This is a genomic window from Brachyspira pulli, assembly GCF_036997785.1.
Lineage (GTDB): Bacteria > Spirochaetota > Brachyspiria > Brachyspirales > Brachyspiraceae > Brachyspira > Brachyspira pulli.
The window spans coordinates 1-45,162 of record NZ_JAWLQI010000024.1 but is presented as its reverse complement, the minus strand read 5'-3'; the positions used below and the strand labels follow the sequence as shown (position 1 = coordinate 45,162).

Genomic DNA, 45,162 nt, shown 5'->3' with positions numbered 1-45,162 from the left:
AAATATAGTTGTTTAGGTATATACTGAAAATTTTTAAGTTTGTCAAAATTAGTTTTTATATTGTTATTATTTTCGGGGACTAGTCCCCGAACCCCTACTTCTTTTGGTGACCCAAAGAAGCAAAAGGACTGCATTTTTAACACAAATCTTGGTTTTACTTCACATTTCAAACAAAACTTAATAATGTTTTATGCTATTAATAAATCAAAATTACATTTATAAATAACTCAAAATTGAAAAAAATTATTTTTGACAAAGTATAGTTGTTTAGGTATATATTATGATTCTGAATGCTTATAAAAATAAAAAACTGATTTTGACAAACTTTTAAATTCTTAGTATATTTTTTATAATTTATATTAGGAGTTTATAATATGTCTAAAACTATGCGTTTAATTTACCCTCAATGGCAGGGAGGAATCATTGACAGATGGATACCCGAACTTTCTTATGAGGATTCTTCAAGAGGTTATTATTTAGGTGCTAAACTTTTAAATATGCTTGCTCAAGAAAATGAGGATCATAAAATAGAAGAAGTGCCTGTTTCTTTGGATATAAGAGATAGAAAAATAAAGAATGGAATAATAGATTATGATTTCATTGTTAAGCAGACTAATGACTGTTTAGATATTTTAAATAAAAATAATCCTGATAAGATAATTGTATTCGGCGGTGAATGTTCTGTAAGTGTTGTGCCATTTACATTTTTAAATAAGAAATATGATAATGATGTTGCTGTTATATGGATAGATGCTCACCCTGATATTACTTTACCTTCAGATAATACTTATGCCGGATATCATGCTATGGCTTTGGCTGCTTGTATGGGATATGGAGATGAGTATATTATTTCTAATTTGCCTAGTAAAATAGATACTTCAAAAGTGTTATTATTAGGGCTTAGAGATTGGGAGAGAGAAGAAATAAAATTGCGTCAAAAAGAATATAATATAAAACATTTATCTCCTAATGAAATTTCTTGTGATAATATATTAGAATGGCTTAATAATTGTAATGCTTCTAAAGTGGCAATTCATTTGGATTTAGATGTACTTGATCCGGCAGAAATAATCGCTGCTGTTGGCGTTTCTCCAAATGGAATGAAAATAGATGAAGTTATTAAAGCAATAAATTTTATTTCAGAGAAAAAAGAATTGGTAGGTTTAACTATAGCTGAGCATTTACCTAGAATAGAAATAATGATAAAAAATTTAATAAATAGTTTGCCTCTTATAAAAAGATAATTTTTTTATTAACATACAATAATAACGACAATTTCTGTCATTATAGAGTTTTATATTTATTTTATTATAATTTTATAATGGGGGGATTTTGCCTATATGTCTTTAATAATTCTTATATTATCTACTATTAAAAAAGGTTTTTTATTATTATTAGATCGTATTACAGATTTATTAACTGATATTATTGTTATGCTATTAATATGCTTTTTTGTTTTCATGTATTCTGTATGTTTTATTATTGTTGATGTTTTTTATGTGTTTATAGCGGATTATGTTTTTGTTTTTATTAATTATATTTTTGTAAGACCTATTGTTTATATTTGTAAGTTTTTATTTAGTAAGTATTAAGTATTAAATTTAAGCTGCAGTATTAGTTATAAAAAGAATAATACTGCAGCTTATAAATTATTAGTCTGTAAATATTTGCACCCAATATAAAGTATTGTTATGATTAAATATTCCAACACCTATTTTTCCGAATTTCTTTTGTAATATATTTGCTCTGTGTCCCGGTGAATTAAGCCAAGATTTCATTACATCATCAGCATCTACCTGACCATAAGCTATATTTTCTCCAGCAGTTTTATAAGAAATATTATATTCTTTTAATACAGTTGAAAAATCTGTTTTATTAGGTCTTGTATGTGAAAATAACTGCACCAATTCTTCAGCTCTTTTTTGTGCTGCTGTACTTAATTTTGCATCAAGTACTAATGGAGAATTAACTCCGTTTTGTTTTCTAGCTTCATTGCATAATTCTACAACTCTTTGAGATTCTTTATTTATATCCAATTCTTCTCTAGTGATATTATTATTTCTTGAAGCAACATAAAGCATAACCCAATATTTTTTACCGTTATCTTCATAAACACTTGCAGCCATGTGAGTAAATTTATTATTTAAAATTAAATTTCTTTGTCTGTTTAATATTTGATTAAATGCCTCATCAACATTTATATCAGCGACTATTGAGCTTTCAGAATATGAAGAAAATTGTATATTATTATCTTCTAAAGCTGTTGATTTTCTTACTCCATTCGCTATCTCTTTTGCTCTTTGATCGGCAGCATCTTGTAATTGTTTTTCTGTTTTATATTCGCTGAGTCCTGATTTTGCTCTTTCAGCATTTATCTTATTGAACAATTCTTCGGATTCATTTTTTGTTTGAGTATATGCTATTTGCGTAAAAATACTAAGTATTAATAATAAAAATATTGATTTATGGAATGTCATATTTTAAACTCCTTACACATTATTTACAAAAATATTTTTTCATATATAATTCTACATAAAATAAAAACTGTCTATAAATATTTATGTAAAAGAAATTTAATTTAAGTATAATAATAAGAGGATAAGAAAATGAAATACATAATTGCTTTAACAGGTGCTACAGGAAATATGGGACTTGAAACATTAAGACAATTAATGGAAATACAAGATGTAGAATTGGTTAAGGTTCTTGTAAGAAAGGAAAGTGAAAAAATTGCTAATAAATTCAAAAGACAATATGGAAATAGAGTAGAGATAGTAACAGGATATTTGTATGAAAGAGATGACTGCGAAAAATTATTGAAAGACTGTCATTATGTACTTAATCTTGCAGCAGTGATACCTCCAAAATCTGATAAATACCCTAAACTTGCACATCTTACAAATTTTGTGGGAGTTAAGCATATAGTAGATATACTTGAATCAATGGATAAAAATAAACGCCCTAAACTTGTGCATATATCAACAGTTGCACTTTATGGAAATAGAAATGAAAAACACCCTTGGGGCAGAGTAGGCGATCCTTTATTAATAAGCCCTTATGATGCATATTCTTTTTCAAAATTAAAAGGCGAAAGATATGTACTTGATTCATCATTAGAAAACAGAGCAATAATAAGACAAACAGCAATGCTTCATAATAGAATGCTTACTGATAATATGAGTGACGGATTAATGTTCCATACTTGCTATAATGCACCGCTTGAATGGGCAACTGCAAGGGACAGCGGTTTATTAATGAAAAGAATAATTGAAGAAGATATAAAAGGCAATTTAGATGATTATTTCTGGAAAGGCTGTTTTAATTTAGGAAGCAAGGCTGAAAATAGATTAGTTGGTTATGATACATTTAATGACGGATTTAAACTTATAGGCGGTTCTACAAAAAAATATATGAAGCCCAATTGGAATGCTACAAGAAATTTCCATGGACTTTGGTATTATGACGGACACAAACTTGAAGAATTATTCTCTTATCAGAAAGAATCAGTTATAGATTATTGGAATGAAATAGGAAAAACACATTGGTATTATGCATTCGGTAAATTAGTTCCAGCAGGAATAATATCATTCTTCGCTATACAAAGACTATTATCTCACCCTAATTCGCCTACATATTGGAGAAAAAACGGAGAGGACGGTAAGATTATAGCAACATTTGGAAGTTTAGAAAATTTTGATAATTTGCCAAAAAAATGGGAAGATTTTAATTTATTATTTGAAAATAAAGACTTTGAAGGAAATTATATAGATTATAAAGCTTTGCTTGATATAAAGAATGCTAAACTTCTTAATCATGGTTACGATGAAAGTAAAAAAGACAGTGAGATTGATATAGAAGATTTGAAAAAAGCTGCAGAGTTCAGAGGCGGTAAACTTTTAAGCACTAGCATGACCAAAGGCGATTTACATACAAAATTAAAATGGGCTTGTGCAGAAGGTCATGAATTTGAGGCTTCACCATTCACAGTTATAAAGGCTGGTCATTGGTGTATGGAATGTATGCCTGATTATCAATGGAATTTTGACATGCTTGCAAAAAAGAATCCTTACTTCGCTCAGGTTTGGTATGATTCACATAAGGAAGATGAGAATATGCTTTATTATTTCGATGAGGATTTTAAGGCACATTATAAAAAAATAAATAATTAAATGTACTAAAAAGTATATAGAATGCTATAAGTGAAAAAATTAAAATATATTTAAATATTTTTTTAATTTTTAAAATTTTAATTAACTCTTTAATATAATATTTTATATTATATATTGTCAGTTTTTGAGTCTGACATTAAATAAAATTTGTTTGAAGGCAGTGAAACTTACTGCTGGGTATCTGGCTTGTGGGCTGCCCCTAGAGAGGGAACCCTCTTTTTTATTTTCTCATTTCAACCTATATTCCATAAAATATATCTATTTAATTGTTTGCTTTTAATGGTATAGAATAACTATAAAATTATTACTATAAACTAAAAATAAATTTTGACAAAATATATTCACTTTAGTATAATTAGCGTATAAAATTTAATAGGTTAATAAAATGAGTATTTATGAAAATAAAAAAGCTGTAATATATTGTTTTTCTGGAACTGGAAACACTGAGAAAGCGGCTAGAGAATATAAAAAAATATTTGAAGAAAACGGTGTTGAAACTTTACTTTATAATGTAGGCGATAACTTTGATAATATGCCTAGTCCTAAAGATTATGATTATGTAGGGCTTGCTTATCCTATACATGGATTCAATGCACCTTATCCTATTTTTGATTTAATAAAATTATTTCCTAAATTAGATAACAAAAAAATATTTATTATAAAAACTTCCGGAGAGCCTTTAACAATTAATAATATTTCTTCAGAACCTTTAATGGCAAGATTAAAACCAAAAGGCTATATACTTACTAATGAATATCATTATATAATGCCTTATAATATAATATTCAGACATACTGATGAATTTGCTGCTAAGATGTGGAAAACTGTTAAGGCTTTATGTGTTATAGAGGCTAATGAAGTTTTAGAAGGTAAAGAGCATTTATTAAATAAATTCCCATTCGGAAGGTTAATAGCGTTTTTATTTAGAATAGAGCACCCTGCTATGAAAGTGAATGGTAATTTATTTAAAGTTAAAAAAGTTTGTACTCATTGTAATTTATGTGTTAAAAAGTGCCCTGTTAATAACATATATAATGATGAAAAAGGAAATATCAAATTCAAAAATAAATGTGTAATGTGTACTAGCTGTGCTTTCAGATGTCCTGTTGATGCTATTAGTATAGGAATATTAAATTTCTGGAGAGTTAATGGAGTTTACAAGTTTGAGAATCCTCCTACTGGCATAAAATCTAAACATGACAATTACTGCAAAAAGGCTTATGACAGATATTTTGCTGATGCTGATAAAAAAATAAACAATTATATAGATAATGTTTCAGATGAATATAAACAAAAAAATTATTATAAAAATATAGAAAATTATAAATAATTGATATTTTTATATACCTATTATAAATAATACAAATAATAATGTTCTAACGCTTTTTTAGTATTTTCCGACAAATTAGACAACAATATAAAAAATAGTTGGAGCAAACAATGTTAAAGAAGTGTTTAGTAGTTTTTATAATGATTTTATCAGTTTTTGCACTTTCATGTCAAAAGCCAAGTGATCAAAACAGTAATTTAGAAGAAGATTATATTAATGAAATAGAAAAAGAGTATCAAAACTCATCTAGTAATGATGTAATAGTAGAAACTAATAACGGTACTCAGACTACTACTCCTACAGATGATATGTATATGCCTGAAGATAATAATATTCAAATAGATAATAATACTCAAGCAAACAATAGTTCATCAAGCTCTAAGCCTTCTAAAGGAAGCAGCAGCAGTACTGATAAACAGCCTAGCAAAAGAAGACCTTTAAAAGCTACTATATACAATTTCTATAGCCCTTGGACTTCTAATGATGATCCTTTGATGATTAGAGAAATAAGAGTTATGATTGCTAATAAAGAATATACTCAGGCTTTGAATTATATAAATAAATTAGATTTTAATAATTTACCTGAAGATGTTGATGTAGGTCATTTATATCAATTTAAAGGAATCGTTCATTATTTCTTAGCAAAAGAAGGTAAATCAAACAATGTTGTAGCTAAAAATCATATTGTTGAAGCTAATGAATGTTTCAAGAAAGTTGCTGGTTTAACTTCTATAGAAAAATTCAAACCGCTTTCATTATTATGGAATGGTATGCTTTATCAAACTTATTCTAAAGATAAAACAGAATTAGAAGAAGCTATAGCTTTATTCGATAAAGTTATAACAGAATATCCTAGAACAAGATTTGCTAATGATGCAGTATTCTATAAAGCAGTTACAATGAAAAAATTAGGTATGCCTGAAAATGAATATAATGATCTTTTCTTATCTATAAAACGCGGCGGTTTTGTTGATACTTTGGTATTCTCTCAGGTTATATATGATTATGTTCCTGCTAATGATTTAGTTGATAAAGAAATGTTAAAATAATTTTTATTTTTATTATTGTTGATTTTTATAATGATGCGGCAGTTTATTTTATATAGGCTGCCGCTTTTTTATATGTTAAAAAATATTTAAAATTTTTTTTACGCACGGTGAATAAAATTTCTAATATAATAAAAAATTAAATTACAAACAAATCTATATTTTTTATTTCATTCTGCGTGCGGTGAATACACAATAAATTTAAAAAAATCTTGGGTGGGAAGTTAAAATAACAGAAAAGATAAAAAAGAAAATAATACATAAATACCAGAATATATTTAAAGCCTAAAGGGTGGGGATTAAAAATAAGTTTTAAAATTTATTTACATACCCCGCCCTTTAAAGTTTTATGATTGATTTTTAATTTTAATATTAATTATCTTTAATAGCTTAATTAGAAATTTTAGCACCCACCCAAGTTTTGTTTAAATTTATTATGTGAATACCGCACGTATAATAATATTAAAAAATATAAATTTATTATTGATTCAAATTTCATTTATTATAATAATGCATTTACCGTGCGTTAATTAAGTTTATAAATTTATATTTCATTTTTATATATTTTGATACTTTATGGAGTCAGCAGTAGTATTTATAAAAAGAGTTGATATAATAGAAATATAAGTAATTATTTTATATTAACGTCTTAATTTAATAATATCAGTTTCGTTTTCTTCTTTATATTCTTTTTCTTCATTGTAATTATTTATTATTACAAATTGACATTTTCTGTCTTTAGCATTGTATTCAGATGAATGAGTAGAACCATATCCTATATATCTTAATCTTTCTTTATCTATTCCTTTATATATTAATTGATCATATATAGCTTTTGCTCTATTTTCAGACAAATATATATTATAATTTGAATCTCCGGCACTGTCAGTATGTCCTTCAATGATGAGATTCTTATTTTTATTTTTGTTTAAATATTTATAAATTTCATCTATACCGTCATTATATTCATCTTTTAATTCATAAGAATCAAAATCAAAAGATATTATATTTGCAGTAACAAGAATTTCATTATTATCTTGCTTTATAACCTCAGTTTGTTTTATAATTTCAGCTTGTTCTTTTTTAATAGGATTTTTAATTTCTTCTTTTTCTTCTCTTATTGAATTTGCTACAGTTGTTATATCTTCTTTTTGAATATATGTTTTGGATGCAGTTTTTGTAGCCTGACTATTATCATTATAAAGTACAGCATGCAGCTGCTTGCTGAAAGCTAATACTACAACATGCTTATTAGTAGAACATGAAACGACAAAAAATAACATCAAGATTAAAGTTAAAATTTTATTTATCATAATCACCTTCTTAAAATATCATTATTATTTTATGGTAAATCTTGCTCCCAAAAGCACCTCATGAGCATTATTAAAACCAAAACCTAATAAATATCTATATCCCAAATCCAGAGCAAACCAATCAAGTATATTATAAGCTAAACCGGCATTAATTCCAAATGCAAAAGAACTTCTAGTAATAACAGCTTTTCCTATATCATCATATACATGATGCATTTGATATAATCTGTTTCCAAAAGATAATCCAAAATATATACTCATATTAGGGACTCTGCTGTAAAGAGCTCTTGTACTAAGATTATCCAATTCATTATTTTTTACAAAGAATATATTTATATCATAATATATACTTGCCATTACACTTTGCATCCAAGTTTCTTTTTTTCCAATTACACCTTGAAACATGTATTCTATATCAACTCTTAAAGGCACTAATCTAGTTTTTCTAAATAAATCGTATCCTACAGCAAAACCGCCGCCTACATAATTATTTTTTTCAAGAAAAGGAAGCTTTCCTAATTCTAGTCTATTTGTTTTATTTAGAGCCTCATGTTTAAAATTAATTTTAGGGGCTATATAAACACCAGAGAAAATTGCTGCAGAAAGACTTTTACTTGAAAAGGCAACAATAAAAAATAATAATATAATTACTAATCGTTTCATATAACAACCCTTTTATTTTAAATAAACAAAATTTTTTCTAAATAAATTATTAGTATTAAAAATATAGCTATGAAATAAATTATTATTGAAATAATTATTCATACCTAAACTATTAAAATTAGAATAACTATTAAACTTGCTTTTCTCTCCTAAATAACTTTGAGGAGGGTAAGCAGGCATTTGAATATTCTGTACAGGCATTATGATCATAGTGCTTGTCTTGCATGAAGCAAATGTAATCAATAGTAATAATAATAAAGCTATTTTTTTCATAAGTATTATTTCCTAAGATCAGGTATTGGGAATCTTGCTGCTATAGCAAATTCATGTGATAAAACATTATCCAAACCATATAATATTCTGTATCCAAAATCCAAATTAAGGAAGCTGGTAACATATACATCAATTCCAACAGCACCGCCTATTGCAAATGTAGGTTTAGGAACAGTTACAGTAGCTTTAACTTTTCCGCTTTCTTCAAACCATCTGTCATAAGTGTTGGCATTTATTTTTGTTCCCATTAAAAGTCCTAAATATAAAGACATTATAGGAGTTCTGCTGTATATTTCTTCAGCTGTAATAGTTCTTAATTCACTTTTTTTGATATGATATATATGCATGCTGTAATAAGCAGCTGCTAATATAGAATGCTGAGATTGTTTTACTATATTTTCAGTATGATAATTTCCAGTCATACCGTCTTTGAAAGTATATTCAAGTTCTAATCTCAAAGGTATATTTCTTTGATATCTATAGAAATCAAATCCAGCAGAAAATCCAGCTCCAAGATAATTATTCATTATGCTTTGATTTTTATGATTTTTAAAACCAGAATCATTAAAATTATATACAATTTTAGGTGCTAAATAAAATGCATCTATTAGCGGAAACAAAGATGAACTCATAAAGCAAGTTATTATTGATACTAATAAAATTTTTTTCATAATAAGAACCTTACAAAACATTATCAATTATTAAAAAGATATACCTATTGCTAATCTAGGTAGAGGTATGAATCTTATGCCAGGTGTGAAAGAATATCCTATATCAAGCAAAGATATATCTATAAAAGGACGAACTTCCCAATCAGCACCCATTTGAGAAAATAAATCTATTCTAAAACCCATTTCTCCGGATATATAAAAATCATAAACAGTAGTTGTTTTATATCTTGTACTTCCATCTTCTCTTAATTCTTTACCATTAACTATGAATGTAGTCATACCAACTTTAGGTAGAAGGAAGAAACCGCTAGGAGTATCGCTTTTGTTGAAGTAAAATCTTACTCCTATAGAAGCAGGTATAGCTATTGTACTTCCATTATAAAATTTGCTTATTGCGGCAGAATTAATAATATTTCCAGCACCATCTCTTATAGGTTCAGAATAATCACCATAATGAGTATCAAAAGCATAAAAACCTAATGTAGCATCAATAGATTGTTTAGGAAGATAAGTATGATTATATGTTAATCTTATTCCAAATTTACCGTCATAAAACTTACCGCTGGCTCCTTCTTGAGGTTTAAATATTAATCCGGTGATAAGCGGCATAGTACCCATAGAAAATAATGTAGTACCAAAGTCTATTCCTAAAGAATGCTTTAAATAATTTTGAGCATTAACTATATTAGCTGATGTAAAAATTAGTACAGATATAAAAATGATAATTTTCTTTATATTCATAGTTCAAATCCATTAAAATCTTAAACTAAATCCAATTCTAGGGAATAATCCAAATCTTATATTTGCAAGATACTTAGCCCAAGTGGGGAAACTGTTCCAAGCAGGTATATTAAATACAGAAAAACCAGCAGTTAAAGAAGTAACACCTCCTGTTACAGTATTATATACATTCTGAGCCCAAGGTCTTACATAGTATCCTATTTCAAGAATTGCTATATCTATAGTTGGTTTTACTCTCCATTCTCTAGTAGGAAATAATTCTATATTCCAGCCTAACTCATAAGAAATATATAAAGCAGCATCATGAACTTTATGTTCTGTTCTTATACCAGTAAGTCCATTTTCTGTAGACACTGTATAAAAGAATGCATCTAATCCGAAACGGAATGCATTATAAAATTGTCTTTTAGGGCCGTAAAATTTTACTCCAAATGTAACAGGCATAAATATAAATGAAGCATTGAAAGTTGTATCTTTGGCTATAACTCCGGCATAACTTCCTTGTCCTAGAGCTTCTAATAATTTTCCGGCATTCTCTTTTGTTATAGTTAAGTTATATGTGCTTGAATAAACTCCTATTCCTGTTTCAAGAGCTATTTGATTATGAACAAATAATGAATATGAAACGGAAGGTATATACCAAGCAGAACCTTTTGCATCAGCATAATCAAAATATTTATTGATATTACCTAAATCTACTCCAATTAATCCAGCAAGATTTACAGAATTATTAACAGCAGTATTAAATAGCAATGGGAAAAAAACAGCTGCACCTGGATTTAGATTGAAACTTATCATTTGTCTTCCTTTTATCCAACTGTAATCATCACCGGTTACTTCTGTAGAAAGAGGAAGTCCTTTAGCAAATGCATAAAAATTGAAACAAAATAAAACAGATAGAAATATAAAAACTTTTTTCATAATAAAACTCATCTATTATTTTATAGCTTCGCCATCGGTAAATTTACCGTTTGAATTTTTTAATATGCTTTCAATTTCAGCTCTTTTTTCAGGAGAGAAATTAGTATTAGCTAATATTTTATCAGCATTACTTAAATCTATATTTTCAGCACCATTATCTATAACAGCACTTATTAAATTACCAACAACAGCTTCACCGCCTTCATCATCAAGAACATCAAGTATTGCATCTACTGCTTTTTTAGCATCTTCATCCATTTTTACCACATAAAGCTGATCTCCTACAGGAGCAGTCATTATATATCCTCCATTACTATCTTTATAAACTCCGCCTATACCTAATACAGGTTCTTCAAAAGTATAATCACCATTAAGATTTCCAGAGCTTCCGCTAATTGTAAGATTATTTCCGTTTGCTTTTGCTCCATACCAATTTCCGCTTTGCATTTTTGAAAGTATTAAGTCTGCTCCAGGTTTAGTTATTTTTACACCATAATCTTTTGTACATGAAGTTATTAATAAAAGAGATATAGTTAAAATAATAGATAGTGTTTTCATAGCATATTTCCATAAAGTAAATTATTTTTTATAATAATTTAATATTATAAATTAGTGTAAAAAATATTACAATTTGTAATTATATATTTTTTGATGTTTTTTTACTGTTTTAGGTGTTTTTTTAAAAAAATAGCATATTTATTTTACATTTTTAATTATTATTAATTGCAAATTTTATAATCTATGCTGATTTTTAATTTAAATTCATATTTAAATTGTTTTCATGTAAAAAATATAATATGTATTTATATTATTATGCTGTTGTATATGATTAATTATATTTTAATCGAATTTTTTATAGGATAAAAAATAGTGTGGAGTGTTTTGCTGATTATTTCATGCTTTTTTGTTTTTCTTTTTTATCTATGATAGATCTGATTGCTAATTCTTCTTTTATATCATTAATGGTGATGTTTTTTTCTACCATTAGAACTAGAGTGTGATAAAGTAAATCTGAAATTTCGTATATTGTTTCTTTTTTGCTGTCGTTTTTGGCACCTATTATAACTTCAGTACATTCTTCACCAACTTTTTTTAATATTTTATCTATACCGCTGTTGAAAAGATATGTAGTATAAGAACCTTCAGTTTGATTTATTTTTCTTCCTTTTATTAGTTCATAAAGTTTATCTATAGAAAAATCTTTGTAATCTTCTTTTGAATATACTTCATTAAAGAAACAAGATTCTTTTCCAGTATGACATGCAGGGCCGTCTTTTATAACTTCTACTATCAAAGCATCGTTATCACAATCAGATTTTATTGATTGTATATGCTGATAATTTCCAGAAGTTTCACCTTTTCTCCATAGTTCTTGTCTGCTTCTGCTGTAGAAACAAGTTTTTCCTTCTTTGATACTTATATTTAAACTTTCTTTATTCATATATGCGAGAGTTAAAACTTCTTTTGTATAATAATCTATTACTATTGCAGGAATTAATCCTTTATCATCAAATTTTAAATTTTCAATAATGTTTTCTGTATTCTGATTCATAAATAAAAGTCCTTAAAAATTATTGTTAATAGTATGCTATAATAATGATTTTTTTGCAATATTTATATTGTAATTATTAAGAAAAAAGATATTTAATTTTATAGTGTATATATATGTATGTTTTTTTGTTTATAAGGATAAAAAATTGTTAAAAAAGTATTGATTTTTTTGTATAGTTGTTTTATAATTTTATAACTTTCAAAATAAGCGATTAAAGCATATAGTATGTTTTTCTCACTATTAATTAGGTTTTAATACTATAATTGCTCAGTTTGTAAATACTGTTTCGTTTGAAGTTATAAATTATTAAAGAAGTTGATGTTGTCAATTCTGTATAAGGAATTGATTTAGAAAAAAATTTTACAAAAAAATAAAGAATTAGAGGTTTTGTATTTTATGCCTACAATTAATCAATTAGTAAGAAAAGGTCGCAAGCGTATAATAAATAAAACAAAATCGCCTGCATTAATGAAATGTCCGCAAAGAGAAGGGGTTTGTACTCGTGTAACAACAACTACACCAAAGAAACCTAACTCAGCTATGCGTAAGATCGCTCGTGTAAGAATAACAAATGGAATGGAAGTAACAGCTTATATTCCTGGTATTGACCATACACTTCAAGAGCACAACCGTGTACTTATAAGAGGCGGAAGGGTTAAAGACTTACCAGGTTGCCGTTATCACATAGTTCGCGGAAGCCGTGAAGCTACAGGTGTAGAAAAGAGAATGAAAGCTAGAAGTAAGTATGGTACTAAGAAACCAAAGGCTTAATGGAGTAAAATAATATGGCTAGAAGAAGAAGAGCACAAACTAGAAAAATAGATGCTGATCCTATTTATGGAAGCGTTGTAATTAGTAAGTTTATAAACAAGCTAATGTATGATGGTAAAAAAAGTAAAGCTGAAAATATATTTTATAAAGCTATGGATTTAGTAAAAGAGAAAACAGGAAAAGATGGTTTAGAAGCTTTCAATGAAGCTATAGAAAATATTAAACCACGTGTAGAAGTAAAATCAAGAAGAGTTGGTGGATCTACATATCAGGTTCCTGTAGATGTAAGACCAGACAGACAAAATTCATTAGCATTTACATGGCTTATAGATGCTTCAAGAAAAAGAGGCGGAAGAAGTATGATAGAACGCTTATCAAATGAAATAGTAGATGCTATAGATGGTAAAGGTCAAGCAGTAGCTAAGAGAGATACAGTTCATAGAATGGCTGAAGGTAATAAAGCATTTGCGCACTTTAGGTGGTAATTTTTAAGGAGAATAATTAAGTGGCACGTCAAATTTCGTTAGAAAACACACGTAATATTGGTATTATGGCTCACATCGATGCTGGTAAAACTACTTTAAGTGAGCGTATTTTATATTTCACAGGTAAAACACATAAAATAGGTGAGGTTCATGAAGGTGCAGCTGAAATGGACTGGATGGAACAGGAAAGAGAAAGAGGTATTACAATTACTTCTGCTGCAACTACTTGTTTTTGGAATGGTCATAGAATTAACTTAATAGACACTCCAGGTCACGTTGACTTTACTGCTGAAGTAGAAAGATCTTTGAGAGTATTAGATAGTGCAGTTGGTGTTTTCTGTTCAGTAGGTGGTGTTCAGCCTCAGAGTGAAACAGTATGGAGACAAGCAAGTAACTATAAAATTCCTAGAGCTATTTTTGTTAATAAAATGGACAGAATAGGAGCTAACTTCTACGCTGTTTTAGATCAAACTAGAGAAAGATTAAAAGCTAACAGTCACCCAGTAGTTATACCTATAGGTGCAGAAAGTAATTTCGAGGGTGTTGTTGACTTAGTAAATATGAAAGAAATAATTTGGGTTTCTGAAGACGGTATGAAAATGGAAGAAAGAGAAATCAGACCTGAATTAAAAGAAAAAGCAGAAGAATTTAGAAATTCATTATTAGAAGCAATCGTTGAATATGATGATGATGCTATGAATAAATTCTTTGAAGGTGAAGAAATAGATGTTCCAACTATAAAGAAACTTATAAGAACAGCTACATTAACAGCAGATTTCTTCCCAATGTTCTGTGGTACAGCATTCAAAAACAAAGGTATTCAAGTATTAATTAATGGAATAGTTGATTACTTACCATCACCAGTAGATAAACCAGAAATAGAAGGTACTGATTTAGATGGTAATGTTATAAAAAGAAAAATTGCTGATGATGAGAAATTCAGTGCATTAGCATTCAAAATCATGACAGACCCACACGTAGGGAAAATAGCATTCTTAAGAGTTTACTCTGGTATATTAGAAGCTGGTTCTTATGTGTACAATGCAACAAAAGGTAAAAGAGAGCGTATCGGAAGAATACTTCAGATGCACGCTAACAAAAGAGAAGAGATTGAACAAGTATATTGCGGTGATATAGCAGCAGCAGTAGGACTTAAAGAAACTACAACAGGTGATACATTATGTCCAGAAAATGCTCCTATCATCTTAGAATCAATCAACTTCCCAGAGCCAGTAATTAACGTTGCTATAGAGCCAAAAACAAAAGGCGACAGAGATAAAATGTCTATAGCATTATCAAGACTTGCTGAAGAAGACCCAACATTCAGAGTTAGCTTTGATGAAGAAACTGGTCAAACAATTATCGCAGGTATGGGTGAGTTGCATTTAGAGATAATCTGTGATAGAATGAAAAGAGAATATAAAGTTGAGGCAAATGTAGGACGTCCTCAAGTATCTTATAGAGAAGGTATTAAGAAAACAGTTGAAGTACAAGGTAAATTTGTACGTCAGTCTGGTGGTAAAGGTCAATACGGTGATGTATGGTTGAGAATTGGGCCTAATGAACCTAACGGTGGATTTAAATTCAATAATGAAATCGTTGGAGGAGCAGTACCAAGAGAATATATACCAGCAGTAGAAAAAGGCTGTGTAGAATCAATGAATACAGGAGTACTTGCTAACTATCCTATGCTAGACGTTATAGTATCAGCTTATGATGGTTCATTCCACCCAGTAGACTCATCAGAAATGGCATTTAAGATTGCTGCTTCAATGGGATTCAAAGAGGGTTGTAAAAAAGCAGATCCTTATTTATTAGAGCCTATGATGACAGTAGAAGTTGTAACTCCAGAAGATTATATGGGTGATATAATTGGTGACTTAGCTTCAAGAAGAGGACAGGTTCACGGATTTACAGATAAGTCTGGTTACAAATCTATTAATGCTACAGTACCTCTTGCAGAGATGTTTGGATATACTACAAGCATAAGAAACGTATCTCAAGGTAGAGCTAGCTATACAATGCAGTTCTCACACTATGAGGAAGTACCTAAAAATGTAGCAGAAGAAATAATAGGTGCTAGAATGGGCAATAACAAGTAAGTAACTAAAAAGTTACAAAGTTAGATATAAAAAAACAAATTCCTAAGGATAAAATAATTGGAGGATTAAAATGGCTAAAGGAACTTACGAAGGTAAAAAGACACACGTAAACGTTGGTACTATTGGACACGTAGACCATGGTAAAACAACATTAACATCAGCAATCACAGCAGTATCATCTGCTATGTTCCCAGCAACAGTACAGAAAGTTGCTTATGACTCAGTAGCAAAAGCTTCTGAAAGTCAAGGTAGAAGAGACCCTACAAAAATATTAACAATCGCAACTTCACACGTTGAATATGAATCTGACAACAGACACTACGCACACGTAGACTGTCCAGGTCACGCTGACTACATCAAAAACATGATTACAGGTGCTGCTCAAATGGACGGAGCTATCTTAGTAGTATCAGCAGAAGATGGTGTAATGCCGCAAACTAAAGAACACGTACTTCTTTCAAGACAAGTAGGTGTAAACTACATCGTAGTATTCTTAAACAAATGTGATAAATTAGATGACCCAGAAATGGCTGACATCACAGTTGAAGAAGTAAAAGACATATTAAACCACTATGGTTTTGACGGAGATAAAACTCCTATCATTAAAGGTTCTGCTATTAAAGCTATTCAAGCAATTGAAGCTGGTAAAGACCCAAGAACTGACCCAGATTGTAAATGTATCTTAGACCTTTTAAACGCTCTTGATACTTATATTCCAGATCCAGTACGTGAAGTAGATAGAGATTTCTTAATGTCAATCGAAGATGTATACTCAATTCCTGGAAGAGGTACAGTTGTTACAGGTAGAATTGAAAGAGGTAAAATCAAAAAAGGTGACGAAGTTGAAATCGTTGGTATCAAACCTACTCAAAAAACAACTTGTACAGGCGTAGAAATGTTCAAGAAAGAAGTAGAAGGTATCGCTGGTTATAACGTTGGATGTCTTTTAAGAGGTATTGAACGTAAAGCAGTAGAAAGAGGACAAGTATTGGCTAAACCAGGTACAATTACACCTCACAAAAAATTCGAAGCAGAAGTTTACATTCTTAAGAAAGAAGAAGGTGGTAGACACAGCGGTTTCGTAACTGGTTATAGACCACAAATGTACTTCAGAACAACAGACGTAACAGGAGTAATCAACTTACAAGAAGGTTCTCAAATGATTATGCCTGGTGACAATGCTAACTTAACTATCGAGCTTATCACTCCAATCGCTATGGAAGAAAAACAAAGATTCGCTATACGTGAAGGTGGTAAAACAGTAGGTAACGGTGTTGTAACAAAAATATTAGAATAATTTAATAAAGTAGAAATAAAAGGGTATACCTTTTAATATAAGATATACCCTTTAATAAATTAAGAGAAAGCGAGTAATTCAAGCTATGAAAGAACAGAAAATACGAGTTAAACTAAAAGCCTTTGATATTGAGCTTATTGATCAATCAGCTCAGTCTATAGTAGCTAGTGTAAAGAAAACAGGTGCTAAAGTATCAGGACCTATACCATTGCCTACAAGCATACGTAAGGTAACTGTAATAAGAAGTCCGCACGTAAATATTAAATCAAGAGAACAATTTGAGATGCGTATATATAAAAGATTAATAGATATCTTTGATGTAACACCTCAAACAACAGAATCTCTTAAGAAGTTAGCGCTTCCAGCTGGAGTTGATGTTCAGCTTAAATAAGCGTTTAATTAAATATTAAAGATAAAGCTTTACTACGTTTTATCTGTAATAGTTTGATATATAAGAAAGTAGTAAGTAAAATCATTATAGAGGATTCGCCGATGGTAGGAATAATTGGCAAAAAATTGGGTATGACAACAGTTTTCGATGAAACTGGCAACGCTATAGCGGTAACAGTTGTAGAGGCTGGTCCATGCACAGTTATGCAGATAAGAGATAATGAGAAAGATGGCTACAGTGCTATTCAATTAGGTTATGGTGCCGTGAAAGAAAAGCATTTAAAAAAGCCACAAATAGGTCAATTTAAAAAAGCAAATTTAGAGCCTAAGAAATATTTGAAAGAGTTCAGAATGGATAATACTAGCTCTTACACAGTAGGTCAAGAACTTAAAGTGGATATATTTCAAGCAGGCGATTTTATAGATGTTAGTTCTTTGAGTAAAGGTCGTGGTTTTGCTGGTGTAATGAAAAGACATAACTACGATGGTGGTCCTATGAGCCATGGTTCTAACTTTAGAAGAAGAGCAGGTTCTATAGGTTGTAACAGTTACCCTGCAAGAGTATGGAAAGGTAAAGGTATGCCAGGACATATGGGTAATGCTATGACTACTATACAGAACTTAAAAGTGGTTGAAATAAGACCAGATGATAATTTGATTATGATTAAAGGTGCTATACCAGGTGCAGTTAATAGTATAGTGAAATTAACATCAGCAGCTAAGAAACGTAATAAGAAAAAGAACTCAATGAATTAATTAGAGTGAAATAATAACAGGATGATAAAATGGAAGTAGTAATACTAAATGAAAATGGAGATAGCGTAGGCAATTTAGAGATTGTTGATGAGATATTTAAATCAGAAGTTAACAATAATCTACTTTACGAAGCAATCAAAAATGAATTAGCTAACAGACGTCAAGGAACTCACTCTACAAAAACCAGAGCAGAAGTTTCAGGAGGCGGAAAAAAGCCTTGGAGACAAAAAGGAACTGGTAGAGCAAGAGCAGGTTCTACAAGATCACCAATTTGGGTAGGCGGTGGTAAAACACATACACCAAAACCACGTGATTATAGCTATAGATTGCCAAAGAAAATGAAGCGTAAGGCTCTATTGTCTGTTTTATCTTTAAAATATGGAAGCAATGTTCTTAAAGTTTTTGAAGATTTCACTTTTGATGCTCCAAAAACAAAAAGAATGGCTAGTTTTATAAGTAAAGTAAAAGAACCAAATACAAGAAAGGTAGCATTTGTAGTAGGTAAAGATGAGTCTTTAGGAGATAATTATAATAAATTATTATTATCTTTAAGAAACATCAAAGATTTAAAGCTTGTAAATGCAGACAGTATGTCTATACATCCTTTATATTATGCTGATGAAGTATATTTTACTAAAACAGCTTTATCTAAATTAAATGCTAGAATTAAGGGTTAAAAAATATGAGCATGTATTCACTTTTAATTGAGCCTATACTTACAGAAAAAAGTAATATGCTTAGAACTGAGCCTAGAGGAACAGAAAAGCGTTATTATGTATTTAGAGTAAGACAGGACGCTAATAAGACAGAGTTGATGAAAGCGGTTGCAAAAATATTTAATGTACATCCGCTAGATTGTAAGATAATAAATGTTAAGCCTAAGAAGAAAAATCGCAGAATGAGCAGACGCGGATATACACGCAGCTATAAAAAAGCGATAATAGTTCTTGATGGCAAAGAGTCAATAGATATAGTAAAATAATGATGAGGGACACCGATGGCTATAAAGAAATTTAAACCAACAACACCAAGTTTACGCTATCGTACAGTAGTGGACTTTTCGGATATTACAACAAATGAGCCTTGTAAATCATTAGTATGCGGAAAAAAACGTATTAGTGGTCGTGGTTCAAATGGTCGTATAACTATGCGTCGTCGCGGAGGCGGACATAAAAAACTTTTTAGATTCGTGGATTTTAGAAGAGATAAACATGATATAGAAGCTAAAGTAGTTTCTATAGAGTATGATCCTAACAGAACTGCTCGTATAGCACTATTACACTATACAGATGGCGAGAAAAGATACATAATATGGCCATTGGGATTAAATGTAGGCGACAGAGTAGTAAGTGGTGAAAATGCAAAAGTGAAAATTGGTTGTAGTTTACCATTGAAAAAAATTCCATTAGGTACTATAATACATAACATTGAAATAACTCCAGGAAAAGGTGGTCAGCTAGTTAGAGCAGCAGGCGGTGGTGCTCAAATAACAGCAAAATCTGGCGGTTATTGTGTAATAAGACTTCGCTCAGGTGAAGAAAGAAGAATATTAGAAAACTGTTATGCTACTATAGGACAAATTGGCAACTTAGATCATTTCAATACTACAGATGGTAAAGCAGGAACTACTAGACATAAAGGTAGAAGACCAAAAGTAAGAGGTGTTGTAATGAACCCAGTAGATCACCCACACGGTGGTGGTGAAGGTAAAAGTGGACAAGGTAACCCACACCCAGTATCACCAACAGGTGTACCTACTAAAGGATACAAAACTAGGAAAAAGCATAAGTATTCTGATAGATTAATAATCAAAAGAAGAGGGGGTAAGAAGTAATGTCTCGCTCTATTAAGAAAGGACCTTTTGTAGATAAGAATCTCTTTAAGAAGATACAAGCTGGAGATAACAAGCACCAAATAAAAACTTATAGCCGTGCTTCAACAATTATTCCAGAAATGATAGGTTTTACTATAAACGTACATAATGGTAAAACATTTGTAGCAGTTTATATACAAGAAAATATGATAGGTCATAAGCTAGGCGAATTTGCACCAACAAGAAAATTTATATCTCATGCAGGTGCCGCTAAAGTAGGTAAGAAATAAGGATTTAGGCTATGGATTATAAAGTAAAGGTACGTTATTTACGCATTGGTCGTAGAAAAGTAGCAAGATTACTTCCATTTGTAAAAGGCGAATATGTAAATCATGCTATATCTAATCTTGCAACAATGCCACAGATGTCATCAGTAGTTCTAAGAAAGGCTATTAAAAGTGGAATAGCTAATGCTATATTCCAATCAAGAAATATCAATCCAGATACATTATGGGTAAAAACTGCTTATGTAGATAAAGCACCAACTTTAAAACGTATACGTGCTGCAAGCAGAGGTAGTGCTGACCCTATATTGAGAAGACTTTCACATATAACTATAGTATTAAGTGATGATAAAAAACCTGAAAAGAAAAAATTAAAAGCTAAGAGTGCTAAAAAAGAAGAAGCACCTAAAGCAGCGGAGGTATAAACTATGGGTCAAAAGGTTAGTCCAATAGGCTTAAGACTCGGAATTAACAAAACTTGGTCTAGTAAATGGTTTGAAGATAGCAGAACTTATGCAGACAGTTTGCATGAAGATTTATCTATCAGACGCTATATAATGAATTATTATTATAAAACATTAAAAGAAGAACAAAAGAAAATTGGTGGAAAAAAAGAGTCTTTTGACCCTGCTATATCTGACATACAAATAGTACGTTTCCCAGATAGAATTAATATTTTCATCTCTACTGCAAGAGCAGGAGTTGTAATAGGTCCAAAAGGTCAGAGAGTTGAAACTGTGAAAACAGCAGTACAAAAGATGGTAAAAAAACCAGTTCATTTCTCTATTACAGAAATTAGAGATGCTGAGTTAGATGCTACTTTGGCAGCTCAAAGCGTAGCACGTCAATTAGAAATGCGTGTTGCTTTCAGAAGAGCTATGAAAAGCGTTATAACTCAAGCTATGAAGAAAGGTGCTAAAGGAATAAAAGTTATGTGTTCTGGTCGTTTAGCAGGTGCTGATATTGCTAGAACAGAACAATATAAAAATGGTTCAGTACCATTACATACATTAAGAGCTAATATAGATTATGGCACTGCAGAGGCACTCACTACATTTGGTATTATAGGAATAAAAGTGTGGATCTATAAGGGTGAAATTCTTGATAAGAAAGAGCATAAGCAAGATGATGCTGGTAAAGTTATCAGTGCCAAAGGAGATAGATAATGTTACAACCATCAAGAATGAAATATCGTAAACATCATAGAGGCAGAATGAAAGGTAAATCTAAGAGAGGCAGTAACTTGACTTTCGGAGATTACGGTTTAATGGCATTAGAGCCTGTATGGTTAACTGATAGACAAATTGAGGCTGCACGTATTGCTATATCAAGACATGTTAAACGTGTAGGTAAAATGTGGATAAAAGTATTTCCAGATAAGCCTTATACTAAAAAGCCTGCTGAAACTAGAATGGGTAAAGGTAAAGGTAACGTTGAATATTGGGTAGCTGTAGTTAAACCTGGAAAAGTAATATTTGAAATAGCAGGTGTTCCAGAAGAGTTAGCTCAATCAGCTTTTAGATTGGCTGGTTTCAAGCTTCCTATAAAAACTAAGTTCATTAAGAGGGAGGCTATATAATGGCTAAAAACAATAAAGATTATAAGTCATTAGGTTTAGAAGAGCTTAAAGGTGAACTTCTAAAATTAGAAAAAGAATATCAAGAGCATAGATTTGAAAAAGTAGTTGGTGATGCTAGACAAACACATCAATTAAAGAAAGCTCGTAAAGATATAGCCAGAGTTAAGACATTTATTCGTCAATATGAACTTGGTATAAAAAAATAGTGAGGTATTACTGTGGATAGCAAAGCAAAAAAATATAAAAGAGTACTTGAGGGAATTGTAGTTTCTGATAAAATGGATAAAACTATAGTTGTAAAAGTAGAAAGCAAGCAGAAACACCCACTCTATGGTAAAACTATTAGTAAAAATAAACGCTATAAAGCTCATGACGAAAAAAATGAATGCCATGAAGGCGATTTAGTAAGAGTAGTAGAGTGCAGACCTCTTAGTAAAGATAAAAAATTTAGATTAACAAAAATAATCAAGAAAGCAGAGCGTATAGAAAAAGATTCTATAGATAGCGATGTAGAAAGCGTATTAAAACGTGAAAAACATGCTCCAGAAGCAGCAGTTTCACAGGTTGAAGGAGAGTAATAACTATGATACAAGTACCAAGTACTCTTAATGTAGCCGACAACACAGGCGTGAAAAAGTTAAAATGTATTAAGGTATTAGGAGGAAGTAGACGTAGATATGCTACTTTAGGAGATGTTATAGTTTGTTCTGTAACAGATATAATACCTACTTGCTCTATAGAAAAAGGTAAAGTAGTAAAAGCTGTAATAGTAAGAGTAAAAAAAGAAGTTAGACGTCCAGACGGTTCATACATACGTTTTGATGAAAATGCTGCTGTTATAGTTGATGATAAAAAAGAGCCTCGCGGTAAACGTATATTTGGACCAGTAGCACGTGAGCTTAGAGATAGAGGCTTTATGAAGATAGTATCACTTGCACCAGAGGTAATATAATATGATAAAGAAACAAGATTTAAGTAAGACAAAATACAAAGTAAGAAAAGGCGATACTGTTGAGGTAATAGCTGGAGAACAAAGCGGAGAACGTGGCGAAGTATTGTCTATAGATAGAGCAAGAGGCAGAGTTCTAGTAAAGAACATCAATATGATTAAAAAAACTATGCCAAAAAGCCAAGAGAATCAAAAAGGCGGTATAGTAGAGAAAGAAGCTTCAATACATATATCCAATGTAATGGTTGTAGGTAAAAACGGAAAAGCTGTTAGAATTGGAAGAAAAGAAGTTAATGGTAAAATGAAAAGATATGCCAAAAAATCGGGCGAAGTTCTTGATAAGTAAGTAGGAGTAATAAATTATGTCAGTATTGAAAGATAGGTATGAAAACGAAATTAAACAGTCTCTACTAAAAGATATGAATTTAAGCTCTACAATGGCTATTCCTAAAATTGAGAAAATAATAATCAATATGGGAGTAACTCAAGCAGTAACAGATAAAAAATATGTTGATTCTGCTGTAGAAGAACTTACCCAAATAGCAGGACAGAGAGCTGTTGTAACAAGAGCTAAAAAGTCTATAGCTAACTTCAAATTAAGACAAGGTATGCCTATAGGTTGTAGAGTAACTTTAAGAGGTGAAAGAATGTATGACTTCTTAGAGAGATTAATATTCATAGCATTACCAAGAGTAAGAGACTTCCAAGGTATTCCTAGAAGAGGATTTGATGGTAAAGGTAACTATAACTTGGGAATAAAAGAACATACAATATTCCCAGAAATAAGTTTCGATAAAACAGACGCTGTAAAAGGCTTAAATATAACAATAGTAACTACTGCAGATAATGACGAAATGGCTCGCACTTTATTAGAAAGAGTTGGTTTGCCATTCCGTGCAGCACCTAAAAGTCAGGAGAATAAATAATGGCTAGATTGGCACTTAAAGTTAAAGCTACAAAAAAACAAAAATATAAAACAAGACAGTATAATCGTTGCCCTATATGTGGTAGACCAAGAGCTTATATAAGACAGTACAAGATGTGCAGAATATGTTTTAGAGATTTAGCAAATAAAGGTTTAATACCAGGCGTAACTAAGTCTAGTTGGTAATTAAGGAGAGTATAATGAGTGTACATGATCCAATAGCAGATGGTTTAACTATAATAAGAAATGGATGTAGAGCAAAAAAAGAAGCTGTTACTATACCTTTTTCTACAAAAATGGAAAATATACTTGCAATTTTGAAGAAAGAAGGATATATTAATGACTTCAAGAAAGTAGAAGTAAAAGATAAAAATTTCTTCCGCATAGAGATAGACTTAAAATATTATGAGGGAAGTTCAGTAATAGAAGGCATTCAAAGAGTATCAACTCCAGGTTTAAGAGTTTATACCTCAGTAGACACTATACCTCAAGTAAAAAATGGTTTTGGTATATCTGTTATATCTACAAGCAAAGGTGTAATGACAGATAAAGAAGCTAGAAAAGAAAAAGTTGGCGGCGAAGTTTTATGCTACGTTTGGTAATAAATTAAGAGGGTATTAATAATGAGTAGATTATCTAATAAACCTATCGCGATACCTCAAGGCGTTGAAGTAAAAGTAGACGGACACAAAGTAATCGTAAAAGGTAAAAGAGGGGAGTTGACAAGAGAGTTTTTTGATTATATAATACTTGAACTTGAAAATAATTCTCTTTGGGTTAAACCTCCTAAGATTGAAAGTACTGACGAGAAAGCTATTAAAGAAAATAAAGCTAAATATTCTGCACAATTAGGTTTGGTGTGGAAACTTATTTCTAATATGATAGAAGGTGTTACTACTGGATATAAAAAGGTTTTACAATTAGAAGGTACAGGTTACCGTTCTAATGTACAAGGTGATACTATAACATTACAATTAGGTTTTTCTAGCGATGTGAAAATGAAAATACCAGAAGGTGTTAAAGTAACAGTAGAGAAAGACACAAAGATCATTATTGAAGGTAATGATAAAGAACAAGTAGGCGAGCTTGCTATGAATATCAAAAAGAAAAGACCAGTTGAGCCTTATAAAGGTAAAGGTGTTAGATTTGATGGCGAGCATGTAAAAATGAAAGAAAGTAAAAAAGCTGCTAAGTAAGGGGTAAGCTATGGGTTTAAGAGAAAAAATTAAAGCTCAACGTGAAAGAAGAAAGAGAAGTATACGTATAAAAATCGAGGGAAGTTCTGAGCGTCCTAGACTTACAGTTCATAAGAGTCTTAAATATGTATCTGCTCAAATAATAGATGATAGTAAAGGTATAACTTTAGTATCAGCATCTTCTCAAGAAAAAGAATTAAAAAGTGGTAAGAATGTTGATATAGCTAGAGAAATAGGTAAAGTTTTAGCTACTAGAGCAAAAGAAAAAAATATTAATGAAGTTGTATTCGATAGAAACGGCTATATATATCATGGAAAAATAAAATCCTTAGCTGACGGTGCTCGTGAAGCAGGATTGAAATTTTAAGGAGTATGACCTTGGCACACGATATAAATAACAACGAAGAAAAAAGTATGTATGAAGAACGTCTTATAACTTTGAACAGAGTTGCAAAAGTTATGAAAGGTGGAAGACGTTTTAGATTTGCCGCTTTAATGGTTTTAGGTGATAAGAATGGTCATGTTGGTTTAGGTTATGGTAAAGCAAACGAAGTACCAGATGCTATAAGAAAAGCTATAGAACAAGCTAAGAAAAACATGATAGAAGTAAACTTAAAAGGTGAAACTATACCCCATAATACAGTTGGCGTATTCAGAAGCAGCAGAATAGTTATGAAACCAGCTTCTAAAGGTACTGGAGTTATTTCAGGCGGTCCTGCACGTGCAGTATTAGAATTAGCTGGAGTAAAAAATATTCTTTCTAAATCTTTAGGTAATAACAATTCTATGAACTTAGCTAAAGCTACTTTTGAAGGTTTAAAATCTTTAAAAACAGTTGAATATATGGCTAACAAAAGAGGAATTAGTATAGACCAGATTTATGGGAGGGCAGAATAATGGCTAAAGTTGTAATAACATTAGTTAAATCTCCTATAGGCTATGAAAAGTCTCAAAGAGATACTGTTGTAGCTTTAGGTTTCAAAAAGGGTAAAAGAGTTGTAGAACATGAAGCAACTCCTCAAATAAATGGAATGATAAATAAAATATCACACCTTCTTAAAGTTGAGTATAAGTGAGGGCTAGGAAATGGCACAAGAAAATACAAAAATATTAAGAGCTCCTAAAGGATCAAGCAAAAAACGTCACAGAGTAGGACGCGGTCAAGGTTCTGGTTGGGGTTGTACTGCAGGTAGAGGTGATAAAGGTGCACAATCTCGTGCTGGTTACAGCAGAAGAGCAGGTTTTGAAGGTGGACAAATGCCTTTACATAGAAGAATCCCAAAAAGCGGATTCACTAATGCAGCTTTCAAAAAATGTGTAAATGTTATCAATGTTGGAGATTTAGATTCAATTGGTAATGAAATAAGCAGAGATACTTTACTAAAATTAGGATTTTTATCATCTAAGAGAGATTATATAAAACTTCTTTCTATGGGTGAAGTAAAAAATGCTGTTACTATAACAGTTGATATGGCTAGTAAAAAAGCTATAGAAAAGATTGAAAAATCTGGCGGTAAAGTTATAATACATGAACGCAAAAAATATATTAGAAAGAAAGAAGATAAAAAGTCTTAAGGTAAACTATAATGTTGAAATCATTAACTAATATATTTAAGGTACAAGAATTAAGAAGTAGAATCCTATTTACTATTGTTGCTATATTAGTTTACAGAATAGGTAGTCATATTCCAACACCTGGTATAGATCCATCAGCATTATTGGGTTTCTTATCTTCATCACAAGGTGGTGGAGGTCTTTTAACTATTATGGATCTATTTTCCGGTGGTGCTTTATTTAGATTTTCTATATTAGCACTTGGTATCATGCCTTATATTTCTGCTTCCATTATTATGCAGCTTCTTGGTGTAGTTATACCTGCACTTGAAAGAATGCAAAAAGAAGGTGAAAGCGGTCGTAAAAAGATAAATCAGTATGTTAGATATCTAACACTTGTTCTTTGTGTAATACAATCTGCAGCTATGGCTAGTTGGATACAGAGTATAAATGAAGGTGCTATGATATTTATGAATCCTGGAATAGGATTTATATTATTAGTAGTTGTAACAGCTACTGCTGGTACCATGTTCTTGATGTGGCTAGGTGACCAAATTACAGAACGCGGCCTTGGTAACGGTATATCTGTTATAATTTTTGCTGGTATCGTTGCTCGTATTCCTGCTGGTGTTTATGATGTTATACAAAAAAGAGAAAGCGAATATTTAAATTCTTTAGTTATAGTTCTTTTCTTCATTATTTTCGCAATAGTAATCTTTTGTGTAGTTTATGAGGAAAGCGGACAGAGAAGAATTCCAGTACAATATGCTAAGCGTGTGGTTGGTAGAAAAGTATTCGGAGCTCAATCTACTCATATACCTTTCAAAATCAATCCATCAGGCGTTATACCTATAATATTTGCTTCTGCTCTAATGGCAATCCCTGCTCAAATAGCTAGTTTAACTAGAGGTGTTCAGTGGAGATGGTTAGATGCTTTACTTAGATTTTTCTCTTATGGCAGCTGGGCATATATTATTCTATATTGTCTTTTAGTTATAATGTTTGCTTATGTTTATACATCAGTACAGTTCAATCCTGATGATATAGCTGAGAATCTTAAGAAATCAGGCGGTTTTATACCAGGTTACAGACCAGGTACACAGACAGCGGAATATCTTAAAATAGTATTAAGCAGAATAACTATAGGTGGTTCCATATTCTTGGCAGCTATAGCAGTATTCCCTGATTTAATGTCTAAGATTCCTATATTTGCTCCTTTTAGAGGTACAAATAATTCGCTTGTTTATTTAATGGGTGGAACTTCAGTAATGATTAGTGTAAGTGTTGCTGTTGAGTTATTGAAACAAATAGAATCATATTTACAAATGCATAACTATGATGGCATATTAAAGAAATCTAAAGTTAGAAGGTAAACAAAAATGGCTGAGAGAGAAACTATAGAGATAGAGGGTACAGTAGTTGAACCTCTACCAAATGCTACTTTTAAAGTAGAGCTTGACAATGGTCATAAGATATTGGCACATATATCAGGTAAAATGCGTATGAATTTCATTCGTATACTTCCTGGTGATAAGGTAACTATAGAAATGTCTCCCTATGATTTGACAAAGGGTAGAATAATTTATCGTTATAAGTAATAAATTAAATGGAGATTAGTTACAATGAAAGTAAAAAGTTCTATAAAAAAACGCTGTAATGACTGTCAGATAGTTAAAAGAAAAGGCGTAGTTAGAGTTATATGTAAGAAAAACCCAAGACATAAACAAAAACAGAAGTAATTAATTTAAGGAGATAATTAATATGGCACGCTTAATGGGTGTTGAAATTAGAAACAATAAAAGAATAGAAATAGCCCTTACCGACATATATGGTATAGGTCGCACTCTTGCTCATGTTATTTGTGATAAAGCTAATATAGATTATTCTATCAAAGCTAAAGATTTAACAGACGCACAAATTACAGCTTTAAGAGATGCTATAGAAGCCACTACTAAAGTAGAAGGTGATTTACGTACAGAGCTTTATAATAACATAAAGCGTTTAAAAGACATTCACTCATATCGTGGAATGCGTCATATTAAGAGGCTTCCTGTACATGGTCAGCGTACTCGCACTAACTCACGTAATGCTAGAGGTGGTGGAGCTAGAAAAGCAATAGCTGGTAAGAAAAAAGCACCAGGTAAAAAATAATTAATGGGGGATAATAGTGGCTACTCAAAAAGGTAAAAAAACTCTAAAAGATAAAAAAATTAAAAAAGATAGAAAAGTTGAAGCTTTTGGTATAGTACATATAAAGGCTAGCTTTAATAATACAATAGTTACTATAACAGATAGAAATGGAGATACTTTATCTTGGGCTAGTGCAGGTTTAGATGGAGATTACAAAAGTAGTAAGAAATCTACACCTTTTGCTGCACAAGTTGCTAGTGAAAAAGCATCTAAAAAAGCTTATGAGATGGGTGTTAGAGAAGTAGAAGTTTATGTAAAAGGTCCAGGTATGGGTAGAGAAAGTTCTATCAGAGCAGTTGAAGCTTCTGGACTTAAAGTAAAACTTATTAAGGACGTTACTCCAATGCCTCATAACGGTTGCCGTCCTAGAAAAAGAAGAAGAATATAATTTTTGTATTTAAGTTGTATTAAATAGGAGATAAATAATATGGCAAGATATAGAGATGCTAGTTGTAGATTATGTCGTCGTGAAAAAACTAAACTTATGTTAAAAGGTGAAAGATGTCTTACTGCTAAATGTGCTATAACAAAAAAAAGAGATGTACCAGGTCCTAGTAACCGTAAAATGAAACAGTTATCAGAATATGGTATTCAGATGAGAGAAAAACAAAAAGTTAAACGTATTTATGGCGTTTTAGAAAAACAATTTAGAAATTATTATCATGAAGCTATTCGTGTAGCTGGTGTATCTGGTGAAAACTTACTTAGATTATTAGAATTACGTTTGGATAATGTTGTTTATAGACTTGGTCTTGCTAAAAGCAGAAATCAAGCTAGACAATTCGTAGCTCATGGTTTTATATCAGTAAATGGAAAAAGAATGACAGTTCCTTCATACTGTGTTAAAGTTGGTGATAAAGTTTCTATTACTGAAAGAGGTAATGCAGTAGCTGAGGTAAAAACTATTATAGAAGGTTTAAAAAGTGAATATGTTCCTGCTTGGTTAAGTTTAGATCTTTCTAATAAAACAGGTGAAATAGTTACTTTACCTATAAGAGAGCATATAGAGTATCCTATCAATGAACAGCTCATCATTGAGTACTATTCTAAGTAATGGAACTCTTTTATAAGAGGTATTATAAGAATGGCATTAAAAGAAATATTAGAATCTATTAGACATCCTCATAGAGTTACTTTTGAAAAGAAAGATTTAACTCCTACTTATGGTAAGTTTATTGCTCAGCCTTTTGAAAGAGGATATGCAGTTACAGTTGGTAATGCTTTAAGAAGAGTGTTGTTGTCTTCTATACCTGGTTATGCTATCACTGCTATTAAAATAGAAGGTGTTAGTAACGAATTTGAAAATGTACCTGGTATGAAAGAAGATACTATAGTTATGATTATGCATCTTAAAAATGTAGTAGTTTCTCTTCCTCCTCATTTGGATACTAAAACTATTCATATGAGAAAAGAAGGTCCTTGCACTATCACTGCTGGTGATTTGGTTGCAGATGATGCTGAAGCTCAAGTTCATAATCCAGACTATTATATAGCTACAATTGCTGAAGGTTACACTTTTGAAATGGATATTCAGATTGAGGGTGGATATAGTTATGTACCTGCTGAAATGAATGATGAATTGAGAGAAGATATTAATGCTATAGTTATTGATGCTATATACTCTCCTATTTTAAATGTTAAATATAATGTTGAACCTGTAAGAGTTGGACAACGTATAGATTATGGAAAACTTACTCTTGAAATAGAAACTAAGGGTAATGTGGCTCCTGAAAAAGCTTTGTCTCAGGCTGCTAAAATTTTAAGAGAAAATCTTAAACATTTTATGGACCCTGAAGAAGCTAATGGTGATGATGAAAAAATCGAAGAAACTCCTAAAGATTCTGTACTTGATTCTCTTAAGGGTAAACATATTGAAGAAGTAGAATTCTCTGTTAGAACTGCTAATTTCTTAATGGCTTCAGATTTGAAAACTTTGGATAAAATTGCTGTTAAAAGTGAGGCTAATTTGAATAGACTTGCTGGTGCTAATGAAATGATCATTGAGGAAATTAAAGAAAAACTTGCAGAGTTCGGTGCTCATCTTGGTATGAGAGGATAATATTAAAAAGTTAATAAACTTTTAAGGATAGGTAATATGAGACATAGAGTTACAGTTAAAAAATTTAATAGAACAAGTGCACATAAAAAAGCTATGCTTTCTAATATGCTTACTTCTCTTTTTAAATATGAAAAAATAGAAACTACTAAAGAAAAAGGTAGAGCTATTAAACAATTAGCTGATAAAATTATTTATAAAGCTAAAGTTGATAATGTTCATAATAGAAGAATGGTTGCTAAGTATGTTAAAGATAGAACTATACTTACTAAACTTTTCAAAGATATAGCTCCTAGATATGCTAATAAAAATGGCGGTTATGTAAGAAAAATTTTATCATATAAAAGATTCGGTGATGCTGCTGATATGTGTGTAGTTATGCTTTGCGAATCTGATAGCTCTTCTGTAAAAACTGAAAATAAATAATAATTAAACAAAAATAAACAAATCGGTTTATAAATCTAATATAAGCAAATTTTATTATATAAATAGTATCTTATGTGTGGTTATAGCGAATACTCGCTATAACTTTACATGAGTATTGTTTATGGAGGAATTATTATGCCTTTTCCAACAAAAAAACGTGTGAAAGTATCTAATGAAAATGAGGAAATTGAAACAGCTCCTGCTCAGGTGAAAAAAGTTGTGAGAAAAAGAGTGATAAAGCAGGTTGTTGCTGACTCTAATGAAGAAAATACAAATAATTCAGAAATTATACAGGAAAAAGAAGAACTTGATAAAGAAATTGAGACTAATGATGAAGTAAAAGAAGTTAAAAGACCTCATGATGTTCTTTATATTACTAAATTAAGTTGTTTGACTTTTGAAGAACTTTTAGAATTTGCTGAATCTTATGGTATTAAAAAAGATGCAAATAATAATATCAGACGTCAAGAGCTTATGCATGCTATATTGAAAGCTCAAATAGCTATGGAAGGTAAAATAGTTGCTGAAGGTACTTTAGAAACTTTGCAAGATGGTTTTGGATTTTTAAGATCTCAGAATAGTAATTATTTAGTTGGACCTGATGATATATATATTTCTCCTGCTCAAATTAGACTATTTGGACTTAGAACAGGTGATATTATTAGAGGTGAGGTGAGACCTCCTAAAGATAATGCTGGTGAAAAGTTTTTTGCTTTACTTAGAATAGAAAGTGTTAATGGTGAGGAACCTAATAATCTGTATAAAAGACCTCATTTCGATAAATTGACTCCTATTTTCCCTAATGAACGTATTGATTTGGAATTTTTACCTAATAAAATTTCTACTCGTATCATTAATTTAGTTTCTCCTATTGGTAAAGGTCAAAGAGGTTTGATTGTTGCACCTCCTAAAGCTGGTAAAACTATGATGCTTCAGGAAATTGCTAATGCTATTTGTAAAAATTATCCTGATATTAAATTATTCATACTTCTTATAGATGAACGTCCTGAAGAAGTTACTGATATGAAAAGACAAGTACCAGAGGCTGAAGTTGTAGCTTCTACTTTTGATGAAACTCCTGATAAGCATTGTCAGGTTTCTGAAATGGTATTAGAAAAAGCTAAACGTTTGGTAGAAAATAAACATGATGTTGTTATAATATTAGATTCTATTACAAGACTTTCAAGAGCTTATAACTTGGTTGTACCTGCAAGCGGTAAGGTATTAACAGGCGGTGTTGATTCTAATGCTTTGCATAAACCAAAAAGATTCTTCGGTGCAGCTCGTAATATTGAAGAAGGCGGTTCTCTTACTATTATTGCTTCTGCTTTGGTTGATACTGGCAGTAAAATGGACGATTATATTTATGAAGAGTTCAAAGGTACTGGTAATATGGAACTTCATTTAGATAGAAAACTTGCTAATAGAAGACTTTTCCCTGCTATTGATATTGATTCTTCTTCTACTAGAAGGGAAGATTTACTTCTTACTGAAGAAGAAAAGAATAAAATGTGGGCTTTAAGAAAATACATGCAGTCTCAGGGTATAGATGAGGATCAATTAATAGAAACTGTTATTGATAAAATGAATTCTACTAAGGACAATGCTGAGTTTTTAAAATTATTAAACTCTTAATTTATTGTTAGGATTTTATCAATATGTCGAAAAACTCTGAAGAAGAAGATAGAAAACTATTTGAGTTTTATTTAGAACATGGATATTTTCCTAATGATTTTAAAAGTTCAAAAAAAGATATAAAAAAAGAAAATATTCAAAAAATTGATAATAAAGAAATTGAAATAAAAAAAGAATCTGCTAATAATGATTTTGTTATTAGTGAAGAAGATAGAAATATGTTTTTAAGTGCAATTGAAAATCTCGATTGCACTAATCATTCTAAAAAATCTATTCAAGATAGAAAAATTAATATCAAATTTAAACCTAATATAAAAAATGTTATTCCAAAAGACAGACTTGATTTACATGGACTTACAAGTGATAGGGCATTGATAGAAGTTAAACATTTTATTTATGAATGTAAAAAGAATAGAGTAAGTCCTATTTTAATAATACATGGTAAAGGATTTGGAAGTGAAAACAGAATACCGGTATTAAAAAATCTAGTAGAGTATTATTTAGCAACAGAGGGAAAACATTATATAAAATATGCTGCTGATGCTCCTATACATCTTGGCGGAAGCGGAGCAAAAATAATTTTCTTGAATATATAGTTTTTAATTATATCTACTTACCGCACGCAGAATATAGCCAAAAACATAAATTTATTTTGAATTCAAATTCAATTATATTTTAAATTTTGTTTATCGTGCGTTAAATGCGTTTTTCATCTAATCAGCACTTGGGTGGGTGTTAAAATTTCTAATTAAGCCATAAAGATAATAAAAATAAACATTCAAAATATTATACTAAATATAAAAGGGTGGGATTTAGAATAAAGTTTTAAAATTTAAATTACATTTGCCCGCCCTTTAGGCTTTCTATTTTCTATGATATTATAATAATATTTTTCTTTTTTATTTTAACTGTTATTTTAGCTGCCCACCCAAAATTTTTTTTAATTTATTATCTACTTACCGCAAGCAGAATAAAACTAAAAACATAAATTTATTTTGAATTCAAATTCAATTATATTTTAAATTTTGTTTACCGTGCGTTTAAATCAATTATAAATCTAATTAATATTTGTTATGGTAAGTTATAAAACTAAATTCCTTTTTAATTGGAAGTATTAACCTTGAATGGGTTTTATGATTTTCATCATATATTTTTAAATGATTATGCGGTTCCAAATTTTGATTGAAAAGTCTTAAATCGCATAAAGCAAGTCCAAATCCTGCACTTTCACTGTTATCTAATTGTTCAGTGAAAAATTTTTCTACTAAATCATTATTATAATATTCTTTAAAAGTTAATCTTTTTGAATCTATTCTTGTTCTGCTTATCATTGTAAGAGGAGCATCATTAATTATTTCAAAATAAAGATCATTTTTATTTATTCTTGATATTAATTTGATAGTTAATTTGTTTCTCATATCATTATTATTTAATAATTGAGAATATTTTTTTTCATCTATTTCTATATTATTGTCAATATCTTTTATTAAATTATTTTCTAATTTGATGTATTCTTTTAATTTATTTTTAGTATCATCGTCTTTTAGTATATTAGAATATTCACTCATTATGTCATAATCATTAAAATATTCTTCATTTTCTATTTGACTTGTAAAATTAGGAAATTTTTCTTTTAATATTTTTATAGTAATGATATGTAAATACCTTGCTTTAATTGCATTGGAGATAAGTTCCATTATGATATATACAGCATCATTTGTATATTTATCTATATTATATTTTTTTAATATTTCTTCTACTATAAAAATAATTTTTTGTTTAGTAATATTATCAAGCCATATAATATTAAATTTTACAGGTTCTTTTTTATGATTTTTAATGTATTTTAATATATCTTCTATACTACTCTGGGCATCTATCATGATTTAATAATCTCTTTAGCTATACGTTCTAATACATTTTTTTCACCTAATGTATCTCTTACTCTAAGCAAATTAGTACTTACCTTTTTGTAATATTCTTTATCTGTTAAATATTTCATTATATAACTTGTAATAGCATTAGGGTTGCAGTCATTTTGTAATAATTCAGGAGCAGCTTCTTCATTAAGTAAAACATTAGGCATACCAACATATTTTATATTAGTAAGCAATTTTCCAAGGAAGAAAGTAATATGTGATATTTTATAGCATATTACCATAGGTTTTCCATAACAAGCAGCTAAAAGACTAGCAGTACCGCTTGACATAATTAAAGCATCAGAATAAGAATATACATAATCTTTATTATCACCATTCAATAAAGAATATGATACCCCTTCTAATATATTTTTGTAATTATCAATAATTTTTTTTATAGGTTCTGTATATTCCGGATATGCTATAGGTATAACAAATCTTATATTTGAAGAAAGCATATCATTAAGCATTTTCATAGCTTTAATAAATACAGGAGCCAATTTTGTTATTTCCTGATGTCTGCTTCCAAATAATACCCCAACAGTATAATCTTTTGGAGGCATATCCAATTTTGGAATTTCTCTATCATAATCTAAATCTGCGAACGGATGTCCGCTATACATTACATCACAGCCGTATTTTTTATATACCTCATAATCGAATAAGAAAGGTGTTATAATTTTTTTAGCTGAAAGTAATTTTTTAGCATTCCAAGCTCCCCATATACCAACATGAGGAGGAAAATAATACATATATGGTATATTATTAGCTTTACAATATTTAGCCAATAATAAATTAACGCCTTGATTATCTACTAAAAGCATTATATCAACTTTATTCTTTTTGAGATAATCTTGTAATATGTTGAAAGCACCTAATTTTTTGAAAGCATAAACCGGATTAGCCCCTTCAAATATTCCCATAGTAGATAATGTTGACATATCAGATAATATATTAACATTGGCTTTTTGCATTTCAACTCCGCCAAAGCCGTCTAATATTATAGAGGAGTCTAATTCCTTTATCTTTTTTGCCAATAAGGCACCTTGAATGTCGCCTGATACTTCGCCAGTAGCTATAAATATTCTCATAAGTTATTTTTTATAATTTGATTACACAGTTTTTCTAGGTGTAATTCCTCTTTTTGCCTTGGATATAAACTCTACTATATTTTTAGCTATTTCATTTAATGAATTGTCATTTAAATATGTATCTAAAAACTCTTGTTTAGTTTTATTCCAATTATACCATAAATCATAAGCTTCTTCTGCTTGAGATATTTGTTCAGATGTGAAACCAGCACGTCTCATACCAACTAAATTAAGTTTATAAACAATAGCCTCTCCAGCATGAGCAGTTAAAGCATAAGGTAATATATCTCTGCCAACAGCAGACATACCGCTTATCATAGCGTACTGTCCTATAGCACAGAATTGATGTACTACACAGTTACCAGATATAAAAGCACCTTTTTCTGCTCTTACATGTCCAGCTACTAAAGCCCCATTACATATTATAACATTATCTTGTATTTCGCAGTCATGGGCAACATGTCCTGTAGCCATTATATAACAGTTATTTCTTATAATAGTTTTAGCATTTTCTTTAGAAGCTCTATGTAAATTAGCAAATTCTCTAATTTCGTTATTGTCACCGATTTCAAGAAAACTTACTGTTTTTCTATCAAAATGTATATCCTGAGGTAAATTTCCTATTACTGCATGATCATGTATAATATTATTTTTACCTATAGTTGTATATTCTTTTATAACAGAATGAGCTCCAATAGTTGTATTTTCACCTATAGAAACTTCACCTTCTATAATTGCATAAGGTCCTATTTGAACATTATCAGCTATTTTAGCAGATTCTGAAATAATCGCAGTTTTATGTATATTATTTGGCATTTATTTTCCTTATTTTGTTAAAGCTAATTATTTTTCTATTTTCATAGCCTCTTTATCTACTAAGAACAATCCTAAATCTCCAGAACAAGCTAATTTGCCGTCAACTTTTACTTCTCCATGAGTTTTAAACAATGTTCCATTAAAAGCATCTACTGTTACATACATATCCATTACATCACCAGGTATAACAGGATTTTTAAATTTAACATTATCTATTTTAGCAAAGAACATGAATTTTTTTCCAAGTTCTTCAGGTTTTAATAATTTTGTATAGCAGTAAATACCAGAAGTTTGAGCTAATGCTTCAATCATTAAAACACCTGGCATGATAGGACTTTCAGGAAAATGTCCAGTAAATTGAGGTTCATTAAAAGTTACATTTTTTATTGCATGTATTTGTCCATCTTCGATACTTTCTACTTTATCCACAAGTAAGAAAGGATATCTATGAGGTAATAATTCCATTATTTTAGTTATATTAATTTTATCCATTATATAATCAATCCTTATATTAGTTTTTATTAAAAAAACAAATTTATAAAAAAATTATACCATATAACGGTAAAGTTACAAGCATAAAAATATATTATAAGTAGTATTATTATTTTAGATGAATGAAAGTGAATAGGAGATAAGTATTATAGTTATTGAAGATTAGAAAATTATAGAAAGTAAATAATTTATATATTTTATAATTGTATTTACTTTCAGATACAGAGAATAAACTATAATTTTATAGGCATTTTTGATGTATATTAAAATTATAGTTTTTCTCTGTTAATAATTCTGATAAAGTTTATAAAATTAAATATATAAATTTTTTATACATTAGCCATTTTGAAAATATTATAAACATCTTCTCTATTTAAAGCCCTAAAATGTTTAAACTCTAATTTACCGTCTTTGATGCATCTTCTTGTTAAATCCTCTAAAACTTCTTCGCTTTGTATTCCTACTCCTAATTCTGTAAAGTTGGTAGGCATATTTATTTGTTTGAAATATTCTATAGTTTTTTCTATTCCTTTGAGTCCTGTATCATCATCAATTCCCCAAACATTTTTTGAGTATTGAATGAATCTTTCTTTTTTGTCTTTTAGACAGTATTTAGCCCAAGATCCCCACATCACAGAAAGGCTTGCTCCATGTGCTGCATTAAATTTTGCACTTAATTCATGACCAAATTTATGAACTATAAAGTCAGCAGAAAGTCCAAGTCCTGTTAAAGTGTTATGCGATAAACTTCCGCACCACATAAGCTCGCTCATAGCATCATAATTAGTTTTATCTTTCATAGCTACTAAACCATTTTTTATAATAGTTCTTAAAATAGCTTCAGCAATAGCATCTGTTGTTTGATTATTGTCGCCGTTTACTGAGTTTTCGCTGTCTCCGAAATATCTGTCAAATGTATGCATAAGCATGTCAACTATTCCGCATGCTACTTGATAATATGGCAAAGTAAAAGTTAAGCAAGGATTCATTATGGCAAATTTAGGACGGTTAAATTCCGTAGGAAAGCCTCTTTTATCAATTGTTTCTTCGTTAGTGAGTACAGAAGAATTGCTTGTCTCGCTTCCTGCAGCTGCTATTGTGAGTATGCATCCTATAGGAAGGCTTTTTTCTAAAGTTTTTGTTTTAGTCCAAAATTCCCATATATCAGTATCTGGATTAGCTGCTCCATGTGCTATAGCTTTGGCAGTATCAATAGCACTTCCTCCTCCTATGCCAAGTATAAAGTCTGCTTTGAAATCTATTGCTTTTTTTACTCCTTCTCTGGCATGTGATAGGGTAGGGTTGGCAATGGCTCCTCCAAATAATTGATATTCTATATTTTCTTTTTTTAATATATTTTCTATCTTTTCTAATAATCCGCTTTCTTTTACGCTTTTTGTACCATAAACTATGAATACTTTTTTACCGCCGAAGTTTTTTATTTCTTTTGCTGTATTTTCTTCAGCGTCTTTTCCAAATATTACTTTTGTAGGGTTGTTGTATATAAAGCTTTGCATTTATTTTATCCTTAATGATTATTATTTTTTATTATTGAATTTATTTAATTATTCTATAATGCAAGTTACTTTTATTCAATAAAAAATTATTTACATACCCCGCCCTTTAAAATTTTTGGATTGTATTTAAAGTTTTAATTTTTTATTCTTTAAAGCAAAAATTGAAAAAGCACACCCACCCAAGCGGAGATTAGGTTTAAAATAAAAATAACGCACGCTGAACGAAACTATTTAATTTTATTCGATTATATAATTTAATAAATAAAAAGTTTATAGCTTCGTTTAACGTGCGTTAACAAAAATTTATATATAATAGGATTATTTCTTTAAGTCTTTGAAACTTAAAGCAGTGTATGATTTCTTATCCACTTTTAAAGTTTTTCCTATAACTTTCCTATAGTCTTTAGCAGGTATTCCTACACAAGGTCTTAAAGTAATGATATCTTTTTCTGTAATGATTTCACCTTTAAGCATAGCATGATTAAGATAAACGCCTCTTTTAGCATATACAAGTTCTTTCTTTTCTTGTTTGCTTAAAATATGTTCTTTCTTTTCAGCTGAAGCACCGCCAAGCATTGTTAAAGTATTATTTATAGATGTTACTAAATTGGACATTCCTTCAGTATCTAAACTTAAAATATGATCACCGCTTTCTTTTTCAGGAGTAATAGTGAAATGCTTCTCTATTATTTTAGCCCCTAAAGTAAGAGCTATAATAGGAGCTTCTATTCCTATAGTATGATCTGAATAACCTATTATGCAATTTTTAAATGTTTTTTTCATTACAGGTATTCTGTTTAATCTAGCATTTTCCATAGGAGTAGGATATTCAACAGAACAATGTAATAAAGCCACTTCATTATTTTTTAATATCTGTAATGCATTTTTGATGTCTTTATTAAGAGCCAAACCAGCAGAAAGTATTACAGGCTTTTTTGTCTTAGCAATAGCATCAAGAAGCGGTATATTATCTATATCGCAAGAAGCTATTTTTATAACAGGTATATCATAAAAATTTATGTCATTAACTGATTCTACAGAAAAAGGTGTGGTTATAAACATTATATTATTTTTTTTAGCTTCTTTTATTAGAGGTTCATACCATTCTTTTTTTAATATTATATTATCAACTCCATCAAGAGCATCTTCTTTTAATTTTAATATTTTAGTATATTCTTTTGGAGCAAATAAAGTTTTTTGTGTGAAGCTTTGAAATTTGATAGCATCAGCTTTAGCTTTTGCTGCCTCTTTAACCATTTGTATAGCCATTTCTAAACTGCCTTCATGATTACAGCCAGCTTCAGCTATTAAAAAATATCCTTTTTTACTTATTAAATCTTTTAATTTGATCATATTATTCATTTCCTAACAAAACAATTCAATATATTATCGAAATAGAATAATTAAATAATTAGTATTTTTGAAATAAAATAGGTAGGAAAAAAGTTATGCAAAAAAAAAATGAGCTGGTGATGGGACTTGAACCCGCAACCGGCTGATTACAAATCAGCTGCTCTGCCAATTGAGCTACACCAGCGAATTGATTGTTATTATACTACAACTATAAAAAATGTCAATAGATAAAAAATATTTTTTCGTTTTTTTATTAATTTTTTTGAAATTATTTATATGCTTCTGTATATAAAAAGAGCCTGACAATTATCAGACTCTTTTCATTATTTTTAATTATTATTTATTTTTCTATTAAAATTATTCTTCTCTGTCTTTTAATCCTTCAACCATATCAAGTTTATTTATATAATGCGTACTCATAATAGAAACTAAAAGTATTACAGCTATAAGAAGTACTATAGCAAGAAAATAACTTGAATTGTATACATGAGGTACAAAAGAGAATAACTTGCTTGAGAATGGTTTTTTTACCAAATACAATATTCCATAACCGGCAGCTATACCTAATGGAATTGCTACTATAACTTGTGTAATAGTTTCTTTTAATGAAGCTATCATAATCTCTTTAGTTGTATATCCCATAACTTTAAGAAGTGTGAATTCGTATCTTCTAGTAGCAAGTGTAATAACTCCAACCCCGTAAAGAGATGTAGCACCAAGTAAGAATGCTATAAATATAAGTATTTGTACAAGTAAATATATTGTAGCTATTTGATTTTTATATGCTTCATATTCATCATTTCTAAAACTGTAATATGATACTTCTTTTGTTTTATCTAATATATCTTTTACTTCTTCTCTTGAAACATCATCTTTTGTTTTTAAAAATAAATTGTTATAAGTATCTTTAACATCAAATGTTTTTTCAGCAAATTCTTTATCCATATAGATATAGAACATTCCCTGCTGATCAACAAATTGAGTAACCTTTACTCTTCTTGAAATACTATTTCCTATTGTATATAATTCTATTCCTATATAATCATTTTCTTTAACATTTAATTTCTCTGCTAAATATTTTGGTATCATTACAGAGTCTTCTTTGTTTGGATTATTTGGTATATCAAGAGATGAGAAACTGTCTTTATATATTAGAGTAGGTATATATAAACTCTCTCCTTCATCTTTGAAAGCAGGATATATTCTTGATTGATAAATAGCAGCTTTATCAAAATATTGTATGCTTGAATTAGTTAATATATCAGCGTTATCTTCCCATTTAGTAGGATTTACTGTTGCAGTTACATCATATAAAGCAAATTTCTCATATAAAGTATACAAGAAATAATCAAATGAATTATTGAATCCCTGAGCAAATATAGTCATACTAATAGCAGCAAACATACCCCAAAGAGAGGCTAAATATCTTGTTTTGCTTCTTGATGCATTTTTTATTGCATATCTTGTATTGAAAGATAATTTATTCCATAATTTGAATTTTTCTATAAATGTTTTTCCAGCACCTTTAGGAGGTTCTCCTCTCATTGATTGAGCAGGATTCAATTTTAATATTGATACTGCAGCTAAAAGATTAGAGAATATACATACAAATAATATTATTAAAGCTGATATTATCCATAAATCTATATAAATATTGTATGTAAAATTAGGCATATCAAATATATTTCCAAGAGCATTAAATATAGGAGGAAGTAAGAATTTACTTGCTATAAATGCTAAAAGTATACCAAAGAATGATACCAAGAAAGAATATTTAATATACATAAACATTATAGAAAAATCTGTCAAACCTATAGCCTTCATTATACCTATTTGTTTTCTTTCAACAGCAACATTTCTCCTTTGTATGATGTACAAAAGAAGTATTGCCATAAGAAGAAGTATAGAAGGACAAATATATGAGAATGAATCTATTTGAAGCAATGTTTGTTCATAGTTTACGTAATTAACTGATTGTTCTCTGTCTGTGAAAAAGAATATTTTTTGTTTTAATTTAGTTCTTATTAAATTTTCAGTATTATTTTTATTAACATCTTCTTTATATTTTACATATATAGAATTGTAAGGCACATATTTAAAATGTTCCTCATTTACTTCTATAACAGCAAAATCTTTAGCTTCAGAAGCAGTACTAGCTCCGTCTTTAAACAAAAATACATAATTAGGATATGAAACTAAAGCCACTATAGTAAATGAATTAGTTTTATCATTAAAACTTAATTCTACAGTATCGCCTAATTTTAAAGAATTGGCATCTGCAAAATTTTTGTTAATAGCTATTTCATTAGTTTCTAAATCGTATTTTCCTTCATATAGATACGGTTTGTTAATTCTATTTTCTGAATTATCAGTTCCATATATGATAGCATCAATATTATCTATTTTACCTTGGAATCTATGTTTGGCTTCAACTTTATCAATGCCGTTCATATCTTCTAATACTTTAATATCATTTGTATCAAACATTCCAAATAATACTAAATCATCTAAAACATTTTCTTCAAAATAGTTTTCAGCAGCTAATTTGAAATCTCTATACACTGTTTTTACAGCAACAAAGAAAAGTACAGCCAAAGTTACTATAAATACAGCTGACATAAATATTGCAAGTTGTTTATTTATTTTTCTAAATAAAAGTTTAGTTTTTATGTTTATCATGATAGATTATTTATCCATTTTATTATAATAGTTTTTTACCACTCTATATCTTCAGGATTTAGAGGGTTCTCTACATCATATCTGTCTAATACTTCACCGCTAAGTATTTTAACTACAGTATCAGCCATTTTAGCTATTTCTTTACTATGGGTTATTAATACTATGCTTGTACCAAAATTTCTATTTAAATCTCTTAATATTTTCAAAGCCATAACACCAGTTTTATTATCCAATGCTCCAGTAGGCTCATCGCATAATACAACTTTAGGTTTTTTAGCTATAGCACGTGCAATACTTACACGCTGCTGCTCTCCTCCTGATAATTCAGTAGGGTAGTGTTTAATTCTGTTTTCAAGTCCTAATAATTTTAGAGCTTCCTCTGCATTGCTGCGTGAAAGTCCTGTTATCTCTGTTGAAAACTCTACATTTTCAATAGCAGTCAAATTTGGAAGTAAATTATAACTTTGGAAAACGAAACCTATATTTTCTCTTCTGAATTTTGCTAATTTTTTGTTGCTGTAATGAGAAATATCTTCTCCTAAAAATAATACCTGTCCGCTTGTAGGTTTATCCAAAGCACCCAAAATATTGAGCAATGTACTTTTACCGGAACCGCTAGGTCCTAATATTGCAGTAAGTTTTCCTTCTTCTATTGTAAGATTAACTGATTTTAATGCCTGAGTGGCACCGCCTCCATGTCCATATACTTTGCTTATTTCTTTTATTTCATAAAGATAACTCATTATATAAAATCCCGTAAATATTATTTATTAACCTTTATAGCTGCTGTTTGTTTTTCCATTCTTCAACAGCTATGCTTACAATCTCTTTTGCACATTCTTTTTTACTTAAGATAGGATATGATTTATATCTGCCGTCTCTAAAGAAAATAGTTATTTTATTAGTATCCTTTCCAATAGCATCTTTTATCTTATTTGCTACTATCATATCTGCATTTTTTCTATTCATCTTATCAACAGCATAATTTTTTAATTCATCATCAGTTTCTGCAGTTTCAGCTGCAAAAGATACTATTAATGTACCTTTTTTCTTTTTGTCTTTTGTAGATGCTAGTATATCATCATTTTCAATTAATTCTATACTATTTAAATTTTGTTTTTTTACCTTTTTATCATAAGATACTGCTGGTCTGAAATCTAAAGGAGCTGCTGCCATTATAAGTATATCTGTGTTATCTAATTCATTTAATACAGCTTCCTGTAATTGTTTTGTAGTATCTACTTTTATTTTCTTATCATTTGAATGTATATTTAAATTAGTATTTACTTCCCCCTCTATATATGTAGATATTCCGCCGTTTGAAGCTATTTCTTCATATATAGAAGCCCCCATTTTCCCGCTTGAATTATTAGTGATATATCTTATAGGGTCTATCCATTCTTTAGTAGCCCCTGAAGTTATTGTAAATTTGATATTTTGATATTTATTATCATTGCTTGTAATTTTTTTAATTATTGTTTCAAGTTCCGCTAATCTTCCTACCCCTTTATCATTACATGCCATATTTCCGCTTTCTGGTTCTATTAATTCATACTCAAGTTCTTCTATCATGTATTTTACATTTTTTTGAGTAGCTTTATTAAGCCACATATGAGTATTCATAGCCGGAGCGAAATATTTCTTTTTAGTATAGGCACAAGCTATTGTACTTATGGCATCATCGCATATACCATTAGCTATTTTACCTATAATATTAGCATCAGCGGGAGCTATTAATAATATATCAGTTTCTTTATTTATATTTATATGTCTTAGAACATCATCTTCCTGCCATATATCAGTTATAACATGATTGCTGCTCATTGTTTCCAATGCTTTTACGCCAACCATATTTTGTGCATTTTTGGTGACAGCACAAATAATTTCATGTCCTTGTTTTTTTAACATACTCACTAACATTGGTGTTTTGTATGCTGATATTGAGCTTGTAACAGCAAGCAAAATTCTCATAGTCTGTATATAACTTTAATTGTTCCCTTTACAAAATTTAATATTCTATAATTATATACTACTATAAATAAAAAAATAGTCTATATATTTTTTGATTTTTTATATATCTTTTTACACAAAATTTTTAAAAAAAGTATTTTTAAAAAAATAAAAACGAATATATACATTTTTATTAATTTTAATTAAAACTTTTAATGCTTATTATAGAAAAAAATATATGAGTTTATGCTTTATTTT

General features: G+C 29.7%; 57 protein-coding genes and 1 tRNA gene. 39 read left to right on the top strand and 19 right to left on the bottom strand.

The window, feature by feature from the left end; all coding sequences use genetic code 11:
• Positions 1 to 374: 374 nt before the first annotated feature.
• Positions 375 to 1,244, top strand: coding sequence for an arginase family protein (locus tag R4K56_RS07210; RefSeq protein WP_335771711.1), 870 nt, complete (start codon positions 375 to 377; stop codon positions 1,242 to 1,244).
• A 408-nt stretch (positions 1,245 to 1,652) separates the two neighbouring features.
• Here R4K56_RS07210 and R4K56_RS07205 read toward each other — a convergent pair whose 3' ends face one another.
• Positions 1,653 to 2,477, bottom strand: a complete 825-nt coding sequence (locus tag R4K56_RS07205) for a CAP domain-containing protein (RefSeq protein ID WP_335771712.1) — start codon at positions 2,475 to 2,477, stop codon at positions 1,653 to 1,655.
• Between the two features lie 129 nt (positions 2,478 to 2,606).
• Here R4K56_RS07205 and R4K56_RS07200 point away from each other — a divergent pair, with 129 nt between their 5' ends.
• The 3 genes from R4K56_RS07200 to R4K56_RS07190 all read left to right on the top strand — a co-directional run bounded on the left by R4K56_RS07200 (position 2,607) and on the right by R4K56_RS07190 (position 6,548).
• On the top strand, positions 2,607 to 4,169 hold the full coding sequence (locus R4K56_RS07200) for an NAD-dependent epimerase/dehydratase family protein (RefSeq protein WP_335771713.1): 1,563 nt from the start codon (positions 2,607 to 2,609) through the stop codon (positions 4,167 to 4,169).
• Positions 4,170 to 4,560: 391 nt separating this feature from the next.
• A complete protein-coding gene (locus R4K56_RS07195) occupies positions 4,561 to 5,499 on the top strand; it encodes an EFR1 family ferrodoxin (protein WP_335771739.1) in 939 nt (312 codons plus the stop codon).
• A 110-nt stretch (positions 5,500 to 5,609) separates the two neighbouring features.
• Positions 5,610 to 6,548, top strand: a complete 939-nt coding sequence (locus R4K56_RS07190; RefSeq protein ID WP_335759340.1) for a tetratricopeptide repeat protein — start codon at positions 5,610 to 5,612, stop codon at positions 6,546 to 6,548.
• 638 nt (positions 6,549 to 7,186) lie between these two features.
• Here the strand turns inward: R4K56_RS07190 and R4K56_RS07185 are convergent.
• From R4K56_RS07185 to hisIE, 8 genes are all read right to left on the bottom strand, one after another.
• On the bottom strand, positions 7,187 to 7,858 hold the full coding sequence (locus R4K56_RS07185) for an OmpA family protein (protein WP_335771714.1): 672 nt from the start codon (positions 7,856 to 7,858) through the stop codon (positions 7,187 to 7,189).
• 24 nt (positions 7,859 to 7,882) lie between these two features.
• Positions 7,883 to 8,521, bottom strand: coding sequence for an outer membrane protein (locus R4K56_RS07180; protein ID WP_335759339.1), 639 nt, complete (start codon positions 8,519 to 8,521; stop codon positions 7,883 to 7,885).
• Between the two features lie 12 nt (positions 8,522 to 8,533).
• The gene (locus R4K56_RS07175; RefSeq protein ID WP_335757913.1) at positions 8,534 to 8,794 is read right to left on the bottom strand and encodes a hypothetical protein; all 261 of its coding nucleotides are present in this window, start codon (positions 8,792 to 8,794) and stop codon (positions 8,534 to 8,536) included.
• Positions 8,795 to 8,799: 5 nt separating this feature from the next.
• Positions 8,800 to 9,465 (bottom strand): cell envelope biogenesis protein OmpA, encoded by a 666-nt coding sequence (locus R4K56_RS07170; RefSeq protein WP_335757914.1) that lies wholly within the window; start codon positions 9,463 to 9,465, stop codon positions 8,800 to 8,802.
• A gap of 30 nt (positions 9,466 to 9,495) precedes the next feature.
• The gene (locus tag R4K56_RS07165; RefSeq protein ID WP_335771715.1) at positions 9,496 to 10,206 is read right to left on the bottom strand and encodes an autotransporter outer membrane beta-barrel domain-containing protein; all 711 of its coding nucleotides are present in this window, start codon (positions 10,204 to 10,206) and stop codon (positions 9,496 to 9,498) included.
• A gap of 12 nt (positions 10,207 to 10,218) precedes the next feature.
• On the bottom strand, positions 10,219 to 11,127 hold the full coding sequence (locus tag R4K56_RS07160; RefSeq protein ID WP_335757916.1) for a hypothetical protein: 909 nt from the start codon (positions 11,125 to 11,127) through the stop codon (positions 10,219 to 10,221).
• Between the two features lie 15 nt (positions 11,128 to 11,142).
• Positions 11,143 to 11,685 (bottom strand): hypothetical protein, encoded by a 543-nt coding sequence (locus R4K56_RS07155; RefSeq protein WP_335759337.1) that lies wholly within the window; start codon positions 11,683 to 11,685, stop codon positions 11,143 to 11,145.
• 331 nt (positions 11,686 to 12,016) lie between these two features.
• Positions 12,017 to 12,679 carry a bifunctional phosphoribosyl-AMP cyclohydrolase/phosphoribosyl-ATP diphosphatase HisIE gene (gene hisIE / locus R4K56_RS07150; protein ID WP_335771716.1) on the bottom strand — a complete coding sequence of 221 codons (663 nt, stop codon included), beginning with the start codon at positions 12,677 to 12,679 and terminating at the stop codon, positions 12,017 to 12,019.
• Positions 12,680 to 13,075: 396 nt separating this feature from the next.
• On the opposite strand from hisIE, the gene rpsL reads away from it, so the two are divergent.
• From rpsL to R4K56_RS06975, 35 genes are all read left to right on the top strand, one after another.
• A complete protein-coding gene (gene rpsL / locus R4K56_RS07145) occupies positions 13,076 to 13,450 on the top strand; it encodes a 30S ribosomal protein S12 (RefSeq protein WP_008723364.1) in 375 nt (124 codons plus the stop codon).
• A gap of 14 nt (positions 13,451 to 13,464) precedes the next feature.
• Positions 13,465 to 13,935, top strand: a complete 471-nt coding sequence (gene rpsG, locus R4K56_RS07140) for a 30S ribosomal protein S7 (RefSeq protein ID WP_048593373.1) — start codon at positions 13,465 to 13,467, stop codon at positions 13,933 to 13,935.
• Between the two features lie 20 nt (positions 13,936 to 13,955).
• The gene (fusA, locus tag R4K56_RS07135; RefSeq protein WP_335769517.1) at positions 13,956 to 16,037 is read left to right on the top strand and encodes an elongation factor G; all 2,082 of its coding nucleotides are present in this window, start codon (positions 13,956 to 13,958) and stop codon (positions 16,035 to 16,037) included.
• Between the two features lie 70 nt (positions 16,038 to 16,107).
• The gene (gene tuf, locus R4K56_RS07130; RefSeq protein WP_297295846.1) at positions 16,108 to 17,334 is read left to right on the top strand and encodes an elongation factor Tu; all 1,227 of its coding nucleotides are present in this window, start codon (positions 16,108 to 16,110) and stop codon (positions 17,332 to 17,334) included.
• An 85-nt stretch (positions 17,335 to 17,419) separates the two neighbouring features.
• Positions 17,420 to 17,725 carry a 30S ribosomal protein S10 gene (gene rpsJ, locus R4K56_RS07125; RefSeq protein WP_297295844.1) on the top strand — a complete coding sequence of 102 codons (306 nt, stop codon included), beginning with the start codon at positions 17,420 to 17,422 and terminating at the stop codon, positions 17,723 to 17,725.
• Between the two features lie 101 nt (positions 17,726 to 17,826).
• Positions 17,827 to 18,480 carry a 50S ribosomal protein L3 gene (gene rplC / locus R4K56_RS07120; RefSeq protein ID WP_297295842.1) on the top strand — a complete coding sequence of 218 codons (654 nt, stop codon included), beginning with the start codon at positions 17,827 to 17,829 and terminating at the stop codon, positions 18,478 to 18,480.
• Positions 18,481 to 18,509: 29 nt separating this feature from the next.
• The gene (gene rplD / locus R4K56_RS07115; RefSeq protein ID WP_297295840.1) at positions 18,510 to 19,157 is read left to right on the top strand and encodes a 50S ribosomal protein L4; all 648 of its coding nucleotides are present in this window, start codon (positions 18,510 to 18,512) and stop codon (positions 19,155 to 19,157) included.
• A gap of 11 nt (positions 19,158 to 19,168) precedes the next feature.
• Positions 19,169 to 19,462, top strand: a complete 294-nt coding sequence (gene rplW / locus R4K56_RS07110) for a 50S ribosomal protein L23 (protein WP_297295941.1) — start codon at positions 19,169 to 19,171, stop codon at positions 19,460 to 19,462.
• A 15-nt stretch (positions 19,463 to 19,477) separates the two neighbouring features.
• On the top strand, positions 19,478 to 20,314 hold the full coding sequence (gene rplB / locus R4K56_RS07105; RefSeq protein ID WP_297295837.1) for a 50S ribosomal protein L2: 837 nt from the start codon (positions 19,478 to 19,480) through the stop codon (positions 20,312 to 20,314).
• A complete protein-coding gene (gene rpsS, locus R4K56_RS07100; protein ID WP_008723378.1) occupies positions 20,314 to 20,583 on the top strand; it encodes a 30S ribosomal protein S19 in 270 nt (89 codons plus the stop codon). Before rplB ends, rpsS begins: the two co-directional genes overlap by 1 nt.
• 11 nt (positions 20,584 to 20,594) lie before the next feature.
• Positions 20,595 to 21,002, top strand: coding sequence for a 50S ribosomal protein L22 (rplV, locus tag R4K56_RS07095; protein ID WP_297295835.1), 408 nt, complete (start codon positions 20,595 to 20,597; stop codon positions 21,000 to 21,002).
• A 3-nt stretch (positions 21,003 to 21,005) separates the two neighbouring features.
• Positions 21,006 to 21,743, top strand: coding sequence for a 30S ribosomal protein S3 (gene rpsC / locus R4K56_RS07090; protein WP_020004613.1), 738 nt, complete (start codon positions 21,006 to 21,008; stop codon positions 21,741 to 21,743).
• Entirely contained in the window at positions 21,743 to 22,156 is a 414-nt protein-coding gene (gene rplP, locus R4K56_RS07085) for a 50S ribosomal protein L16 (RefSeq protein ID WP_008727113.1), read from the top strand. Before rpsC ends, rplP begins: the two co-directional genes overlap by 1 nt.
• The gene (rpmC, locus tag R4K56_RS07080) at positions 22,156 to 22,362 is read left to right on the top strand and encodes a 50S ribosomal protein L29 (RefSeq protein WP_014933896.1); all 207 of its coding nucleotides are present in this window, start codon (positions 22,156 to 22,158) and stop codon (positions 22,360 to 22,362) included. The genes rplP and rpmC overlap by 1 nt, the downstream gene beginning before the upstream one ends.
• A 12-nt stretch (positions 22,363 to 22,374) precedes the next feature.
• Positions 22,375 to 22,734, top strand: coding sequence for a 30S ribosomal protein S17 (gene rpsQ, locus R4K56_RS07075; protein ID WP_418232744.1), 360 nt, complete (start codon positions 22,375 to 22,377; stop codon positions 22,732 to 22,734).
• Positions 22,735 to 22,739: 5 nt separating this feature from the next.
• The gene (rplN, locus tag R4K56_RS07070; RefSeq protein WP_013114308.1) at positions 22,740 to 23,108 is read left to right on the top strand and encodes a 50S ribosomal protein L14; all 369 of its coding nucleotides are present in this window, start codon (positions 22,740 to 22,742) and stop codon (positions 23,106 to 23,108) included.
• Position 23,109: 1 nt separating this feature from the next.
• Entirely contained in the window at positions 23,110 to 23,451 is a 342-nt protein-coding gene (gene rplX / locus R4K56_RS07065; RefSeq protein WP_297295828.1) for a 50S ribosomal protein L24, read from the top strand.
• 16 nt (positions 23,452 to 23,467) lie between these two features.
• A complete protein-coding gene (gene rplE, locus R4K56_RS07060) occupies positions 23,468 to 24,031 on the top strand; it encodes a 50S ribosomal protein L5 (protein WP_297295826.1) in 564 nt (187 codons plus the stop codon).
• Positions 24,031 to 24,216 carry a type Z 30S ribosomal protein S14 gene (locus R4K56_RS07055; protein WP_008723403.1) on the top strand — a complete coding sequence of 62 codons (186 nt, stop codon included), beginning with the start codon at positions 24,031 to 24,033 and terminating at the stop codon, positions 24,214 to 24,216. Before rplE ends, R4K56_RS07055 begins: the two co-directional genes overlap by 1 nt.
• A gap of 14 nt (positions 24,217 to 24,230) precedes the next feature.
• Entirely contained in the window at positions 24,231 to 24,632 is a 402-nt protein-coding gene (gene rpsH / locus R4K56_RS07050) for a 30S ribosomal protein S8 (RefSeq protein WP_335771717.1), read from the top strand.
• Positions 24,633 to 24,653: 21 nt separating this feature from the next.
• Positions 24,654 to 25,226: a 50S ribosomal protein L6 gene (rplF, locus tag R4K56_RS07045; RefSeq protein ID WP_297295824.1), complete on the top strand. Its 573-nt coding sequence runs from the start codon at positions 24,654 to 24,656 to the stop codon at positions 25,224 to 25,226.
• A 10-nt stretch (positions 25,227 to 25,236) separates the two neighbouring features.
• The gene (gene rplR, locus R4K56_RS07040; RefSeq protein WP_297295822.1) at positions 25,237 to 25,593 is read left to right on the top strand and encodes a 50S ribosomal protein L18; all 357 of its coding nucleotides are present in this window, start codon (positions 25,237 to 25,239) and stop codon (positions 25,591 to 25,593) included.
• Positions 25,594 to 25,604: 11 nt separating this feature from the next.
• Complete coding sequence (rpsE, locus tag R4K56_RS07035) at positions 25,605 to 26,123, top strand: 30S ribosomal protein S5 (protein WP_472264999.1); 519 nt, start codon at positions 25,605 to 25,607, stop codon at positions 26,121 to 26,123.
• Positions 26,123 to 26,302: a 50S ribosomal protein L30 gene (gene rpmD / locus R4K56_RS07030; RefSeq protein ID WP_008723411.1), complete on the top strand. Its 180-nt coding sequence runs from the start codon at positions 26,123 to 26,125 to the stop codon at positions 26,300 to 26,302. The genes rpsE and rpmD overlap by 1 nt, the downstream gene beginning before the upstream one ends.
• A 10-nt stretch (positions 26,303 to 26,312) precedes the next feature.
• Entirely contained in the window at positions 26,313 to 26,801 is a 489-nt protein-coding gene (gene rplO, locus R4K56_RS07025) for a 50S ribosomal protein L15 (protein ID WP_335757489.1), read from the top strand.
• Between the two features lie 11 nt (positions 26,802 to 26,812).
• Positions 26,813 to 28,153 (top strand): preprotein translocase subunit SecY, encoded by a 1,341-nt coding sequence (gene secY / locus R4K56_RS07020; protein WP_335771718.1) that lies wholly within the window; start codon positions 26,813 to 26,815, stop codon positions 28,151 to 28,153.
• A gap of 6 nt (positions 28,154 to 28,159) precedes the next feature.
• On the top strand, positions 28,160 to 28,378 hold the full coding sequence (infA, locus tag R4K56_RS07015) for a translation initiation factor IF-1 (protein WP_297295815.1): 219 nt from the start codon (positions 28,160 to 28,162) through the stop codon (positions 28,376 to 28,378).
• A 24-nt stretch (positions 28,379 to 28,402) separates the two neighbouring features.
• Positions 28,403 to 28,519, top strand: a complete 117-nt coding sequence (rpmJ, locus tag R4K56_RS07010) for a 50S ribosomal protein L36 (protein ID WP_008723415.1) — start codon at positions 28,403 to 28,405, stop codon at positions 28,517 to 28,519.
• 22 nt (positions 28,520 to 28,541) lie between these two features.
• Positions 28,542 to 28,931, top strand: a complete 390-nt coding sequence (gene rpsM, locus R4K56_RS07005) for a 30S ribosomal protein S13 (RefSeq protein WP_008723417.1) — start codon at positions 28,542 to 28,544, stop codon at positions 28,929 to 28,931.
• 16 nt (positions 28,932 to 28,947) lie between these two features.
• Entirely contained in the window at positions 28,948 to 29,358 is a 411-nt protein-coding gene (rpsK, locus tag R4K56_RS07000; RefSeq protein WP_008723418.1) for a 30S ribosomal protein S11, read from the top strand.
• A gap of 39 nt (positions 29,359 to 29,397) precedes the next feature.
• On the top strand, positions 29,398 to 30,024 hold the full coding sequence (gene rpsD / locus R4K56_RS06995; RefSeq protein WP_297295811.1) for a 30S ribosomal protein S4: 627 nt from the start codon (positions 29,398 to 29,400) through the stop codon (positions 30,022 to 30,024).
• Positions 30,025 to 30,054: 30 nt separating this feature from the next.
• On the top strand, positions 30,055 to 31,029 hold the full coding sequence (locus R4K56_RS06990) for a DNA-directed RNA polymerase subunit alpha (protein ID WP_335759336.1): 975 nt from the start codon (positions 30,055 to 30,057) through the stop codon (positions 31,027 to 31,029).
• Between the two features lie 36 nt (positions 31,030 to 31,065).
• The gene (gene rplQ / locus R4K56_RS06985; protein ID WP_297295807.1) at positions 31,066 to 31,452 is read left to right on the top strand and encodes a 50S ribosomal protein L17; all 387 of its coding nucleotides are present in this window, start codon (positions 31,066 to 31,068) and stop codon (positions 31,450 to 31,452) included.
• 135 nt (positions 31,453 to 31,587) lie between these two features.
• Positions 31,588 to 33,087 carry a transcription termination factor Rho gene (rho, locus tag R4K56_RS06980; RefSeq protein WP_335771719.1) on the top strand — a complete coding sequence of 500 codons (1,500 nt, stop codon included), beginning with the start codon at positions 31,588 to 31,590 and terminating at the stop codon, positions 33,085 to 33,087.
• A 23-nt stretch (positions 33,088 to 33,110) separates the two neighbouring features.
• A complete protein-coding gene (locus R4K56_RS06975; RefSeq protein ID WP_335771720.1) occupies positions 33,111 to 33,683 on the top strand; it encodes a Smr/MutS family protein in 573 nt (190 codons plus the stop codon).
• Between the two features lie 465 nt (positions 33,684 to 34,148).
• Here R4K56_RS06975 and R4K56_RS06970 read toward each other — a convergent pair whose 3' ends face one another.
• The 10 genes from R4K56_RS06970 to coaBC form a co-directional block, all read right to left on the bottom strand.
• A complete protein-coding gene (locus R4K56_RS06970; RefSeq protein ID WP_335757494.1) occupies positions 34,149 to 34,970 on the bottom strand; it encodes a hypothetical protein in 822 nt (273 codons plus the stop codon).
• The gene (gene lpxB, locus R4K56_RS06965) at positions 34,967 to 36,097 is read right to left on the bottom strand and encodes a lipid-A-disaccharide synthase (RefSeq protein WP_335757495.1); all 1,131 of its coding nucleotides are present in this window, start codon (positions 36,095 to 36,097) and stop codon (positions 34,967 to 34,969) included. The genes R4K56_RS06970 and lpxB overlap by 4 nt, the downstream gene beginning before the upstream one ends.
• A 21-nt stretch (positions 36,098 to 36,118) precedes the next feature.
• A complete protein-coding gene (lpxA, locus tag R4K56_RS06960) occupies positions 36,119 to 36,913 on the bottom strand; it encodes an acyl-ACP--UDP-N-acetylglucosamine O-acyltransferase (RefSeq protein WP_335771721.1) in 795 nt (264 codons plus the stop codon).
• Between the two features lie 27 nt (positions 36,914 to 36,940).
• Complete coding sequence (gene fabZ / locus R4K56_RS06955) at positions 36,941 to 37,405, bottom strand: 3-hydroxyacyl-ACP dehydratase FabZ (protein ID WP_335771722.1); 465 nt, start codon at positions 37,403 to 37,405, stop codon at positions 36,941 to 36,943.
• Between the two features lie 329 nt (positions 37,406 to 37,734).
• Positions 37,735 to 38,922 carry an iron-containing alcohol dehydrogenase gene (locus tag R4K56_RS06950; protein ID WP_335771723.1) on the bottom strand — a complete coding sequence of 396 codons (1,188 nt, stop codon included), beginning with the start codon at positions 38,920 to 38,922 and terminating at the stop codon, positions 37,735 to 37,737.
• Between the two features lie 318 nt (positions 38,923 to 39,240).
• The gene (locus R4K56_RS06945; protein WP_335771724.1) at positions 39,241 to 40,275 is read right to left on the bottom strand and encodes an N-acetylneuraminate synthase family protein; all 1,035 of its coding nucleotides are present in this window, start codon (positions 40,273 to 40,275) and stop codon (positions 39,241 to 39,243) included.
• 111 nt (positions 40,276 to 40,386) lie between these two features.
• Positions 40,387 to 40,459 (bottom strand) — tRNA-Thr (locus R4K56_RS06940).
• Positions 40,460 to 40,632: 173 nt separating this feature from the next.
• Positions 40,633 to 42,954 carry an ABC transporter permease gene (locus tag R4K56_RS06935; RefSeq protein ID WP_335771725.1) on the bottom strand — a complete coding sequence of 774 codons (2,322 nt, stop codon included), beginning with the start codon at positions 42,952 to 42,954 and terminating at the stop codon, positions 40,633 to 40,635.
• 35 nt (positions 42,955 to 42,989) lie between these two features.
• The gene (locus R4K56_RS06930; RefSeq protein ID WP_297296517.1) at positions 42,990 to 43,697 is read right to left on the bottom strand and encodes an ABC transporter ATP-binding protein; all 708 of its coding nucleotides are present in this window, start codon (positions 43,695 to 43,697) and stop codon (positions 42,990 to 42,992) included.
• 34 nt (positions 43,698 to 43,731) lie between these two features.
• Positions 43,732 to 44,925 carry a bifunctional phosphopantothenoylcysteine decarboxylase/phosphopantothenate--cysteine ligase CoaBC gene (coaBC, locus tag R4K56_RS06925; protein WP_335771726.1) on the bottom strand — a complete coding sequence of 398 codons (1,194 nt, stop codon included), beginning with the start codon at positions 44,923 to 44,925 and terminating at the stop codon, positions 43,732 to 43,734.
• Positions 44,926 to 45,162: the final 237 nt, after the last annotated feature.

Bases quoted from the DNA above. Each gene is read 5' to 3' on its own strand.
- R4K56_RS07210 (WP_335771711.1), top strand. From the start codon at position 375: ATGTCTAAAACTATGCGTTTAATTTACCCTCAATGGCAGGGAGGAATC.
- R4K56_RS07205 (WP_335771712.1), bottom strand. From the start codon at position 2,477: ATGACATTCCATAAATCAATATTTTTATTATTAATACTTAGTATTTTT.
- R4K56_RS07200 (WP_335771713.1), top strand. From the start codon at position 2,607: ATGAAATACATAATTGCTTTAACAGGTGCTACAGGAAATATGGGACTT.
- R4K56_RS07190 (WP_335759340.1), top strand. From the start codon at position 5,610: ATGTTAAAGAAGTGTTTAGTAGTTTTTATAATGATTTTATCAGTTTTT.
- R4K56_RS07185 (WP_335771714.1), bottom strand. From the start codon at position 7,858: ATGATAAATAAAATTTTAACTTTAATCTTGATGTTATTTTTTGTCGTT.
- R4K56_RS07180 (WP_335759339.1), bottom strand. From the start codon at position 8,521: ATGAAACGATTAGTAATTATATTATTATTTTTTATTGTTGCCTTTTCA.
- R4K56_RS07175 (WP_335757913.1), bottom strand. From the start codon at position 8,794: ATGAAAAAAATAGCTTTATTATTATTACTATTGATTACATTTGCTTCA.
- R4K56_RS07170 (WP_335757914.1), bottom strand. From the start codon at position 9,465: ATGAAAAAAATTTTATTAGTATCAATAATAACTTGCTTTATGAGTTCA.
- R4K56_RS07165 (WP_335771715.1), bottom strand. From the start codon at position 10,206: ATGAATATAAAGAAAATTATCATTTTTATATCTGTACTAATTTTTACA.
- R4K56_RS07160 (WP_335757916.1), bottom strand. From the start codon at position 11,127: ATGAAAAAAGTTTTTATATTTCTATCTGTTTTATTTTGTTTCAATTTT.
- R4K56_RS07155 (WP_335759337.1), bottom strand. From the start codon at position 11,685: ATGAAAACACTATCTATTATTTTAACTATATCTCTTTTATTAATAACT.
- hisIE (WP_335771716.1), bottom strand. From the start codon at position 12,679: ATGAATCAGAATACAGAAAACATTATTGAAAATTTAAAATTTGATGAT.
- rpsL (WP_008723364.1), top strand. From the start codon at position 13,076: ATGCCTACAATTAATCAATTAGTAAGAAAAGGTCGCAAGCGTATAATA.
- rpsG (WP_048593373.1), top strand. From the start codon at position 13,465: ATGGCTAGAAGAAGAAGAGCACAAACTAGAAAAATAGATGCTGATCCT.
- tuf (WP_297295846.1), top strand. From the start codon at position 16,108: ATGGCTAAAGGAACTTACGAAGGTAAAAAGACACACGTAAACGTTGGT.
- rpsJ (WP_297295844.1), top strand. From the start codon at position 17,420: ATGAAAGAACAGAAAATACGAGTTAAACTAAAAGCCTTTGATATTGAG.
- rplC (WP_297295842.1), top strand. From the start codon at position 17,827: ATGGTAGGAATAATTGGCAAAAAATTGGGTATGACAACAGTTTTCGAT.
- rplD (WP_297295840.1), top strand. From the start codon at position 18,510: ATGGAAGTAGTAATACTAAATGAAAATGGAGATAGCGTAGGCAATTTA.
- rplW (WP_297295941.1), top strand. From the start codon at position 19,169: ATGTATTCACTTTTAATTGAGCCTATACTTACAGAAAAAAGTAATATG.
- rplB (WP_297295837.1), top strand. From the start codon at position 19,478: ATGGCTATAAAGAAATTTAAACCAACAACACCAAGTTTACGCTATCGT.
- rpsS (WP_008723378.1), top strand. From the start codon at position 20,314: ATGTCTCGCTCTATTAAGAAAGGACCTTTTGTAGATAAGAATCTCTTT.
- rplV (WP_297295835.1), top strand. From the start codon at position 20,595: ATGGATTATAAAGTAAAGGTACGTTATTTACGCATTGGTCGTAGAAAA.
- rpsC (WP_020004613.1), top strand. From the start codon at position 21,006: ATGGGTCAAAAGGTTAGTCCAATAGGCTTAAGACTCGGAATTAACAAA.
- rplP (WP_008727113.1), top strand. From the start codon at position 21,743: ATGTTACAACCATCAAGAATGAAATATCGTAAACATCATAGAGGCAGA.
- rpmC (WP_014933896.1), top strand. From the start codon at position 22,156: ATGGCTAAAAACAATAAAGATTATAAGTCATTAGGTTTAGAAGAGCTT.
- rplN (WP_013114308.1), top strand. From the start codon at position 22,740: ATGATACAAGTACCAAGTACTCTTAATGTAGCCGACAACACAGGCGTG.
- rplX (WP_297295828.1), top strand. From the start codon at position 23,110: ATGATAAAGAAACAAGATTTAAGTAAGACAAAATACAAAGTAAGAAAA.
- rplE (WP_297295826.1), top strand. From the start codon at position 23,468: ATGTCAGTATTGAAAGATAGGTATGAAAACGAAATTAAACAGTCTCTA.
- R4K56_RS07055 (WP_008723403.1), top strand. From the start codon at position 24,031: ATGGCTAGATTGGCACTTAAAGTTAAAGCTACAAAAAAACAAAAATAT.
- rpsH (WP_335771717.1), top strand. From the start codon at position 24,231: ATGAGTGTACATGATCCAATAGCAGATGGTTTAACTATAATAAGAAAT.
- rplF (WP_297295824.1), top strand. From the start codon at position 24,654: ATGAGTAGATTATCTAATAAACCTATCGCGATACCTCAAGGCGTTGAA.
- rplR (WP_297295822.1), top strand. From the start codon at position 25,237: ATGGGTTTAAGAGAAAAAATTAAAGCTCAACGTGAAAGAAGAAAGAGA.
- rpmD (WP_008723411.1), top strand. From the start codon at position 26,123: ATGGCTAAAGTTGTAATAACATTAGTTAAATCTCCTATAGGCTATGAA.
- rplO (WP_335757489.1), top strand. From the start codon at position 26,313: ATGGCACAAGAAAATACAAAAATATTAAGAGCTCCTAAAGGATCAAGC.
- secY (WP_335771718.1), top strand. From the start codon at position 26,813: ATGTTGAAATCATTAACTAATATATTTAAGGTACAAGAATTAAGAAGT.
- infA (WP_297295815.1), top strand. From the start codon at position 28,160: ATGGCTGAGAGAGAAACTATAGAGATAGAGGGTACAGTAGTTGAACCT.
- rpmJ (WP_008723415.1), top strand. From the start codon at position 28,403: ATGAAAGTAAAAAGTTCTATAAAAAAACGCTGTAATGACTGTCAGATA.
- rpsM (WP_008723417.1), top strand. From the start codon at position 28,542: ATGGCACGCTTAATGGGTGTTGAAATTAGAAACAATAAAAGAATAGAA.
- rpsD (WP_297295811.1), top strand. From the start codon at position 29,398: ATGGCAAGATATAGAGATGCTAGTTGTAGATTATGTCGTCGTGAAAAA.
- R4K56_RS06990 (WP_335759336.1), top strand. From the start codon at position 30,055: ATGGCATTAAAAGAAATATTAGAATCTATTAGACATCCTCATAGAGTT.
- rplQ (WP_297295807.1), top strand. From the start codon at position 31,066: ATGAGACATAGAGTTACAGTTAAAAAATTTAATAGAACAAGTGCACAT.
- rho (WP_335771719.1), top strand. From the start codon at position 31,588: ATGCCTTTTCCAACAAAAAAACGTGTGAAAGTATCTAATGAAAATGAG.
- R4K56_RS06975 (WP_335771720.1), top strand. From the start codon at position 33,111: ATGTCGAAAAACTCTGAAGAAGAAGATAGAAAACTATTTGAGTTTTAT.
- R4K56_RS06970 (WP_335757494.1), bottom strand. From the start codon at position 34,970: ATGATAGATGCCCAGAGTAGTATAGAAGATATATTAAAATACATTAAA.
- lpxB (WP_335757495.1), bottom strand. From the start codon at position 36,097: ATGAGAATATTTATAGCTACTGGCGAAGTATCAGGCGACATTCAAGGT.
- lpxA (WP_335771721.1), bottom strand. From the start codon at position 36,913: ATGCCAAATAATATACATAAAACTGCGATTATTTCAGAATCTGCTAAA.
- fabZ (WP_335771722.1), bottom strand. From the start codon at position 37,405: ATGGATAAAATTAATATAACTAAAATAATGGAATTATTACCTCATAGA.
- R4K56_RS06950 (WP_335771723.1), bottom strand. From the start codon at position 38,922: ATGCAAAGCTTTATATACAACAACCCTACAAAAGTAATATTTGGAAAA.
- R4K56_RS06945 (WP_335771724.1), bottom strand. From the start codon at position 40,275: ATGATCAAATTAAAAGATTTAATAAGTAAAAAAGGATATTTTTTAATA.
- R4K56_RS06935 (WP_335771725.1), bottom strand. From the start codon at position 42,954: ATGATAAACATAAAAACTAAACTTTTATTTAGAAAAATAAATAAACAA.
- R4K56_RS06930 (WP_297296517.1), bottom strand. From the start codon at position 43,697: ATGAGTTATCTTTATGAAATAAAAGAAATAAGCAAAGTATATGGACAT.
- coaBC (WP_335771726.1), bottom strand. From the start codon at position 44,925: ATGAGAATTTTGCTTGCTGTTACAAGCTCAATATCAGCATACAAAACA.